General features: G+C 59.4%; 59 protein-coding genes, 1 tRNA gene and 1 pseudogene (2 of these 61 running past the window's edge). 28 read left to right on the top strand and 33 right to left on the bottom strand.

The features are described from left to right. Window positions 1-931, bottom strand: the 5' portion of a protein-coding gene (gene guaB / locus C495_RS14530) for an IMP dehydrogenase (RefSeq protein ID WP_008164217.1). The gene continues 572 nt to the left of window position 1, outside the view; only the first 931 of its 1,503 coding nucleotides appear in the window; it begins with the start codon at window positions 929-931; its stop codon lies off the left edge, out of view. A gap of 561 nt (window positions 932-1,492) precedes the next feature. Between guaB and C495_RS14525 the strand changes: the two genes are divergently transcribed. From C495_RS14525 to C495_RS14510, 6 genes are all read left to right on the top strand, one after another. Next, window positions 1,493-2,383 (top strand): DUF5794 domain-containing protein, encoded by an 891-nt coding sequence (locus C495_RS14525; protein WP_008164214.1) that lies wholly within the window; start codon window positions 1,493-1,495, stop codon window positions 2,381-2,383. A gap of 52 nt (window positions 2,384-2,435) precedes the next feature. Next, window positions 2,436-2,610 (top strand) — tRNA-Trp (locus C495_RS17720). Window positions 2,611-2,669: 59 nt separating this feature from the next. Then, a complete protein-coding gene (locus C495_RS18370; protein WP_083902493.1) occupies window positions 2,670-2,909 on the top strand; it encodes a DUF7563 family protein in 240 nt (79 codons plus the stop codon). A 120-nt stretch (window positions 2,910-3,029) separates the two neighbouring features. Continuing rightward, complete coding sequence (locus tag C495_RS14520) at window positions 3,030-3,398, top strand: hypothetical protein (RefSeq protein ID WP_008164211.1); 369 nt, start codon at window positions 3,030-3,032, stop codon at window positions 3,396-3,398. Further along, on the top strand, window positions 3,388-3,588 hold the full coding sequence (locus tag C495_RS14515) for an RNA polymerase subunit sigma-24 (protein ID WP_049890365.1): 201 nt from the start codon (window positions 3,388-3,390) through the stop codon (window positions 3,586-3,588). The genes C495_RS14520 and C495_RS14515 overlap by 11 nt, the downstream gene beginning before the upstream one ends. Next, window positions 3,585-5,330 carry a DUF7845 domain-containing protein gene (locus tag C495_RS14510; protein WP_008164208.1) on the top strand — a complete coding sequence of 582 codons (1,746 nt, stop codon included), beginning with the start codon at window positions 3,585-3,587 and terminating at the stop codon, window positions 5,328-5,330. Before C495_RS14515 ends, C495_RS14510 begins: the two co-directional genes overlap by 4 nt. A 694-nt stretch (window positions 5,331-6,024) precedes the next feature. On the opposite strand, the gene C495_RS18690 is transcribed toward C495_RS14510, so the two are convergent. Continuing rightward, window positions 6,025-6,663: a DUF7305 domain-containing protein gene (locus C495_RS18690; protein ID WP_161605571.1), complete on the bottom strand. Its 639-nt coding sequence runs from the start codon at window positions 6,661-6,663 to the stop codon at window positions 6,025-6,027. Continuing rightward, window positions 6,554-7,726, bottom strand: a complete 1,173-nt coding sequence (locus C495_RS18685) for a DUF7289 family protein (RefSeq protein ID WP_162471209.1) — start codon at window positions 7,724-7,726, stop codon at window positions 6,554-6,556. The genes C495_RS18690 and C495_RS18685 overlap by 110 nt, the downstream gene beginning before the upstream one ends. A gap of 488 nt (window positions 7,727-8,214) precedes the next feature. Between C495_RS18685 and C495_RS14490 the strand changes: the two genes are divergently transcribed. Then, entirely contained in the window at window positions 8,215-8,469 is a 255-nt protein-coding gene (locus tag C495_RS14490; RefSeq protein WP_008164199.1) for a DUF7692 domain-containing protein, read from the top strand. Window positions 8,470-8,497: 28 nt separating this feature from the next. On the opposite strand, the gene C495_RS14485 is transcribed toward C495_RS14490, so the two are convergent. From C495_RS14485 to C495_RS14430, 10 genes are all read right to left on the bottom strand, one after another. Beyond that, window positions 8,498-9,694 (bottom strand): type IV pilin, encoded by a 1,197-nt coding sequence (locus C495_RS14485; RefSeq protein ID WP_008164198.1) that lies wholly within the window; start codon window positions 9,692-9,694, stop codon window positions 8,498-8,500. A gap of 188 nt (window positions 9,695-9,882) precedes the next feature. After that, window positions 9,883-10,266, bottom strand: coding sequence for a hypothetical protein (locus tag C495_RS14480; protein WP_008164197.1), 384 nt, complete (start codon window positions 10,264-10,266; stop codon window positions 9,883-9,885). Continuing rightward, a complete protein-coding gene (locus C495_RS14475) occupies window positions 10,263-10,526 on the bottom strand; it encodes a hypothetical protein (RefSeq protein WP_008164196.1) in 264 nt (87 codons plus the stop codon). Before C495_RS14475 ends, C495_RS14480 begins: the two co-directional genes overlap by 4 nt. A gap of 166 nt (window positions 10,527-10,692) precedes the next feature. Next, on the bottom strand, window positions 10,693-11,859 hold the full coding sequence (locus C495_RS14470) for a P-loop NTPase family protein (protein ID WP_008164195.1): 1,167 nt from the start codon (window positions 11,857-11,859) through the stop codon (window positions 10,693-10,695). 177 nt (window positions 11,860-12,036) lie between these two features. Next, entirely contained in the window at window positions 12,037-12,246 is a 210-nt protein-coding gene (locus C495_RS14460; RefSeq protein ID WP_008164193.1) for a hypothetical protein, read from the bottom strand. Then, window positions 12,243-13,052, bottom strand: coding sequence for a hypothetical protein (locus C495_RS14455; protein ID WP_008164192.1), 810 nt, complete (start codon window positions 13,050-13,052; stop codon window positions 12,243-12,245). Before C495_RS14455 ends, C495_RS14460 begins: the two co-directional genes overlap by 4 nt. Further along, entirely contained in the window at window positions 13,049-13,756 is a 708-nt protein-coding gene (locus C495_RS14450) for a hypothetical protein (RefSeq protein ID WP_008164191.1), read from the bottom strand. Before C495_RS14450 ends, C495_RS14455 begins: the two co-directional genes overlap by 4 nt. 3 nt (window positions 13,757-13,759) lie before the next feature. Further along, entirely contained in the window at window positions 13,760-15,577 is a 1,818-nt protein-coding gene (locus C495_RS17710; protein WP_152418916.1) for a hypothetical protein, read from the bottom strand. Further along, complete coding sequence (locus tag C495_RS18510) at window positions 15,577-15,699, bottom strand: hypothetical protein (protein WP_275039972.1); 123 nt, start codon at window positions 15,697-15,699, stop codon at window positions 15,577-15,579. The genes C495_RS17710 and C495_RS18510 overlap by 1 nt, the downstream gene beginning before the upstream one ends. 16 nt (window positions 15,700-15,715) lie before the next feature. Continuing rightward, window positions 15,716-16,147, bottom strand: coding sequence for a hypothetical protein (locus tag C495_RS14430; RefSeq protein ID WP_008164183.1), 432 nt, complete (start codon window positions 16,145-16,147; stop codon window positions 15,716-15,718). A gap of 110 nt (window positions 16,148-16,257) precedes the next feature. Here C495_RS14430 and C495_RS14425 point away from each other — a divergent pair, with 110 nt between their 5' ends. Beyond that, window positions 16,258-16,440, top strand: coding sequence for a hypothetical protein (locus C495_RS14425; RefSeq protein WP_008164181.1), 183 nt, complete (start codon window positions 16,258-16,260; stop codon window positions 16,438-16,440). A gap of 249 nt (window positions 16,441-16,689) precedes the next feature. Here C495_RS14425 and C495_RS14420 read toward each other — a convergent pair whose 3' ends face one another. Genes C495_RS14420 through C495_RS14410 form a run of 3 tightly spaced genes read right to left on the bottom strand, consistent with a single transcriptional unit; the run spans window position 16,690 to window position 18,136 of the window. Continuing rightward, a complete protein-coding gene (locus C495_RS14420) occupies window positions 16,690-17,226 on the bottom strand; it encodes a type IV pilin (protein WP_008164180.1) in 537 nt (178 codons plus the stop codon). 2 nt (window positions 17,227-17,228) lie between these two features. After that, a complete protein-coding gene (locus C495_RS14415; protein WP_008164178.1) occupies window positions 17,229-17,714 on the bottom strand; it encodes a type IV pilin in 486 nt (161 codons plus the stop codon). Between the two features lie 2 nt (window positions 17,715-17,716). Beyond that, a complete protein-coding gene (locus tag C495_RS14410; RefSeq protein ID WP_008164176.1) occupies window positions 17,717-18,136 on the bottom strand; it encodes a type IV pilin in 420 nt (139 codons plus the stop codon). A 335-nt stretch (window positions 18,137-18,471) separates the two neighbouring features. On the opposite strand from C495_RS14410, the gene C495_RS14405 reads away from it, so the two are divergent. After that, a complete protein-coding gene (locus tag C495_RS14405; RefSeq protein WP_008164174.1) occupies window positions 18,472-19,311 on the top strand; it encodes a hypothetical protein in 840 nt (279 codons plus the stop codon). Window positions 19,312-19,363: 52 nt separating this feature from the next. Here C495_RS14405 and C495_RS14400 read toward each other — a convergent pair whose 3' ends face one another. Further along, window positions 19,364-19,906 carry a hypothetical protein gene (locus C495_RS14400; RefSeq protein ID WP_008164172.1) on the bottom strand — a complete coding sequence of 181 codons (543 nt, stop codon included), beginning with the start codon at window positions 19,904-19,906 and terminating at the stop codon, window positions 19,364-19,366. 152 nt (window positions 19,907-20,058) lie between these two features. On the opposite strand from C495_RS14400, the gene C495_RS14395 reads away from it, so the two are divergent. Continuing rightward, window positions 20,059-21,072: a Cdc6/Cdc18 family protein gene (locus tag C495_RS14395; RefSeq protein WP_008164170.1), complete on the top strand. Its 1,014-nt coding sequence runs from the start codon at window positions 20,059-20,061 to the stop codon at window positions 21,070-21,072. 173 nt (window positions 21,073-21,245) lie between these two features. Here C495_RS14395 and C495_RS17705 read toward each other — a convergent pair whose 3' ends face one another. After that, complete coding sequence (locus C495_RS17705) at window positions 21,246-21,812, bottom strand: DUF2457 domain-containing protein (protein WP_161605570.1); 567 nt, start codon at window positions 21,810-21,812, stop codon at window positions 21,246-21,248. Between the two features lie 410 nt (window positions 21,813-22,222). Between C495_RS17705 and C495_RS14385 the strand changes: the two genes are divergently transcribed. Beyond that, window positions 22,223-22,516, top strand: a complete 294-nt coding sequence (locus C495_RS14385) for a hypothetical protein (RefSeq protein WP_008164166.1) — start codon at window positions 22,223-22,225, stop codon at window positions 22,514-22,516. Between the two features lie 5 nt (window positions 22,517-22,521). Here C495_RS14385 and C495_RS14380 read toward each other — a convergent pair whose 3' ends face one another. Next, on the bottom strand, window positions 22,522-22,788 hold the full coding sequence (locus tag C495_RS14380; RefSeq protein WP_008164165.1) for a helix-turn-helix domain-containing protein: 267 nt from the start codon (window positions 22,786-22,788) through the stop codon (window positions 22,522-22,524). 234 nt (window positions 22,789-23,022) lie between these two features. Between C495_RS14380 and C495_RS14375 the strand changes: the two genes are divergently transcribed. Together C495_RS14375 and C495_RS14370 are read left to right on the top strand one after the other, a co-directional pair. Next, window positions 23,023-23,433: a helix-turn-helix transcriptional regulator gene (locus tag C495_RS14375; protein WP_008164163.1), complete on the top strand. Its 411-nt coding sequence runs from the start codon at window positions 23,023-23,025 to the stop codon at window positions 23,431-23,433. A 52-nt stretch (window positions 23,434-23,485) separates the two neighbouring features. Further along, window positions 23,486-24,511, top strand: coding sequence for a tyrosine-type recombinase/integrase (locus tag C495_RS14370; protein ID WP_008164161.1), 1,026 nt, complete (start codon window positions 23,486-23,488; stop codon window positions 24,509-24,511). Between the two features lie 601 nt (window positions 24,512-25,112). Here the strand turns inward: C495_RS14370 and C495_RS17365 are convergent. Further along, a complete protein-coding gene (locus C495_RS17365; RefSeq protein ID WP_083902492.1) occupies window positions 25,113-25,688 on the bottom strand; it encodes a HEPN domain-containing protein in 576 nt (191 codons plus the stop codon). A 682-nt stretch (window positions 25,689-26,370) separates the two neighbouring features. Between C495_RS17365 and C495_RS14360 the strand changes: the two genes are divergently transcribed. The 5 genes from C495_RS14360 (at window position 26,371) to C495_RS14340 (ending at window position 32,778) form a co-directional block, all read left to right on the top strand. Further along, a complete protein-coding gene (locus tag C495_RS14360) occupies window positions 26,371-26,757 on the top strand; it encodes an SPW repeat domain-containing protein (RefSeq protein ID WP_008164159.1) in 387 nt (128 codons plus the stop codon). Window positions 26,758-26,900: 143 nt separating this feature from the next. Beyond that, on the top strand, window positions 26,901-27,200 hold the full coding sequence (locus C495_RS14355; RefSeq protein WP_008164156.1) for a hypothetical protein: 300 nt from the start codon (window positions 26,901-26,903) through the stop codon (window positions 27,198-27,200). Window positions 27,201-27,315: 115 nt separating this feature from the next. Further along, complete coding sequence (locus C495_RS14350) at window positions 27,316-30,369, top strand: PAS domain-containing sensor histidine kinase (RefSeq protein ID WP_008164154.1); 3,054 nt, start codon at window positions 27,316-27,318, stop codon at window positions 30,367-30,369. Window positions 30,370-30,906: 537 nt separating this feature from the next. After that, window positions 30,907-31,596 (top strand): helix-turn-helix domain-containing protein, encoded by a 690-nt coding sequence (locus C495_RS14345; protein ID WP_008164152.1) that lies wholly within the window; start codon window positions 30,907-30,909, stop codon window positions 31,594-31,596. Window positions 31,597-32,205: 609 nt separating this feature from the next. Continuing rightward, the gene (locus C495_RS14340; protein ID WP_008164150.1) at window positions 32,206-32,778 is read left to right on the top strand and encodes a DUF7344 domain-containing protein; all 573 of its coding nucleotides are present in this window, start codon (window positions 32,206-32,208) and stop codon (window positions 32,776-32,778) included. Window positions 32,779-32,868: 90 nt separating this feature from the next. Here the strand turns inward: C495_RS14340 and C495_RS14335 are convergent, their stop codons facing one another. Next, the gene (locus C495_RS14335) at window positions 32,869-33,324 is read right to left on the bottom strand and encodes a hypothetical protein (protein ID WP_008164147.1); all 456 of its coding nucleotides are present in this window, start codon (window positions 33,322-33,324) and stop codon (window positions 32,869-32,871) included. A gap of 223 nt (window positions 33,325-33,547) precedes the next feature. Here C495_RS14335 and C495_RS14330 point away from each other — a divergent pair, with 223 nt between their 5' ends. Beyond that, complete coding sequence (locus C495_RS14330; RefSeq protein WP_008164146.1) at window positions 33,548-34,726, top strand: redox-regulated ATPase YchF; 1,179 nt, start codon at window positions 33,548-33,550, stop codon at window positions 34,724-34,726. A 126-nt stretch (window positions 34,727-34,852) separates the two neighbouring features. Next, the gene (locus C495_RS14325) at window positions 34,853-36,616 is read left to right on the top strand and encodes a PAS domain-containing protein (protein WP_008164145.1); all 1,764 of its coding nucleotides are present in this window, start codon (window positions 34,853-34,855) and stop codon (window positions 36,614-36,616) included. Window positions 36,617-36,740: 124 nt separating this feature from the next. Here the strand turns inward: C495_RS14325 and C495_RS14320 are convergent, their stop codons facing one another. Continuing rightward, a complete protein-coding gene (locus C495_RS14320; protein WP_008164142.1) occupies window positions 36,741-37,601 on the bottom strand; it encodes a UbiA family prenyltransferase in 861 nt (286 codons plus the stop codon). Between the two features lie 126 nt (window positions 37,602-37,727). Here C495_RS14320 and C495_RS14315 point away from each other — a divergent pair, with 126 nt between their 5' ends. Continuing rightward, window positions 37,728-39,419 (top strand): thiamine pyrophosphate-binding protein, encoded by a 1,692-nt coding sequence (locus C495_RS14315; protein WP_008164140.1) that lies wholly within the window; start codon window positions 37,728-37,730, stop codon window positions 39,417-39,419. Between the two features lie 34 nt (window positions 39,420-39,453). Here the strand turns inward: C495_RS14315 and C495_RS14310 are convergent, their stop codons facing one another. Together C495_RS14310 and C495_RS14305 are read right to left on the bottom strand one after the other, a co-directional pair. Further along, on the bottom strand, window positions 39,454-40,698 hold the full coding sequence (locus C495_RS14310) for an MFS transporter (RefSeq protein WP_008164138.1): 1,245 nt from the start codon (window positions 40,696-40,698) through the stop codon (window positions 39,454-39,456). Between the two features lie 34 nt (window positions 40,699-40,732). Continuing rightward, a pseudogene (locus C495_RS14305) lies at window positions 40,733-41,005 on the bottom strand (FAD-linked oxidase C-terminal domain-containing protein); the annotation flags it as partial. Window positions 41,006-41,330: 325 nt separating this feature from the next. Between C495_RS14305 and C495_RS17355 the strand changes: the two are divergent. Next, a complete protein-coding gene (locus tag C495_RS17355; RefSeq protein ID WP_161605569.1) occupies window positions 41,331-43,121 on the top strand; it encodes a PKD domain-containing protein in 1,791 nt (596 codons plus the stop codon). Window positions 43,122-43,140: 19 nt separating this feature from the next. Here C495_RS17355 and C495_RS14290 read toward each other — a convergent pair whose 3' ends face one another. Next, entirely contained in the window at window positions 43,141-44,580 is a 1,440-nt protein-coding gene (locus tag C495_RS14290; RefSeq protein ID WP_008164130.1) for an FAD-binding oxidoreductase, read from the bottom strand. 57 nt (window positions 44,581-44,637) lie between these two features. Between C495_RS14290 and C495_RS14285 the strand changes: the two genes are divergently transcribed. Beyond that, window positions 44,638-45,078, top strand: a complete 441-nt coding sequence (locus C495_RS14285; protein ID WP_338036882.1) for a hypothetical protein — start codon at window positions 44,638-44,640, stop codon at window positions 45,076-45,078. 109 nt (window positions 45,079-45,187) lie between these two features. Continuing rightward, entirely contained in the window at window positions 45,188-46,195 is a 1,008-nt protein-coding gene (locus C495_RS14280; RefSeq protein WP_049890369.1) for a TIGR04024 family LLM class F420-dependent oxidoreductase, read from the top strand. A 24-nt stretch (window positions 46,196-46,219) separates the two neighbouring features. Here the strand turns inward: C495_RS14280 and C495_RS14275 are convergent, their stop codons facing one another. From C495_RS14275 to C495_RS14265, 4 genes are all read right to left on the bottom strand, one after another. Next, entirely contained in the window at window positions 46,220-46,477 is a 258-nt protein-coding gene (locus C495_RS14275) for a DUF5789 family protein (protein ID WP_008164124.1), read from the bottom strand. Window positions 46,478-46,602: 125 nt separating this feature from the next. Next, window positions 46,603-47,568: an NADPH:quinone reductase gene (locus C495_RS14270; RefSeq protein WP_008164123.1), complete on the bottom strand. Its 966-nt coding sequence runs from the start codon at window positions 47,566-47,568 to the stop codon at window positions 46,603-46,605. A gap of 65 nt (window positions 47,569-47,633) precedes the next feature. Further along, window positions 47,634-47,783, bottom strand: coding sequence for a hypothetical protein (locus tag C495_RS17880; protein ID WP_161605568.1), 150 nt, complete (start codon window positions 47,781-47,783; stop codon window positions 47,634-47,636). A 59-nt stretch (window positions 47,784-47,842) separates the two neighbouring features. Next, window positions 47,843-48,964 carry a pyridoxal phosphate-dependent aminotransferase gene (locus C495_RS14265; protein ID WP_008164121.1) on the bottom strand — a complete coding sequence of 374 codons (1,122 nt, stop codon included), beginning with the start codon at window positions 48,962-48,964 and terminating at the stop codon, window positions 47,843-47,845. Between the two features lie 139 nt (window positions 48,965-49,103). Here C495_RS14265 and C495_RS14260 point away from each other — a divergent pair, with 139 nt between their 5' ends. After that, window positions 49,104-49,757, top strand: coding sequence for a DUF6517 family protein (locus C495_RS14260; protein ID WP_008164120.1), 654 nt, complete (start codon window positions 49,104-49,106; stop codon window positions 49,755-49,757). A 125-nt stretch (window positions 49,758-49,882) separates the two neighbouring features. Here the strand turns inward: C495_RS14260 and C495_RS14255 are convergent, their stop codons facing one another. Beyond that, complete coding sequence (locus C495_RS14255) at window positions 49,883-50,746, bottom strand: 2-oxoacid:ferredoxin oxidoreductase subunit beta (RefSeq protein ID WP_008164118.1); 864 nt, start codon at window positions 50,744-50,746, stop codon at window positions 49,883-49,885. After that, window positions 50,743-52,500, bottom strand: a complete 1,758-nt coding sequence (locus tag C495_RS14250; RefSeq protein WP_008164115.1) for a 2-oxoacid:acceptor oxidoreductase subunit alpha — start codon at window positions 52,498-52,500, stop codon at window positions 50,743-50,745. The genes C495_RS14255 and C495_RS14250 overlap by 4 nt, the downstream gene beginning before the upstream one ends. Window positions 52,501-52,651: 151 nt before the next feature. Between C495_RS14250 and C495_RS14245 the strand changes: the two genes are divergently transcribed. Continuing rightward, window positions 52,652-53,320 carry a ferredoxin--NADP reductase gene (locus tag C495_RS14245; protein ID WP_008164113.1) on the top strand — a complete coding sequence of 223 codons (669 nt, stop codon included), beginning with the start codon at window positions 52,652-52,654 and terminating at the stop codon, window positions 53,318-53,320. A gap of 82 nt (window positions 53,321-53,402) precedes the next feature. Beyond that, window positions 53,403-53,795, top strand: coding sequence for a hypothetical protein (locus C495_RS14240; protein ID WP_008164111.1), 393 nt, complete (start codon window positions 53,403-53,405; stop codon window positions 53,793-53,795). Between the two features lie 34 nt (window positions 53,796-53,829). On the opposite strand, the gene mce is transcribed toward C495_RS14240, so the two are convergent. Further along, window positions 53,830-54,213 carry a methylmalonyl-CoA epimerase gene (mce, locus tag C495_RS14235; RefSeq protein ID WP_008164110.1) on the bottom strand — a complete coding sequence of 128 codons (384 nt, stop codon included), beginning with the start codon at window positions 54,211-54,213 and terminating at the stop codon, window positions 53,830-53,832. 101 nt (window positions 54,214-54,314) lie between these two features. Here mce and C495_RS14230 point away from each other — a divergent pair, with 101 nt between their 5' ends. Further along, on the top strand, window positions 54,315-54,629 hold the full coding sequence (locus C495_RS14230; protein WP_008164107.1) for a YbjQ family protein: 315 nt from the start codon (window positions 54,315-54,317) through the stop codon (window positions 54,627-54,629). A 41-nt stretch (window positions 54,630-54,670) separates the two neighbouring features. Here the strand turns inward: C495_RS14230 and C495_RS14225 are convergent, their stop codons facing one another. Beyond that, on the bottom strand, window positions 54,671-55,438 hold the 3' portion of the coding sequence (locus C495_RS14225; protein ID WP_008164105.1) for an aldo/keto reductase. The gene runs 72 nt beyond the window's last position; only the last 768 of its 840 coding nucleotides appear in the window; its start codon lies off the right edge, out of view — the gene reads right to left on this strand; the stop codon is at window positions 54,671-54,673.

Below are 55,438 nucleotides of genomic sequence, written 5' to 3'. Positions count from 1 at the left end.
GGCCGATGCCGACTTTGATTCCGTCCGCGAAGCCAACGAGATCCTCCGCTGCCTCGCGGGTCCCGACGTTGCCGACGACGACGTCTGCGTCGACTGCCTCTTTGATCTCTCGAGCGCCGTCGATGACGTTCAGGTTGTGCGCGTGGGCGGTGTCGATAAACAGCACGTCCGCACCAGCCTCATCAGCCGCCTCAGCCCGGTCCTGTTCGAAGGGACTGACGGCGACCCCACAGCGCAGTCGACCGTCTTCATCACGGACGGCTTCTTTGTACTCACGCCGTTGGAGGATGCCCTGCATCGTCACGAGCCCGACCAGCAGGTTCTCGTCGTCGACGACCGGCACGCGCTCGATCTTGTGCTCGTACATGAGGTCGAACGCCTCCCGGGGATCGATATCTTCGGGTGCCGTGACGACCTCGTCGGTCATCGCCGCGGTGACCGGGTCCTCCTCGTTGACCTCGAGGTGGGGCCGGATGTCGGTACTCGAGATAATCCCGAGCACCTCGCCGCGGGTGTTGACGACGGGTGCGCCACCGACACCGTTGCGGGCCATCCGTTCGTCTGCCTCACGGACGCTCATCTCGGGATCGGCGGTGACGACCGAGTCGAGGGGGATAATGAGTTCGTCGGCGCTTTTGACGCGTTCGATCTCCTCGACCATCTCGTCGATGTTCATGTTTCGGTGGAGCACACCGAGGCCGCCGTGGCGGGCCATCGCGATCGCCATCCCGCTTTCGGTCACGGTGTCCATCGCCGCCGAAAGGATCGGGACGGAGACTTCGACGTTTCTGGAAACCCGCGAGGTGAGATCAGCCTGGTCCGGTTCGACGCGACTCTCCTTTGGCCGAAGGAGTACGTCGTCGAACGTTAGCGCTTCCGGTACTGCCAGTTTCGAGGAATAGATCCCGTGTTCGGGAACGTCGTTCGCCATGTAAGCCGTCGGAACCCACGAGCAAAAAGCGTTGCGAGATATATTTGGGTGTGAACGGTTGACGCGCCCGTCGACGGCCGATTCGGTGGATTTCGTGTTGGCACACGATATCAATGGTTACCGATCGCTCGAGTGCGGGATGGTCCCCCTGTTCGCCGGCGATTGACCGGCACCTCGGGTCGACATCGATCGATCGGAAAGCGGACAGTCGTCTACCAGATGGCGAGTATCCCTTCGGTATTCAACGACAACTCCGTACATTCACTCGCAGATATGGGTGTCAGTGGCGAAAATACGTCTGCTTATGCAACCCCTTCCCACACAACGTTTATTGACACTCCTGTCTATTCTCCGAGTATGTACGCTGTGAGTTCCAGTGAATCCCGAGTCGGTGGTTGGATGAGTCATCACTCCACCTCCAAATTTACATTCGGGAATCAGAAGACAAAACTCACAGCACGAGGCCGCAATCGGACGAACTGGTGGCTCGCCCACCATACCCTCCGGGATCGTCCACCCTATTACCCACCGGCCTCGGGTCATGGCCATCGACCCTGACCGATGAGTACGTCACAACACCCGGTTGCACTCCGTCTCGAGCGGTTAGTCGGTGGTGACGCGCGCCTGTTGGCGCTGGTGATGATGTTGCCACTGATCGACGGCGTCTTCCCGGCGCTGATCCTCGCGGGCGCGTTAGACGATCCGCTCGGTGCTATTCAGGTCGGGCTGTTGATCTTCGGCGGTAGCGCCACCGTTGCGGTGATCCTCGCCGAAATGTCCGGCACGCCGCGTGAACAGACGGCGATCGTCTTGATCGTTGGCATCCCGCTGATACTGCTGGCGGCCGTCCAGGCCGCCCTTGCACCAGCGATCGGCAGCGTCCTCGACAACGTCATCATCACCCGCTTTGCGGCGCTGGTGATCCTCGCCATCGCGGCCAAAACCGCGAGCGCGACGATCGGCGACTACCTACCAAACCCCGTCGTCATCATCGGACTCGGGCTCATCGCGAGTTTCGACCCCTCCGGCGCGTCCATCGTCCTGATGGACGATCCCGCACTCGTCGCCAACGCCGTCCTCGCCGCGGGCGTTGGCGTCGGCTTCGCGCTGGCGGTCGCCCTCGGCGGGCCGTATCTGCGCGAGTACATGGATATCGACCGTTTCCGCTTTGGCAGCGCCGTCGCGCTTGGTCTGTTGCCGCTGTCGATGCTCGGCATGGCATTCGGTCAGGCCCCCCTCGCAGCCCTGATCGTCGCCGCCGTCTTCGCGATCGACCTCCCACTCGAGCGAGACTCGAGCGACTCGGACACGGCCGCGGACGGCCCGGTGGCCGACGGTGGCGACGAGGAACCGTCCCTCGAGGACGCACTCGAGGATGTCGAGGCCCCCGAGCCGGAGACGTATCCGGGCGACGACTCGACGGATACCGAAGGCCGTGCCCCGTGGCTGTAATCCGGTTCCGAATCGAAACCACTTTAGGTAACATCCCCCAACTGGATGACGAGGGGTCGTGGCCAAGCCAGGGATGGCGACTGACTCCAGAGGCAACGCGCCCGGGACGACACTCCAGACTGATATACTGATCGGACACCTGATCAGTGTCCGTGTGATGACCCTCTGGAGTTCCGAGGCGCACCGGAGATATCAGTCGATCGGGGGTTCAAATCCCTCCGACCCCATCTGAAATAAAAAGCCTCTGTCGGCTTTTTTCGCGTTCTCGATACTTCCTTAGGAGTGGGTGGTCTGCATGACGGTCGCGCCGTGGCCGTCGGTTGACGACTCAACGTGTACCCACTGCGGAGCCCACGTTACAGACCGTTTCTGCCGTGTTTTCGGTGACAACAGTAACCGAGCCCATCGCTGTGGCGAGTGTGATACCTATGCTCGACTGAGCCGAGGGTCGGCAGCTGGCGAAGACGTACAGATTCCAGATCCAGAGACATCGCCCGGTCGTCACGGAGGTGAGGCCGATGTGTGAGGGCTCGTTCGTTCCCGCGAGTCGGCTCTACGATGTCGGGAGTCAAACGCCCATAGCCCATCCGGCCCACCAAGCCACAGACGACGATGTTCGTCGTGCGCTCGAGGACGGTGGTTCGCGATGAGTCGTTCGGGCCTGCAACAGTTCGGGTTCATGCCGCCGACAGTCGTTCGCGAGCCCACGCGAGATAGCGAGGGCGTTCACGTCTGTCCTGAATGTGGCTACCCTGTCGGGAAGTCGAAAGGCTCCCAGCGGATCGAGAAGCCCGAACTCGAGCACGTCGCTCTCGCTGCTGCCTTCGACGAACTCATTACGTTCGGCTGGCGGTGCGATCGTCACCCCTACGACATCGTAATGCCAGCGCGAGCGGGTGGCCCCGATGCCAACGCGATGAACGATGGCTGGACCGGCGTTGAGCTCTGGTTCACTGACGAGTTCGTGCGTCACGTGCCGGTCCCCAAACGGGAGGTGAGAGAACGTGCCGAGTAAGCAGGCATCGCTAGTTGAGTTTGGGCCGGATCTCTCTGTGCTCACTGACGCTGAACGCGAGGCCTACGTGACGTGTCGAGAGAACGGCGTTGGTGTTCGCGAGTACGCTCGTCGGACTGATCGACGGCCAGGGACAGTCGGGAATCTGCTCCGCCGAGCGGAGAACAAGCTCGAGGAGGGATCGGCATGAGTTCGGACGCTTCCCGATCGGCGAGTGAGCCGACAGTCGTTCCGGGCGGTGACTACGATCTCCCGCGGAACGAGGGAATCGAAACACGGTCGAAGACGTATCCGACACCGCCCGGCCACGGTGGCGGTGGGAAGTTCGTACTGAACGACGCTTCTCGGCCAGCTGGGCGTATTCCGTTCGATGCCGGAGAGAACCGCAACATCCCCGACGGATCGCTCTACCAACACGCACGCGCGGCCCATTACGCACACGAAGACGAGATCGTCGTCGACCCAACCGAAGAGAAAGAACGGATCGTTCTCTCGCGTGACTATCTCGTCGACGGCGTTCCACACGCGGTCGTGCAGACCGACAGTCGATGGCGTGGCGGTCGCGGAAAGGGATCGAACTACCGGCCGTTCTACAAGTACGACGTGACGCTGAAGCCGATCGATCACGAGGGCGAGATCGAGTGGTCGAAAACGCCACTGAACGCGCTCTCGCTCAAGATCCAGCCACAGTACGACGGGATGGTCAACAGCGATGGAAACGATGTGAATCTCCCGTTCGGGACTGGGACGCTCGTTCACGTGCAGACGACGTGGGTCGAGCACCCCGAGGCGCTCGCCGATCGAGCCGCCGACCTGGTGGCTCACGTCTTCGACTACGATCTCGACGAAGACGAGATCAGTGAACAGAGCAAAGGGTTCTGGAAAGCCGAGACACACGTCCGCTGTGACGATGCGAAGACCGACGATCTCGTTCACACTATCCGCCAGAGCGCGGACTTGCTCGCCGAACACGCGGCCGACGTTGATACGACCGGGCTCGCTTCCGACGGCAACTGGCTCGAGGCGAAGATAACGACTCGAGACTGGCGACAGCTGGGCTTCCCTGATCTGGATGCGAATATCCTGTTGAAACTGTACTATACGGACAACCCGGAAGCCGTGAGCTACCCGTTCGATCAGCCGAAGATCGAAGCCGCGCTGATGGGCAACCCGAACGGCGATAACCACCACTGGGACGAGTGGGACGACATCATGCGCGCGCTTCGCGAGATCGTCCTTTCGCATCTGGTGTGGGCCGATGTCGGCGTGACGGATCTCGTCGGTGACGACGTTTTCGGTGGGCCGACCGCTGAGCCGTACACGTGGCAGCATCCGGAAGGCCGGCGTTGGTGGCTGAGAAAGCACTACGAGTCGCTGGTTCCGGAACTCTACCGCGAGGTGACGAAGCCGAACACACAGCTGGTGTACGATATTCTCGACACTGTTCGTCGACACGGAACGGTCACCTACCAGACGCTGATGGAGGAAACTGGTGGGGCCTACCGTACAATTCGAAAGCACGTCAGTCGGCTCACCTACCCTGATGATGATCCGGATAGCGATGAACCGGGGATTCTCAAGAAGGTGCAAGGCGTTCAGACGTGGGTTGCCTTCTCGTCGCGATTCTTCGAAGACGCTGCCGACGATGCGCTCGACGAGGTGAATCCAGACGACACGCCGGAAGCCAAGAGCGAGCGCGCTGACAAACGTCGCGAAGATCGACAGGAGCGACAGCAGCAAAACGACGACGACCTGGAGGAAAGTGACGACGACGGTCGTGCCGATCGTCGCGATCGCGACGACTGGCGACCGATCGATACGCTGCCGTACTCGCCTGCCAACGTCGGTCAGTTCATCGCACGCGGTGACCTCGAGGCCCAGGACGTAAAGGTCCGGATCTCAGCCTACGACTGGCTGAACGCGACGGGCTAAGTCGGCTCGTCGCCACGGGCTCGCTTTTTCTATAGCAACAGCATTCGTCTAAGCCGCCAGTTTTCGATCGTTCTGTCGCCTTTCTTTTACAATACTGCAGGTAGCTTTTCATTCCAGCCGCTATGCGGTGTGTTTTTTGCGCGGGTATGCTCGAGGTCGCGACGATCTCGAGTGTTCCGCAGCTGTGTGTTCGCTTTGGAACCGGCTTTTGCGGGTGTTTGGGCGGCCGTAGAGCGGTATCTGTCACGTTCTGTCGGTAAGCCACCTTGCCAACCCCCCGTACCGTATAGTGCCGCTGGGGCGGCGGGGTAAAACGGCCGGGGGCATATCGCCCCCGGCCTACCGCACAAATCCGGATTTGGCTGTAGAACCGCTGTTCGCTATCCACACGGGGAGTAGAGACGGTCACGAAGGTGGCAAGGTACGGTGCCAGATCGACGTAGGGTTCTCCCGAAAATGGCCCCTGATTCACGCGTTAGCTCTCGATCATCCGATATACACCCTGGTGAAAGTGAAAAAGTCAGCTCCAGCGTGTGTATAACGACACAGAATCAAAATATACACCGCCCCGCACAGCACCGCTACGCTGAAAATTCAGCGTCTGTAGCCGCTAAGAATCCTCGAAAGTTGCCTGCGGTAGCCCCTCCTTCACGTCTTCGCGAATCTCCGCTTGAAGGACACGGAACGGTGGTTGTCATCGGCTATTCTCTACTTCGATATCATGTACATTGAGATTCACATATGTAACCGGTGCAGGGACAATGACTTTCTTTTCTGTCCCACCAATCTCTGGTTCAACTCCCTTCAAAGCGGGGTCGTGCTCAATAGTTGGATTCCCATTAGGATCTGCAAATCCACCACCAACTAACGAACCTTTGATATGAGTGTTGCCACCCAAATTAAATGATTCCCGAGACCCATCATCTGTCGGAGCATAAATAGTTCCAATAAAATCTTGCCCACCATTGCCAGTCATTTCAAATGAAGAGGTTCCATATATCTGAAGGTGACGTGCTTTATAATCATCTTCTTCGTCACTACCCTCAATATCAATATTTGCGTTCCCCGACATTTCGTAGTTGCCAGTGATATAGAAATGAAGTTCATATTCATCGGAGTGATTCGTGACAATTATATCATTATTTCCGAAATCAATTGACCCGTTAACGACAATTGTCGTGTCTCCTCCTGAAAGATCAAACTTAAGGTCGCTATTACCTGGATCACCGCCATTGTCTGGATCGCCGCCATTGCCTGGATCGCCGCCATTGCCTGGATCGCCGCCATTGCCTGGATCGCCGCCATTGCCTGGATCGCCGCCATTGNCCGCCATTGCCTGGATCGCCGCCATTGCCTGGATCGCCGCCATTGCCTGGATCGCCGCCATTGCCTGGATCGCCGCCATTGCCTGGATCAAGACTAAGCTCTTCACCATAATATTTCCCGCTAGTAACAGTTCCGTTTTCCATTTCGTCATCTAAGCTGTCGTAATCTGATTTTTCCTTGACCATCTCATCAATCTCGTCATCAATCGTTTCGAGATCTAGGGAGTCTGTTTCGTGAGCCTCTCCATCGAGATGGTCCTCTTCACCGGTAATCGTTCCACCATACATCACATCTCCAATAACCTCATTCGACCCATCTAGTTCCAAGTCCCCTTCCACTGCGATCGCCTGTTCGTAGTATGAGTCCAGTTCAACTTGGCCAAGAAGAGCGGTCACTTCTCCATGCGTATCGTTGATTGGTTCAGCATGGACCGCGTCTTCACCAAGTTCATCTTCGAAGTGCTGCTCCCATCCACGATAATACTGACTCGTCAGTGTAATATCTACAATCGTGTTATCTGCAACCGTATTTTCCTGATTTACATTCTCATGATCCATCGAGATGTCCCCAGAGCCAAGCGTCTCGTCACCGTGAATTGTCGTCAGTGAAAAGCTAAGACTCTCATCATCCCCTTCAGACGGATCGTAGTCGAATCGCGGTGCAGAAACGACCTGTGTCTCGTTCCCCGTTTCACGGAAAACGGCACCGCCCTCAAAAGCGATTGTAGTTCCATCATCACTATGGTATTCGACAGCTCCGAAATCCTCACGGATGGGATTCTCTCCTCCATAGTCTATCTCGATGTTCCCTGACTTCTCTTTCGTAATCGCACCATCCTCACCTGCGTTTAATTCAATTTCTCCACCTGTGTCCTGGTTAATGCTTATTCTCTCCATTGAATGTCGAAATTCGACAAATGATTGTTCAATCGCCTCATCTTGAGATGCACTTTCGTATTCCGAAATCATGTGTCCTCCAACCACAAATAGTCCTAAACTCGCAATCGCAACCGCTCCTATCAACAGAATAATACCAAGAATTGGTGACACTCCTCGAGTATTTCCCTTCATATTTACTTACCAAATCGTAGGTCGTTGGCATAATTGTAATCGGGTAAGTCTTAACAATGAAAATAACTGTCTGTCTACCATGAAATGCTATCTCAAATATGATGAAATAAGTCTTACTGCCAGTTCAGTAGTCTGGTTAACCTTGATATGGTTCTGCGGGTCATTGAAACGTGTAAGTGAGTAGCTATGGCAGAATCTAATACCCGTATCAACATCATCGGAATGCCTGTCTGGGGGTTATAGGTAACCATGGCAAGAAATTCTGTTCGGTAGACTAAATCTTCTTCTCCCCTCGGGGTTGCACGTCGACAGAATCCGTTTCCCGAATATGCACACGAGATCGGAAACGCCGTGTGCATATTGCGAGTCGCTCGGTCCCTCAAGTCGGATTCATCGACGGTGGGCCGACAGATCACCCCCATTTTGGGCCGATATGGGCCGTTGAGTGAGCCGAAAAAACTAGGATTCCGGGGGTCGTGTGTACGAGCATGCGAATCAGAACCGACGGCGACTACGCGTATCGACGGGATGCGATCGAGCGAGCAGCTGACTTCTACGACTGTAACAGGACAAAGGCCGTGGTCAGTGCCTGCGATGATGTCCCCCACTTCGTCCGCGCTATTCAGCAGGTCCTCGAGCGGGATGATCTCACGCTCAAGCAGCGCCGGGAAATCGCCGAGACGTTGAGCACTCGAGCCGTGAGCTTTGAGATCAGTACTGAAGTCAGCACAAAAACCGAGTAAAAAGTACGGTCTTGGGTTTAGGGTGAGATCAGCAAACGTCTACTCCACTGTCACCGCCCTTGATTCCAGTCACACTGCATTTCTTGCCGTCAATCACACCGTCGACATCTATCTCATCCTGGTGGTTCTCCACATCTAAGATAAACAAAACAGTACCATCAGTATCTTGAATCTCTTTGCTTGCTTTGTTATCATCCCCCTCACGGCTGTGATAATCAACTTCCGCAGCGACTTCGACTTCGGCATCGTCGAGTGCACCGCTTAGTTCGTACTCGATATCGATCGCTACGGTATCGTCTTGACTACCGAACTCGCTAACATCCACTGTTAGGACTTCAAACGATACCGGCTCACCGCTTGTACTCTCGTCATCTTCAACTTGAACGACCAACCCTGTCTCGCTATCATCTCCGCTACTGACTATCGCCGGATACGACCGTTGATCATCTTCGCCGCTATCGCCATCGTCTGTTTCCCAGGTTAGTTCGATATCCGTTGAATGCCCGCTCGACAGCTCAACCTCTGTCTGGTCGATGACTTCGGACTCACCGGTTTCGTCATTTACAATCTCTAGTTCGATATTCTGAGAGTCTGTTTCCTCACCAGTGTTTTCGATAGTCGCGTCGAAGACTACTTGCTCACCTTCAGTTACAGTCTCGTCATAGCTGTTCACGGAGACAGTAAAGGTGGATTCGCCTTCGCTTTCTTCGCTTTCCCCGCCTTCTCCGCTTTCCCCGCCTTCTCCGCTTTCCCCGCCTTCTCCGCTTTCTCCGCCTTCGCCAGCGTCTTGATCTCTCACGTCATAGGTGCTGAGCAATTCCGACTGTGAGCCTTCATCCAGAATCACAGCAATCGAACTAGTATCATCAAGGTCTGCACAGTTACCACCATCAGCATATCCTGTGATGTTCATCCTGTCGCCGACACCGACTCCGTTGGAACTGTCCCATGCACCACAGGCTTCCTGTCCGTCTACCCGGATCTCGAAGTCATCTTCATCGAGAGAAGAGGTGCCGATGAGAGATGTGACGACCATCGAAACATTGTCATCTTCCTGCTCGACATAGTCCACGTCGATGTCTGGTGTGGGCTGGACGATCCCTCCCTGACTAAGAACGAGAGAGCCGACAAGAGCCATAGTCATAACAGATATGCCGACAAGTAACACAACTCCAATTACCGGCGAAACGGCGTTATCATCCCTGAGAAATGCCGATTTCTCCATCTTTTCTGAATCTACCAAACAGTGATCGCTTAAGTATATCGACGGTTTGTGCCATGTTGGACTGCTATCCTTTTTTCTATAGCTTCCTGTAGGCGAGCAAGAGCGCCTTGAACGCCTTGACTGGCCGCTGTTGGGTCGTAAATAGCGGAATCTGCACAGAAAGCGTGAGCAGAATTGACAGAGGGGAGCTAAAACACGTCACCGATTGCGATCTTCGCCTGTTGTGTGCCGCGGTGATCGCCGCCACCGTGCCACCGGAGCAGCGGGAGATCGCCCGCTCGAACCATCTTGTCTTTGACGACGGTCAACCCGCTGCGACCATGGGGACGGTAGACGACGAAACAGTACCAGCCGTCCGCCCGCCGTAGCTTCTCGTGGTATGCTCGGTAAACTTTGAAGTTCCCTGGCTGGCCGTCGGCGTGCTCGAGCATCGTTGATTTGATCTCGACTGGCGTACCGTTCTGGAATCGAGCGTCGTGCCAGCTGGCGCGCTCGAGAGCGAACCGACGCTTCCGGGCCATGCGCTTTTCGCAGATCGTTCCGAAGTGGTTGGCTCGCTTCGATCGATTCACGGTGTCCTCCGTTCGTCTCGCCAGCGCCGGTCGGCTCGAGCACTCGACCAGGTAACGAACGCCGCGAAGAGCAGCGCACTCACACCCAGTCCGTATGCGGCCGTCGTGATCGACGCGATCGCGACCGTGCTCGAGCCACCGATAATCGTGAGCGTTTGTCTCGAGAAGACACCCCGCTCGTAATCCATCCGTAGTTCGTGGGCCAGATCGACAACAGTGAACCGAGCAACGTCGATAAGATAACGGAAGGCGACAGCCATGTCGATCACATCCTACGCGCTCGTCGCGCGCCTTTATTTATTTCTCCGCCAGCTATGTCACACGGAACGCAGGCGATGGGCGTAGCCACGCGGCCCTGTCGGGCCGCGCCCATAGCTACTGTAAACGGGGGTGCGTAACCAGAACCGGTGACACAACCCGCCGCCGTCATGCGATTACCTCTTCGACTTTGCCAAGTGTCTCGACGTGCTTGCCGTCCTTGCGGTGTTCGTTCCACCGGGAATTGACCCACCCGTGGCTGTAGGGCACGAATTTAGCAGTTTCACGATCCGTCATTCCGTCTTCTTTGCATCGAATCGCGGTCCAAATAGCCGTCATCTTCGCCGCCTCGTCAGCTGCGAGTTCGTCGGTCTCGTCGCCATAATCCGACCAGCTCCAGTCGCTCGCTTCTTTCGTGTTGTAGCGGAAGTCCGTCGGTGGAACGCCTTCGATCTCGCCCTCGATGTCTGCCAGTTGGGCATTCCGAATCGAATCAGCGATGACGGCTTTCTTTCGCGAGACCTTCTTGACGATCGTCCCAACGCGCCAGAGCATCGGATGGATCGAGCGCTCGCCGTGTGCGATGTAGATCAGTGCACCGCCGTACTTGCGGATCTTGTAGACCAGCGGTGCCATCTTCTGCCGAGTCTGGTATCCTTGCTTCCCGGTGCCGCTGGCGGCACTCGAAAACTCGTCACCGATGAATAGCTTGTCTCGCTGGCTGTGCTTGAGCGGATCACCGTCCTGTTCGACCCACTCCATGAGAGTGCCGTAGTCACCGATCCAGCCGTCCTGGACGTCACCGTCGTCGTCGACCCATCGGTTCTTTTCCTCTAAGCTCTGGATGTTCGTGCCGAGCAGCGAGTTGTCCTGATGGAGCGCTCGCCAGCGCTGTGCGAGCAAGCAGGCGAAGTCGGTCTTGCCCGCGCCCATCTCGCCCAAGACGACGATCACCGGTGCCGGGCCGTTCACGAGTTCGTCGACTTTCCCGATCGCCTTCAGTCCGCTCACGTCCGCGCGTTTCGACGTGTCTCCGACGAGGTGCTTGATCGTCGGCATATCACCGTTCTCCATCGCTCTGCGGAAGGTTTCAGTTCCTTCTACCATCCTGATCTGCCGGTGTTTCTCGAGGTCTTTGCACTGGCCGGGCATCTTGTCGGGCCGATCGGCGGCCGTCGGCTCGTAGTGAATCGACCGGATCGACATCGCTCGAGAGATCGATTCGTCCCTAACGATGCCACCGTGATCGGCGATCTCGCGGTTCTCTCGCTGACCGAATCCCTCCTGGTACTCCCGCGCTTCGCCCGTGACGTGGAGTGCGTTGTCGTCAGTCATCGGTCCACCTCCAGCGGTCGCTTTCGTGACCGACGAGTAGCGGTTTCTCGGCCCTGCGGAGCTTGTACAACAGCTTCCCGAACCCGTTTCTCCCGGCCGATGTGACCGGCTCGCTGCCGACGAACGTTTTCGGTGGCTCAACTGTTCGATTCCGTACCGTGCCGTTGTGGATGTATCTCATTCTGACCCTCCGTTTCGGCCGGCGATCACGGCCGCAAGGTTGTCGTTTCGCCGCCGTTCGATGGTTCGCACTTCGTCCCACAGCCGTTCTTCGATCAAGCGATACCGTTCGTCGTTCGGGGCTTTCGCTATCGCCTCGAACAACTGATCTTGATATCTCTCGAGTGCGTTGCTATTGAATCCGTAGTGCTCGATCGGTGGCATCATCGTTCAGGTCCTCCGTCGGTTGCTGCTTGCCCATCGCCCATGCCCATCGCTCCCTGATCAATCGTCACGGGATCAGGGTCGGCCGGGTCGAACTCCTGTTCGTACTCGCCGAGGTCGCTGATCTCGTCGCTGGACCACTCGGTCGCATCGTCTTCGGCCGCTTCGAATCGCTCTTTGACGCTCGTCTTCTGTGTCATCAACCCGCGCTCGTCCGCCTCCGCATGTGCGTTGATCGTGTCGCGTTCGATCTCGATACCCATCCTCGAGATTCGACCGCGAAGTTTGTTGTAGGCGATCGCCGTTTCCACCAGCTCGCCGTGGATGTCCTCGAGCATCGCTTTCACCGTGACGAGTTTCGAGTCCGACAGCTGTGAGAAGTAACAGCCGGTGACGACCAGCGTCTCGGTGTCTTCCTGCCAGTCGAACTCCCGAACTTCAAACGCCTCGTCGTCGTTCACTCGGTATGGGCTCGGGCCTTCGGTCACCTTCTCGTCCCACACCTTCGGTTCGACGTAGAGCTTCCGCCGAACGTCCTCGACGGCGTTGATGTGGTGTACTTCGACCATCCGCCGCTGTCTGAGCTTTCGGGCTCCCGTCACGAACAGCGCGAGCAGTGGTGGCCCGAGCAGGAGCAGCGCCGCGAACCAGCCGTACGCGATCGGTGGCACACCCGGCAGCGACGGCCGGATGAAAACCAGCGCGGCACCGAGTGAGACCATCAGACCGAAGACGATTAGCTGACTCTCTGCCGCGATGTACGTCAGCCGGTCGCTCCAGCCGCCGAACGTACCGCTCGTGTCGCTCATGCTTCGATCACTCCGCTGTCTTCGGATCGCAACACGTACGCTGTGCCGACGGCCGCCAGTCCGACCGTCATGATAATCCCGCTGAACAGCCCGCTTTCGCCGCCAAAGTGCCGGAACGGGTTATCGTCCTGTTGCTCCGGTGCCTCCATCTCTGTCGAGAGCCGCACGGTAGTTCCGCTAACTGTAACGCCGACCGACGACGAGCCGCGCATCTCGCGCACGTCTGTCGAGATCGTCGTTTCGCCGCGCTCGAGTTCGTAGGTCTCGCTCGGCACTTGCACCGCGCCGTCTTGATCGATGCCCTCGAGCGCATCCGACACTGTCACTCGCTGGTAGCGGCTGGTTTGGAAGGTAATTGTCGCGGTGCCGTCCTCGAGCGAGTAGTCGGTGATCCATGTGCCACCGCCGAAGTCGACATCGAACTCGTCGGGAGCGTCGACGTCCGCCGGCTCGTCGCGCAACCAGTCGCGGACGTTATCGCGTTCGTCGTCCTCGAGCGCGTTCGGGTTCGCGGTCGTCCAGTCGCGCACCGCCGCCCGCGTGTCCTCCGGCACATCGTCGCGGTCCTCGTCGAGTAGATCGCGCACCTGATCGGCGTCGAGATCGGTCGGCCACTCGTCCTCGTCTGCGGCGGCCAGCCCAAAGCCCATGCCCATCGCCAGTGCCACCGCTGCAATCGTGGCAAAGACGAAAATCCGTCGCATGGGTCAGTCACCCAGTCCGGGAACGAGGTCAGTCACGATGCCGATGACCGCCAGCACGACGACACCGATAAGACCGAGACCGAGGTATTGCGCTCCGTCTGAATCGAGCGGATTGTCGAAGTCAAACAGTGGGTCGCCGCCACCGCCACCACCGCCAGCACCGTCAAGGTTGATCGTGATCTCGGCGTCCTCCTCTGCCTCTCGCTCGCGCTCGTAGGCATCGCGGATTCGCTCGAGCATCGCTTCGGTATCTTGCGGATCGGGCAACTCGGTTTCGTCAAACATCAGCGGCCCGTCGTGCCCGCCGTCGAGTCCATTGATTCGGAACGGTTCCGTGAGCTTTGTCGTGCCGACCCAGTCCTCGTTCCAGCCGTCACCGTCGTCCTCATCGAGACTGTGGACTTCCGCGCCCATATGAATCTCGCCGAGTTCGTCTTCGGGTTCGATCCACTCACCGATGAGGAGGCCACGATCGGGATCGGGAGCCGTCCAGAACAGTGCGCCTTGCAGTTCGACACCGCTCTCGAGTTCGACAACCGCGGCGTGTTCTCCTTCGGGTGTGTTCACCTGCCTGAAAAACATCGCCGCGTCGTTCCAGTCCTCGAGATCGGCGGCGGCATCGAGCACTGCCTGTCCTGACGCAACGTCGTGGTAACTGACTTCGCCGTCGAGCATCGCCTGTCCGAGATTATCGACGATCGTCTCGGCGTGAGCCAGCTCCTCCTCGAGCAGGTCGAGCAAGCTCTGATGCACATCAACGAACTGCTCGGCATCAATCAACTTTGCATGAGGGTCGCCAACATTGTAGGGTTCGGGGTAGACACGCAGCGACGTTATCGCCCTGTCGCTAGATGACCGGCTCCCGACCATACTCCCGTCAGCATCACGATCAACAACAGTCCGATAGAGGTCGTCCCAGTCAGAATGGGCACTGAACCCCTCGGCTGTCGAAAAAGTTGGATCAGCAGACGCCCACGGGAACAGTACCGTTATGGGAGCGGTATTAGCATAACCAACGCCGGGGAGAGATATAGAGTCGCCATTAGCCAAACTGATTTCGGGACTCATCGCAATAGTATCCTTGCGGTTATCGGATTGCACGGTGCCCTCACTACCCTCGGTCTTTGCAAAGACGAAGCCGTCAGTATTGTCCATGCCCACGGAGTTATCCGCCAATGGGTCCGTTTGATGACCGTCCCCATCGTAGCTTGTTGCATAGATCACCTCTTGAGCAACATCACCGCTGTAATCGCCGCCGGTGTAGAAGTCATACATTATCTCAAATACCTGTTGCATATCTGATGCCCACACGTTGAACAGGTTTTGCTCAGTGTTTGCGATATTGTCGCGGACGACGTCCTCCACAGCATCGTGCATGTCGTCGAGATCGCCACCAGCAGCCGCAACGTTCGCGACCTCATTAGCGACGTTGTCACGAATCCATCCCGACAACATTTTCAGGTCATTTTGAATGCTGTCAAAGGCGTTCTGTCTGTCATCCTCCAGCATTACCGCCTCTCGGTATAATTCGGCGTGCAAAGCACTGTCTTGCTTATCCTGATAGTTGGCAATTGCCCGAGTCGTGTAGCGACCAGTCAGGAGCATATACACGCCGTTCGTTCCGTCCCTGACGTAATCCCAGTTTGACGAATCCTCGTCATCGTCTTCGGCGAGCGCGGTCCCGCTCGAGGCCGTTCCGGCCGTGATCGCAGCGGCACCGACACCCACCCGCCGCATGAACGACCGACGGGCGATCGCGTTGCTCGGCAGCTCGAGATCATGGGCGGTGGGCTGTGGGCGTGGGCTATCGTCGGCCGACATCAGAGCACCCCCAAAGCCATGCCCGCCGTCAGGCTGATCGACACGGCCGAGGCTGCGATGATATAGCCAGTGATCGTCGTGCTGTACCACTCCGCTGTGCCGTCGAAAATATCGAAAGTCATTGTGGAATCCTCCGGGTTACTTGTAGGCGATCACGTAGAACGCGGCTCCGTTCAGAAAGACGCTGAACCAGCCGACGTACCACATGCTTTCGAGGGTGACCTGCATTGCTGGGACGAGCGCGCCGAGCACGTTCAACAGCACCGCCAAGAGCACGACGACGGTCTCCACGTCGGTCCAGTCCTCGGGGGTGCTTTCGTTGGTCAACCAGCCGACCAACAGGATCGAGATCGAGAGGACGAACGCGTAGGTGATGTCCGTCCCGTGGGCCGAATACAGCGAGTCAGTCAGCGACACGTCGAGTGGCGCGCTGAACTGAAGCGTGCCGACCGCGCCGATCGAGAACGACGCCAGCACGAACAGTGGGGCGAGAATACTGTCTGTCAAGTCGATACCGTCTTCCTGACGAACCGAGTCAGGGACGTACTTCTGCGGGAGGCTTAATGCCATACGACCAGCCGGTTTCCCCGCGCTGACGAAAACGTCAGGAAAACCGCCGGAACACCTTGGGTTCCCCGAGAGTCACCAACTTTTATGAGATGGGGGGTTGCCCGCCTGCTATGGCACTGAACAAACTCCGCCAGCTGGATCAGGATTCGGTCGGCATCACGCTGCCGAAAGACGACGTCCGCCTCGAGGGTCTGCTAGACGAGGATGGGCGACTCGAGGGCGAACATCACGTCCACATTCGGCATGTGGGAGAGGGAGAATGGTCACTCGAGTTGGTCGAAAGCCTTCATTGATAATAGACGGATATTACAGGTAGATGTATTTTGAACGCTAAGAGGCGGTGGTGCAGAACTAGTCTCAAGGTCTAACTCGGCAGATCCCTAATAGCACCCACTATATGAACAGGACCAAACGCTGCAATAGAACCATTCCAAACAGGATTGAAATTTTCCCATTCAGGAAATCAGATTCTGGAAGTACAAGGCCTGTGAAGACTTCTGCACCACCGCCCGCTAAGAGATAATATGAAAAAGAAATTTCGATTACGGTTCGTACTCTGCGATGATACTTGAAGTTCCGTCACTCTCCCAGGTGAGAGTAACCTTCAAAATCTCATCATCATAATTGAATTGGTCTCCACTTCCAGAGGTATCAAGATCGTCGAACGGAAGCGCAGTAGTTCCGGCACCAGAGATTGCAATCGCCTCACGATCACTAGCTTCGTTTATTTCAAAGGTGATTGTGTCACCTGCTGTGAATTCCTCATCACCAAGTTCTGTTGTTGCTGTTACATCATCTCTAGTTTGACTGGTATTCGTCGCTTCGATTGTCACACTGACATCATTGAGATCAATATCGTCTCCGCTAGTGTGAGTGATCTCGGTCATATTGTTAGTGGAATTACTTTCCCAGTCATACTGTGCCTGCGGTGCACTGTCATCAAGGTCGCCAATGTCAAGCACGAACGCTGCAATCACAGCTGCGAGGATTACAGTTATCGCAACCATGAGGATTACACCAATCACTGGCGAGACAGCGCGTTCGTCTTCGCTACCGACGAGTTTTTTAATAAATTTCATTGTTAGGGCTCATAATTGGCGATAATTGTTGAGGAACCATCTGATTCCCATGTGATTGTGACTTCATCTATCTCGTCTGGATCACTGATGCTATCTCCATCCCAGTCAGTATTACCATCGAAGTCAACACCATTCTCGTCAATCTCCATTGTATCTCCAGCTGTGAATTCGTCAGAACTTGAGTCGGATAGGTCACTTTCAGCACTTTTGTCACCATCAAAATCAATTTGCACAGTGACTGGATCTAAATTGATGTCGTCCCCACTGGTATGTGTAACTTCGACCCCATCACTCGTGTTTTCCCAGTCGAATTGAGCGTTTGGTGCACTGTCGTCAAGGTCACCAATATCCAGCACGAACGCCGCAATCACGGCCGCGAGAATAACGGTTATTGCGACCATGAGAATGACACCAATCACTGGCGAAACTGCCCTCTCATCTTTGCTGCCGATGAGTTTCGTAGTGTATTGACTAAGGTCGTAAGTCATTGTTAGATCTCGTACTCCGCAATAACGGTTGAGCTGCCGTCTCCCTCCCAAACAATCGTGACTTCGGTGATATCTCCTGTGAAGTCTATCGTCTCACCAGCAGTCCATGTTCCACCCTCAATATCACCGGAGACTTCATCCTCCCCGCCACCATCTGCCACTGTGTTAATATTGATTGATTCTGCATCGATATTATCCCCGCTGGTATGGGTTACATCGTCGATATAACCTCCGTCGGTTCCCCAATCAAACTGCGCGTTTGGAGCACTGTCGTCAAGATCGCCGATGTCCAGCACGAACGCTGCGATCACAGCCGCGAGAATCACCGTTATCGCGACCATGAGAATGACACCGATGACGGGCGATACAGCTCGCTCGTCTTCGCTTCCGATCAACTTGTTTCGATATTTCGTGAGATCCATAGTTGGATTTGCGTTTTCACGCACCCGCAAACGGTGAGATGACTTCTTTCGAGTGCCACAGTGACACCCGACGGCGCTCGAGGGAGCTAACAATCGCCCCTCGGCGGTGCCGTCTCGTCGTTGCGGTGCTACTTGCAGCCAGTGAAGACTGTATATATATAATTATCCCAAAGTCCAACGTATTGGTGAAAAGAACGTTTTGGAGCGCTTTCAAAACTGATAATTAGGGAGGTGTAGAGACCCTACAGCACCCCCTTGAAGCTACGCCGTCTTGCGGTTTTGACGACTGTTCAACGATACAACACATATTTGAAGTCTCACATCTGAAACTCAGTATGGACTGGGACACCCCCGTAATCGACGAGCGTGATCTCGCGCGCACCTACGACGGCGGGGCATACAGTGATCCGTGGGCGGCCGTCCTCGACTACCAGGCCGTGTTGCGTTACGCGAGTCAGCATCCGGACAAAGGCTCCTACGCGATCTCGAATGCGCTGGAGTTCCCACGTGGGCGCGTTCGTGGGTGGACCGACGGCGGGAAGCCGGATGCCGCCCGCGGGATCGAGATCGCCCGCGACTACGGCTGGTTAGATGCGACCATGCAAGATGGGACGTTTCTCGCACTGAATACGCTCGTCGCGAACGTGTTCTCCGGTGGCTCGATCGCCATCGAGACGTTCACTCCCTCCTTTGCGTTGAACCATCGCGATCACCGCTCGCACGTGATCGACGCGCTCGAGGGTGTCGGGGTTGAACACGAGTTCTACCACGAGGATGACGACTCGCGATCGACGGAGGTTCGACCGACGGTCGCCGGGTCGGTCTTGGGCCGAACGCTTGCCGTCCTCGGTGCGCCAGTCGGGCCGAAGGCGCGACTCGAGGACTTCACGTTGCCGTGGTATCTCGATGAGGCACCGTTCGAAGTTCGCGAGATGTTCGTGTTGGCGTATCTCGCGAACCGGGCGATCCACCAGCGAACGAAAGAGACCGTTCAGATTCAGGAGGAACGCGACAAATCCTACCGCGACGAGCTGGCGGCGCTGATCGAAGACGTGGCGAAGGAACCCGTCACCTCCGGCGAGCGCATGGTGACGATCTCCGCCGACGCCGCGCGATCGCTTGGACTCCAGCCGCGATATCGCACGCCGACTGGGACAACCGAGCCCAGCGAGTAGCTGCCGATTCCGTGCCTGCTTAGGGAACCGAACTTCAATTCTGCTTAGAGTTTTATGCTGAAACTTTCTTGACGTGCTCTTCGTCTGGTTTGTGGGCGTTACTGGCTGCCTTCGAAATTGCTTCCGCGAACTCGAGAGACGTTTCGTGTAGCTGTAGCGACTTTGTTACCTCTCCCTCTTGCGTTCGTAGCTGAACAGAAATCTGGCCCTCTTCAGTATCGAAAGCGTGTATGAGTGCGATTATACCACCGAGAATCCCAGCAACACCAATCACGATGAACATAGCAGCGAGACCTTCCGACATCTGTCCTTGGAGCGCCAAGGAGACAAGTCCGGTAAAAAGTGCAATCAAACCAGCTGCTAAACTGTCCGTATTCAGGTCCCGACCCTCCTTCTTTCGAATGTTTACTCCACCCAAACCGTCCAAAAACTGTGATTTGGCTGTGGTTGTTCCGTTGTTCTTTTCATGATACGTGAATAGCCGCCTATCGGTTAGCAGATACGTGACTGACTCTCTGGAACACGCAGTGATTGCCGTCTCCCCGTCGGCGAGATATGATGTGAGTGTTTTTTGTTGCGCTTGTGACAGCGTCATGAATACATTCTTGCATATCAGTGGTCAGATTAGTCTCTTTCCCTAGCTATCAATGCCGATAATTAGCCAGCTCCCTGTCTGAAGACTGAACTCTCGATTCGTGATTTACTCCAACCGTCAGTAATTAATACTGAGTCTGATAGTTATAGCTCATGATTACGGACGCTCGAGCACTCGAGACAACGTATCTCCCCCAGGATCTCGAGCACCGGGACGGTCAGATCAGCCAACTCGCCGCAGCGCTGGAGCCCATCACGAACGGGATCGGTGGCGAGCATAGCCTGATTTTCGGCCCATCGGGCTCGGGGAAGACGACCCTCGCGAAGTACGTCGTGCGAAAACTCCGTCAAGAGTCGTTCGGCGTTCGGCGAGCCTACTGGAACTGTATGTCCGGCTCGTCGAAGACGGAGGTACTCCATGGACTCGCACAGGATTCCGGAATCGGGAATCATCTCTCTCGAGACGGGACGGCCGCGAGTACGTTCATCGAGACGTTTCGAGAAACGGACGATCATATCGTTGCGATCCTCGACGAGGTCGACGTTCTAGAGGACGAGACGCTCTTGCTGGGGCTCGGCGATCTCCCGAACGTGACGATCGTCGGGATCACCATCGACGAAGACGACTTCTTCGCCAACTATCAGCTGAATGGGCGGGTGAAATCGCGTTTCTCGAGTGCCGAGACGCTTCGACTTCGGAAATACGCACATCAAGAGTTAGTCGACATTCTGCTGGCGCGGATCGACGCGGGCCTTCGCCCCGGCGTGATCACGATGGATGTCGTGGAGTACATCGCCGATATCGCAGCTGGCGATGCTCGAGAGGCGATCAAGCATCTCGAGAAAGCCACCAAGCGTGTCATGCGAGACGATCGATCACAGATCAGGCACGACGACGTGAATGCAATCCACAGTGCGGCTCGGACTGATCTCCGACAGGATCACATCGATACTTTGGGAACGCACAAACGGCTGTTGTACGATATCGTTGCCGACGCTGGCCGGATCGGTGTCACCGATCTCCATGCGACGTACGAGGAACGGGCCGGTGATCCGAAGCCGAACCGAACCCGTCGGCGATATCTCTCGACGCTCGTCGACAAGTACGGCTTGCTCGAGGCCACTGGGACAGGGAGAGGAAAGAACTACTCGATTCCGGATCTCTGACGACGGTTTGTTGACACTCACTGACTGGTTCATCTGACGCCCACATAGCGGTCAGCACAGAGAATGTATTTATTAAATCTATCCGCTCCAGAGAATCCTTGGGCGTCTAGCACTCCCGCTGTATACATCAGGTTGGAAAGTACCCAAAATGCTGAGTGATTAATAGCGCAATGTTACTGCGTCTCCAGTTCTATTTCTTCATCCATGTCCACTTCTCTATCTGTTTCGCTCTCATCGACTCCTTCTTTTTCCTCCAAATCATTAGGCTCGTCATCGACTCCTTCTTTTTCCTCCAAATCATTAGGCTCGTCATCGACTCCTTCTTTTTCCTCCAAGTCATTAGGCTCGTCATCGACCACTTCGGCCTGAATCTGACGAAGTTCTTCCTTTATTTCCTCCAAGTCATTAGGCTCGTCATCGACCATTTCGGCCCGAACCTGACGAAGTTCTTCCTTTATTTCCACCATATCTTGTCCTTTGTCTGGTCTCAATTGCACCACTCCGTACGAGACATAAATTGCTAACCCAGAAATTAGTAAGAAAATCGTTAAAAATTCCGGAGATATAACGTCTATCGACAAACTAAAAAGGGCAAACACAAGCCCACCAAAAAGTCCACCAGCCATCCATGAAGCGGCCTGTGCAAAGGCTTCTCTCATTGTTTTCCAATCAACCATACCACCAGATAGAAACTGAAAATAAATATAATATGTGATTTGAAATGCGACGGAGGCTGGCATTCTGTGTTATGATGAGTCCATCAGATCCGCACCACTATACTCCGCAACAGTATATTATGCGAAAATTCACATCACGTATTCAATAAGTTCCTTTCATACCTGGTTAGTTTGGTTACTACAAATTTGACACGATTTGGTACAAGATACGCGCCCTGTATTCAGCGCGACTTAGCGGTCACTATCTGAAACTGGTCGGTATCTCAGCGATCAATTCGAGCGTGTAGTGTACATCATAGGATATTATTCTTGAATAGCAGGGCCTCAAAAATTCTTCCCGGCCACTTCCCGGCCACTTTCCGGCCACCGGTTTCAGCTCCTCTCAGTACTGTTTTCAGGCGACAAATTGAATATCGACGTTTTCCGGCCACTACCGGTGTAGGAATATGGGGGCTTCGTTCTTTCCCCAGTGTATGTCACGGATCGCAACTAGATCTGAATCAAACGCAACGAATCCGCTCGAGGAGATCGCGGTCGATCTCCCGGACGGCCGAACGGCTCGAGTCGAGATTACAGGACTCCCGACGAACCGCGCACGTGTCGACGTGCGGGTTCCGAACGGCCGTCAGTGGATCTTCGGCGTGAATGGTGACGTTGCCGGGCTCGTGATGGTTCTCAACCAGAACGGTCAGCGTATCGATGATGAACTCCCGGCGTGGATCGAGCCGGTGATCCAGCGGACTGGACTCGAGGGGATCGATTCGTGAGCCGGTCAGCTGTCGGTCGGCTCGAGGTCGGCCGCATCGAGATCACCCGCGAGATACTGCTCGCCGAGGTCGGTGATCTCGTAGTATCCGCGCTCGACTCGAGTGACGAGCCCATAGTCGACGAGAGCCGAAAGCCGGCGAGTGACCTCTTCGCGGCTTCGCTCGATGTTCTTTGCGAGCACTGCTGGAGAGAGAATCAGACCCGACGAATCCAACGCCTCGAGAACTCGATCGTCGGTCGGCTGTTGCATCCAATCGCCGGGCTGTCGCATACGTCATCTGTGTCAGAACGAAAGGATACGCCTACCGGTACGACGATCAAATATCAACGTATAGCGAGAGATGGCTCACCAACTAGTGAGAGATTTTATAGTGATGGAGTCACGACTGATCTGATAACGCGAGTTACACGCGGGCCTGACTGTCTGTCGGGCCCATTGCAAGAATGCGGTCCGGTGCTAGGGACACCGGGTCCGCGCGGCTCGCGTAATCCAGGTACGCAAGCCATGTACGACGACTATTCGCGGGGTCTTGAAAGCCCCGACCGACCAGCAGCATCGACTGTTACTGACCAGCAACTCATCGCTGACGGTGGAACCACGTGGGGCGATCTCACGGGATTCCAGCGAGACACGCTCGAGGCGATCGCCCGACTCGAGCGCGACGACGAGACCAGCTACGGACTCGCGATCAAGCGGCGACTCGAGCCCCAGCACGGCGAGGTCAATCACGGACGGCTGTACACGAATCTCGATGCGCTCGTTGAACGCGGGCTCGTCGAAAAGTCCGAACTCGACAAGCGCACGAACCAGTACGTCCTCACCGACGATGGGCGTGGGCTGTTACTCCAGCGCGCCGAGCGCCTTATGGACGCCTGCGAAATCGGGCTCGCTGCGACCGATGGGGGGAGCCGATGAACGACCTTCTCGATGGGGTTCACCGAGATCAGGAGCGCGATGGTGATCTGTCGTGAGTCGCGATCTCTCTCCACGCGAGGCTCGCGATCGATTCCTCTCTCGACGAAAGCAGGAGAACACCGCGAAGACGGTTCGGAGCTACGAGAATCGGCTTACGCAGTTCGTTCGATGGGCCGAAGACGAGCGAATCGATTCGATGTCGGAACTCACAGGATGGGATATCGATGAGTATCGAGCAGCTCGAGAAGCCGACGGTCTCGCACCTGCGACGCTGAAGGGACACCTGATGTCGCTGAAGCAACTGCTCGACTACTGCGCCTCGATCGACGTTGTTGACGACGATCTCCCGGACAAAGTGAACATCCCCACGCTCACGAAAGCGGAAGAATCGAGTGACGTGATGCTCGAGCCCGAAGACGCGAGTTCGTTGCTCTCGTTCTTCCGGAATTCGGATACGCTGTTTGGAACGCCGAGACATGCGTTCCTCGAGGTCGCGTGGCACGTGGGCGCGCGAATGAGTGGAATCCGAGCGTTGGACCTTCGCGACTTCGATCCAGATCGGCAGACGCTCGAGTTCCGTCACCGCCCACCGACGCTGTTGAAGAACAAAGAAGACGGTGAGCGCTTCGTTGGGATTTCGAAGCCTGTGGTGAAGGCGCTACGGACGTATATCGCCCGCGAACGGTTCGACAAGCGAGATGAGCAAGGCCGCGAGCCGTTGTTCTGTGGTCGGCAGGGACGGCCTTCTGATACGACGTTTCGGGCGTGGTCCTACATGAGCACCTACCCGTGTCACGTCAAGAAGTGTCCTCACGGCAATCGCCGGGAGACCTGCAACTACACCCGCCGAAACCACGCGAGCAAGTGTCCGTCATCTCGGAGCCCACACGCAATCCGAACCGGTTCGATCACGTGGCAGCTGCTGCAGGGAATCGCGATCGAGACTGTGGCGGGCCGGGTGAACGCGACGCCGGAGACGATCCGTCGCCACTACTACCGCGCAAGCGAGTGGGAGGAGTTCGAAGAACTTCGCGCCGAAGAAACTCTGAAACTTGACATAGGTGGTTTTGATGCGTGATAGTTTCGGGCGTAATTTGACAGCACAGGCTGTCTGTCACTCCCAGAAAGGACTAGGGGAATGCCCTCCGACCCCATACCTCTGCTGCGAACAAATCCGTGAGCAGCAGATATGTACGTCGGAGGATTTGAACGAGACCGAGGGTCTGCGAACGAAGTGAGCAGACCCTCGGGCGTTGTTCAAATCCCTCCAACCCATTTCCTCACCGCAACCATCGTCGTGAGCGACGAGTCCGTGTCTCGAGTCGATCGCAGATGTGGACTCACCCACTGCTGAAAACGGGGCTGAAACCGCCCAGCGAGTCGCTCGAGAAGTGGCGCAAGTCGGGCAACGACCCTGTTGGCGGTGCGGGTAGCCACATGGGCTGGCACGGAAGGCGACACTGCGATCCGTTCGCTCGAGACGTCTTTCAGCAGTGCTGGTTGTACACTCGTCATTCTTGTTCAACTGGGGGTACAGTCTGTTCCTTGGCGGGTGTTGCCAAGGGAACAGGGGCAAAAAATTACAGCGCCCCACCCCCACCTTCACACAGCAAAACTCCAGTTGAAGCACCTGAAACAGAGGTATATCTGGTTTCCGGGCCAGTTCTTCAGATGCTGCGTTATATTAGTCCCGGAAAGCTAAGATCAGCCCTATCAATTTCTTTTTCGCTGATCACAAGATCTATCAATTCTTCCGCAGTATCAATACAATAATCTGCATCTTGGACTGCACGCAGAGCATCGGACTCATTAAGTAATTCAAAAGATGAAATGTTTCTTTCTGGAACCCCATACTTGGATAAGGTGTAAAACCTTTCCCAAAACTGCGTGAGGAAAATAACCCTTGGGACACGTTTGGAGAGGTCGGAATCAGAGGGCAATCGATTTAGTAGATCGGTGACACGTTCGTGGTTGAAACTAATCTCGTGTCTCTCAACAGGGTTTACACCTACCGTTTTAAAAATAGCCTTAGCGGCCAATTCAACACATATCTGACAATCAGATATTGTAATATTTGGTGCTAATGTTGCACCTGATTCAGATAGATCCTCTGGTGAAATGTTATGAGGGTTACTTATATCCTCACCGATGTACAGATCCCGTTTTACTGTTGCGATCCGTTTCTTACACTGTAAGAGTTGAAGGTGAGCAAAATCGACATCATCAAAGCTCACATCATCATACTTTCTACACATACTGTCAAAGGTGATTGTGTCTACATAATATCTTTTGGATTAGATACTCTCCAATTCCTTCCACCTCGCCTAACCATGCCAGCTCTCGAGGTTACACGCCGACAGAATCCGTGTCCCGAACGTGCACACGAGATCGAAACCACCGTGTGTGCAGATCCCGAGCCGATCACCACCCCGAGCCGAGAGCCACCCCGACAAGTCGACAGGTCATCGCCGTTGTGGGCCGAAAAACCGAGCGTGAAGGGACGACTCTCCGAATCAGAGCCGACGGCGACGATGCGTATCGACGGGCCGTGATCGAGCGTCGTCGGTGGCGACAACAGCCGCGGTCGTTCGCCGCCGATTACGACTTCGCTCCGTTGGGTCGGAACAGCGCACAGTTCGGGCACCATACGGAGCGGTCCGCTCGGATCTTCTGTCTGCTGCCGCAGTCGGAACAGCGGTCGTCCGAATACTGAACCATGCACACGTGTCAGCGGAGCCGATACATATCCCTTCCGGTCTAAATTTCACCACGCATGGTGTAGAGAATATCTCTGGAACGAGACTCTCACGCTGGCTGATGGCTGCCCCCCGGACGACAGTGGTGGCCGAACCGACTCGTTCGAACTGGACTCGAGTCGTCACCCGGCGAGCACAATGCTGGCAGCCGTTTTAGGCTGGTCGTAGCCGTACCAACGATATGAGCGAGACTGCAGACACACCGTCACCGATCCCGGTGCGAACGGCTGCGTTCGCCGCTGGACTGGGGGCGTGGGTTCTCTGGTCGGGTATCGTCCTGACGGGGACTGGGCTCATCATCATAAACAACGTCATCGTGGGGGGATTGATCGCGTTTTTCGCCGCGTACACGGCGGGGTGGCCCGACGGCGGGCGACTGCCGGCGATCGCCGCGCCGGCGCTCGTGGTCCTTTTCGGGCTGTGGACCGTCGTCGCGCCGTTCGTCTTCGGGGTGGCGATCGAGCGACTGCTCTGGAGTAACGTCGTCTCGGGGGTGCTGGTCGTCCTCTTGGCGGTGGGCAGCGTCTACGGCAGCTGGCAGCTGACACAGTCGGCGACGAGTGTCTGAGACGCTGGCGTCCGACGCGTGTGGAGTCCGAGCGACAAAACCCGGTGTCTCAGAGCTTCTCGAGGCCGATCGCTGGCACCTCACAACGATGAAATGAGCGCTCAAGGGCGAGCTATATACCCACTGGTCGCGTACCCGTTGCGATGACGCCTCGAATCCCCACTCGGATTGACGATCGTGAACGGAGTCGGTCTGCAGTCCGAACGCGTCTCGAGGAGACGACGACGCGACTCGAGCGGACGGAGTCCCAGTTGCGGGATGTAACGGATCGGCTGGACCGGACGGAGTCCCAGTTGCAGTTACTCGAGCGGACGGTCCATGCCGTTGCCCGACAGTCGGATCTCTCGATCGGGGGGCCGTGTGACCGCTGTGAGCGAAGTTGTCTCCTGATCACCGACGGGATGATGCATTGTCCGGCGTGTGGCTACCAACGATCGATCTGACGGCTGTCACGACGAGCCGGCGTTCGGGCCGTCGCCGGCTTTCCCGCATCGCTCGCACGGTGGCTGTTCCGTCCCGGCACGGGGTTTATCCGATTCAAGGGAGAGCGGAGTACACATGAGCGACCGAGTGGACGCCACGGATCACGCGTTCTGGGGGGATATCGACGATGACGTGGCACTCGAGCGCTATCGGACGCTCGTCGGGATGGTCGACGACGGCGTCTATCAGCTCGATGGCGAGGGAACCTTCGTTGCGGTCGATGAGACCACTGCCGAGACGATGGGCTACGCCCGCGAGGAACTCGTCGGCGAGCCCATCGCGTCGCTCGTCGACGATGCTGCTGCCGATCGGATCGAATGCGCACTCACAGCGCAACTCGAGGGCGACGACGAGCCATGCTCGCTCGAGGTGACGATCCGGGCTGCAGACGGCACACAGGTGCCGTGTACGCTTCGGCTCACCGCGGCCATCGCTGATGAGGAGTGGACTGGAGCGCTCGGCACCGTTCGAAAACGCCGAGCTCCCCTCGAGTCGGCGGCGATCTCGACCGAGTCGATCGCGAACGTCCTCGACGAGGCGGACGTTGGGGTGTTCGTTCTCGATGCGGAGTTCGACATCAGATGGGTCGACGAGTCGATCCAGACGTATCTCGGCCTCGAGCGCGAGGCCGTTCTCGGGCGGGACAAACGGACCCTGATCGAAACCGGGCTCGCGGACCGATTCGCCGATCCAGACTCGTTTGCCGACGCAGTTTTGGCGACGTACGAGGACAACACGTACGCCGAGCGCTTCGAGTGTCGAGTGACTGCTGACGAGGCGACGGGCCGCGAGGAGCGCTGGCTCGAACACCGGAGCAAACCGATTCGGTCGGGACAGTTCGCCGGTGGCCGAGTCGAACTCTACTACGACATCACCGACCGGAAACGCTCGGAAGGCGCACTCGAGGAAAGCGAGACGCAGTTTCATTCGCTCGTCGACGCCGTCGAGGAGTATGCGATCTTTCAGCTCGATCCGACGGGGCGGATCGTCAGCTGGAACGAGGGGGCAAGACAGATCAAAGGCTACGAGCGCGAGGAAATCCTTGGCAAGCACATTTCGACGTTTTACACTGCCGACGACCGTGCGGCAGACGTCCCCGAAACGATCCTCGAGCGCGCGACAGCCACCGGATCGGTCGAAGACGAAGGCTGGCGAGTCAGAAACGACGGCTCGAGATTCTGGGCGAACGTGACGCTTACGGCCGTGATGGACGCCGACGGGACGCATCGTGGATTCCTGAAGGTAACTCGCGATATGACCGATCGACGCGAGCGCGAACAGCAACTCCAGCGCGAACGCAATCTGATCGACCGCATCCTCGAGGCGAGCCCGGTCGGGATGATCGTCTTCGATACGGACGAGACGGTTACCCGCGTTAACGACCGATATCGGGAGCTGTTCGGGGCCAGCACGGACGACCTCGAGACGAGCCCGTTTGCCAGCGAGCGGTTGTTCGACGACGCCGGCGAGTCGGTGACTCACGCGACCCATCCGTACACAGCGGCGTTACGGACGGGTGAGCCGGTGTTCGATCGTGTTCTTCGGATCGAACCGGCATCGAGGGCCGACGAGCGTCAGTGGATCGTCGTCAACGCCGTCCCGTTATTGGACGACGATGGGACGGTCGATCGCGTCGTCGCAACCGCCGAAGACATCACAGATCTCAAAGAACGCGAGCGGGAACTCGAGAGCGAACTCGAATCGATTCTCAGTCGCATCACCGATGCGTTCTACGCGCTCGACGACGACTGGACCGTGACGTACGCCAACGATCGTGCGCGGGAGTTGATCGATTTCGAGGGTGATGAACTGCTCGGCCGGAGCATCTGGGAGGTGTTCGAGTGGGGTGCAGAGTCGACACTCAGGACTGAGTACGAGCGGGCAATGGCGGTCCAAGAGCCGACGTCGTTCGAACTCTACTCCGAGCCGCCCGAGGCGTGGCTCGAAATTCACGCCTATCCGTCCGAGACGGGGCTGTCGGTCTACTTCCGAGACATCTCCGAGCGCAAGCGCCGCGAACGCGCGCTTCGAGGGGAGCGAAACCTCGTCGAGCGAATCATCGACACCAGCCCGGTCGGAATCGTCACGCTCAACGAAACGGGGCGTCTCGAGCGCGTCAACTCCCGTGCCGAGGCGATTCTTGGCTACGACGAGCATGAGTTGAGCGACCTGATACGTGATCTCGACCGGCTGGACCCGATTCGTCCGGACAGAGCGTCCGTCTCGACGGCCGAGGTCCTGATCGATCGTCTCTTTCGCGACGGCGAGACGATCCACAACCTCGAGTTGGGGATTCGCCGGCCCGACGGCCAGCGGATTTGGGTGTCGGTTAGCGCGACGCCGTTGGTAGACGACGGTGAGATCACTGGCGCGGTCATCACCTTTGCGGATATCACCGACCGCAAGGCGTATCAGCGCCAACTCGAGGCGTCGAACGAGCGGTTAGAACAGTTCGCCTACGCGGCCTCTCACGACCTGCAGGAGCCGTTGCGAATGGTCTCGAGCTATCTCCAGTTGATCGAGAAGCGCTATGCTGACGACCTCGATGCGGACGGCCGGGAGTTCATCGAGTACGCCGTCGACGGCGCCGAGCGGATGCGCGAGATGATCGACGGCCTGCTCCAGTACTCACGCGTCGAGACGGAGGGAGACCCCTTCGAACCGGTCGATCTCGAGGGCGTCATCGGCGACGTGCTCGATGATCTCCAGCTCCGAATCGAGGAGACGGACGCCGAGATCACGGTTGGCGAACTCCCGACCGTTCGTGGTGACGAGGATCAACTCCGGCAGGTCTTCCAGAACCTCTTTTCGAACGCGATCGAGTACAGTGGCGACGGCTCGCCGACGATCGCCGTCGCCGCCGAACGGAGCGGTTCGTACTGGCGGATCGACGTCGCGGACGACGGGGTCGGTATCGAGCCGGCCGAGACTGACCGGATTTTCGAGGTGTTCCAGCGACTCCACAGCCGTGATGAACATTCGGGGACGGGGATCGGGCTTGCGCTCTGTCAACGAATCGTCGAACGCCACGGCGGCGAGATTTGGGTTGACTCCGAACCCGGCGAGGGATCGACGTTTTCGGTGACGCTCCCGGCAGTGCCCGAGTCGGCGCTCGAGGGCGAGCACTGAGACGGACTGCTGTCGGCACGGACTCGCCGCGCACCGACCCGTTACTGTGTTGAGAGAAGACCCACGACTGTGTCGTCGTTTGGAGATCACGAGCGTGAGACGGCGACTGTCCTGTCTCGTCGCGTCCGTCAAAAGCGTCGCCGGCAGTTCCGTATTCCCTGTCGACCAAGTTCCACAACCCGGTCAGCTAAATATTTCGTTACGAGGCCTTTATAGCTTTTTGACACTGTCTGTCGTTGAGAACGAACGGCCCACGTCACGGGGCCCTCGCGTACACGGACTGCTGTCGGCACGGCCCGCCGTACACCGATCCCGTCGCCCGTGGCCGGGATCGCAACTCGTCTCAACCATGGTCGTGGAGTGGGTACGTCGCCACCGTTGTCCGGTGGGATCGTTCATCGCGTCTTGACTGTTCGCTTGTTCCGATTGCCTACTTTTGAAGAGAGTCCCGCTAACGGAATAGTATTCGAAACCGGAAGGCGGGAAAGGCTACCGGAAACCCAACGCGTCTATAGATCTTTGTGGTGGGTCTTTGTGATGACGACTGTCGTCGAACTCGAGATTCCGGCTGACCGACTCGGTGCTGCCCAGACCTTCGAGACGGTCCCGACGTTCGAGTGCCAGATTGGGGGGATGATCGGTGATTCTCCGCCATTGGTCTGGACATCCGGACCGGATATCGATACCGTTCACGACGCACTCGAGACGGACCCATCAGTCGACGTGATAGCGAGTTTGACCGACGGTGACCGTGAACAGCGCCCGATCGACGCGGACGAACCCGATCAGTGGTTGTTCCGACTCGCGTTCGGACGCGGGTTCAAACTGTTTCAGCAGATCGTCGCCGAAAACGACGGTGCGATTCTGGCAGCGTTCGGTGAGAACGGCACGTGGGCGGTCAAACTACTCTTTCACGACCGAGCATCGCTGTCGGAGTGTTATGCACTGTTCGAACAGTACGATTTCGACGTTGAAGTCACGCGACTCGCCGGCACGAACGATTTTGCGAGCGCACAGACACCACTGACACAGACACAGTACGAGACGATCTGTAAGGCACACGAACTCGGTTATTTTGATATTCCGCGAAAGATCACGCTCAAAGAACTCGCCGCGGAACTCGACGTTTCACATCAGGCGCTCTCGGAACGACTTCGACGGTGTCACTCTGCACTCGTCAGCGCAGAGTTGACCGATCGGATGCAGCCAACGGCGATCGATCCCTGAGATCCACCCACGACCGAAGTCGCGGGCTTTCTCCTTGACCCCGTGTAACTCCCTGCGATCATCGTCTCACTTCTCACGCCTTCGGCGACTGCCGACCTCGCCGTTGGCCTGGCCTCGAGTAACTACGTTTCATACGGACTGCTGTCGGCACTGACCGCCGCTCACCGACCCCGCCACCCGTGATCGGCGGGACATCGGTACAGCAGACCGTATCAGTGGCTACGATAGCTCACAGAGCCGCAGTTTTCGCCTGATGATTGGCCTAAAATCGTACTTATGAAGTCCCTACTGGATTATATTGGGTGAAAATGAAGTTTAGAGCGAAAATAAGTCGAATATACCGCAAGAGTTAGCTTTATTATTGGACAGAACAGAATACAGTATGTCGGCGTGATCGCCGACCCCGCGATGCATACCGGGCGCAACGAGACGCCCAGTCGCTCACTCGTGCTCACTCACTGTGGCCACTCGTGGCTGTGTGGCCATGGCAGCATACATCACAGGTCGCTTTCTGCGACCCACCCCTGCTTTCGAACCACCGATGACTGTCTGCTATCGTCTCCCATGGGACAAGACACTTAACTGTTCTCTGCTCGGCTAGTATCGATAATGGTGAGTCTCGCGTCTCGAACCGACGACCATGCTGTCCGGCACGTGCCTCGGGACGCCGAGACTGCTGGCGTTCCATCTCCTCTCGAACCGGACGACGTGTACCACCTCTTACAGACCCGGCGGCGGCGCGACGTACTCCGCTATCTTCACCGCGCCGATGGGCCGGTGCAGTTGCGTGCGCTTGCCGAGCAGATCGCGGCCTGGGAGGCGGAGACGACCGTGGAGAACCTGACCTCGAGTGAGCGCCAGCGGGTGTACATCTCGTTGTACCAGACCCATCTCCCGAAACTCGACACCCATGACGTCATCGACTACGACAAGGATCGGGGGACGATCGAGGCGACACCGCTTGCTGCACAGCTCGTTCCGTACCTGACCGGGCTCGAGGCGACGACCGAACACGACCCGTGGCCACGGCGGTATGCGACCGCAGTGGGTGGCTGTGGGCTACTTCTTACGGCGATCGCGACTGGACTCGTCTCGATTCCGTGGGCCATCGCAGCGGCGAGCATCACTGGTCTCATTGCAGCAGTGACGACTGTCCACGCCTACTCCGTGCGGTGGCGTTGATTCTGTGACGGCTCGATGGCTGTGATACTGTGCGCCTATTCGGCGGACGGCCTCGAGGCCAACTCGTGTACGGTGACGGTGCGACGACCGTCAATCGGCGCGGGAAACGGGTGTCACCGTGTCCGACCCATCGGTCGGGACGGCCTCGAGGGCCCGATGTGCGTAGAAGGCAACCGAGAAGTCTTGCGGGCTGGGAATCGCACAGGCGAGCCAGCCGATCCCAATCGCCGTCAGGAGCGGTGACTCGACCGGGAGGAGTCCACTGAACCCCAGCCCGAAGATGGGGACCGCGAGGGCGAGTGGCGCGAGCGCCGCAACACGGAGGACTGTCGCCGACTCGTGGCCGGTTGGGTGTGGGTGGACGGCAGCCCACGGACAGCTCGTCACGAGCCCGACGATGCCGTCGGATCGCCCGGGCGCGTAGGTCACGGTGTACTCGACGCGGGCGAGGGTCAACACCACCGCGTGTGCACACTCGTGAGCCACCAAACCGACGACGACCGTCACGACGAGGAGACAGCCAGCAACCACCACCGTTCCACTCATGGTTCGGTGACCGAGAGACGTCGGTGCGATCGAGTTTGTGCTGTCATCTCGCGCACTCGATGGAACGAACTGGGGCTGAAAATCCGTCCGGCTGCATCTGTTCGGCTATTAAGTCATCGTGGCTCGAGGCGGTCCTCTTTGACCCGGCTCGAGAGAGAGTGCAGACGCAGTCTCGAGCGCGGGAATCGAAAGACAGTTTGAACGGACGATGCTATGGGGAGGCATGCTTTCGATCGCGCTTGCCGGAAAACCAAACGCCGGCAAGTCCACGTTCTACACCGCGGCGACGATGGCGGAGGTGGACGTCGCCAACTACCCCTTTACCACCATCGACGCCAACCGGGGCGTCAGCTACGTTCGAACCGAGTGCCCCTGCCTCGAGCGCGAGGAACGCTGTAACGCCGACAACTGCGAGGATGGCAAGCGCTACGTCCCCATCGAACTGTTAGACGTCGCCGGGCTCGTCCCCGGTGCCCACGAGGGGAAGGGACTTGGTAACCAGTTCTTGGACGAACTCACGAACGCCGACGTGATCGTCAACGTCATCGACGCCTCCGGCGGCACCAACGAGAAGGGCGAACCCGTCGATATCGGCGCACACGACCCACTCGAGGACATCGACTTCGTTGAAGAGGAGATGGACCTCTGGCTGGCGGGCATCGTCGAGAACAACTGGGAGTCCGTCGAGCGAAAATCCCGCTCGCCCGATTTCGACATCGACGACGTGCTGGCGGACATGCTTTCGGGCTTCGGTGCCTCGCCGACTCAGATCGCCATGGTCTTGCGGGATCTCGACTACCCCGACGACCCCATCCAGTGGGAAGACCACCACCGCGAGGCGCTCGCCCGCGACGTCCGCCAGCGCACCAAACCGATCGTCGTCGCGGCGAACAAGATCGACGTCGCCCCCCAAGAGAACGTCGAGAAACTGCTCGAACTCGACAAACCCGTGATCCCGACCACCGCGGAGGGCGAACTCGCGCTCCGCCGGGCCGCAGAAAACGGCCTCGTCGACTACGACCCCGGCGACGAGACGCTCGCGATCGGCGACGACGTCTCTGACGCCCAGCGCGAGGCCCTCGAGGGGCTCGCCGAGACGATGGCCGCGTGGGACGGCACCGGCGTCCAGTCGGCGCTCGATTACGCCGTTTACGATCTGCTCGAGCACATCACCGCCTATCCGGTCGAGGACGCCTCGAAGTGGTCCGACGGCAGCGGCAACGTTCTTCCCGACGCCTTCCTCCTGCCCGACGGCTCGACGCCAGTCGACCTCGCCTACACCGTCCACTCCGACATCGGCGACGGCTATCTCCACGCCGTCAACGCGAAGTCGAGTCGAGAGGTTGGGGAAGAGTACGAACTCGAGGAAGGTGACGTCATCAAGATCGTCAGTACTAACTGATATTCTCGTTTTGATACGTCGAGTTTTCCTCACCAACAACTCCTACGTCGCGTACCCAGTTCGGCTACATACCGGCGTTCATGACGTTGCAACCGATTGATAAGCCTGCAACACATTCGTCAGGCAATGGACGTTCTCTACGTCGCCGACCAGTCCGACCATCTCGAGTCCGCGGCGACGCTCGAGCGCGCCCTCGCAGCCGTCACGATTCACGAGACACCGTCGGGTGAGGGCGCACTTGAGACGTTGGCAACCGAGTCGATCGACTGTATCGTGGTCGATCTCCCTGCGCCGGACGACGGCGATCTCGAGTTTCTCCGGCGGGTTCGGGAGCGTGCGCCGAGCGTGTCACTGATTCTGCTCTCGAACGCGCCCTCGGAGGCGGTGCTCGCCGAAGCAATCGACGCCGGGATCACCGGCTACCTCTCGAAACAACTGCCCGGGTGGGACGAACTGCTGGTCAGAACGATCCGAAACGCGGCCGAGAAACACCACACGGAGCGAGCGCTTGCCGAGCGAACCAAGGAGTTCACCGCCGTCCAGCTGACGGCCCACCTGCTCGAGGACGCCACCCAGTCTCTCGAGGACGTTTTAGAGCAGTTCGTCACCTTCCTTCCGTCGTCGTTCACACGGCCGGAGGCAACTGCTGCGCGGGTAACTGTCAGCACACATCAGGTCACGACCGAGGGGTTTGACCCGGCTGCGGAATCGATCTCCGTCCGAACCCAGACCGACGATGGGACGCCGATCGCACTCGAGGTCGCCGCGATCGGTGTGCGTCCTGTCGGCGACAGCGAACCGTTCCTCGACGAGGAGGTGGCGCTGGTCGATACACTGTTGTCTTTTCTCGAGTTCTATCTCGAGCGCCGCGAGAGCAGACAGCGCCTCGAGCTCGCGCTCGAGGGTGCCGACGCTGGCATCTGGGCGTGGGACATCGAGACTGGTGAGTTGCTCTGGGACGAGAATCTAGAGCGGCTGTTCGGGCTCGAGCCGGGAACGTTCGAGGGGACGTACCGCGATTTTCTCGAGTACGTCCATCCAGAGGACAGGCCTACTGTCGATCGAGCAGCCGCGGACGCACTCGAACGAGCAGAGCGTTTCTCGCTCGAGTTCAGGATCGTGCGACCGGATGAAACGGTCCATTGGCTTGCCTCGCGGGCGACGATTCTCACCGACGCGAGTGGTGAGCCCGTTCGGATGATCGGCATCGAAGTCGACATCACCGAACGAAAGGAGCGCGAACGCCAGCTTCAGGTCATCAATCACCTGCTCAGGCACAACGTCCGAAACGATATGGCGATCGTCAGAGGCTATGCCGAGGCGATCCGTGACGGCGACGGCGACCGCGACGAACAGGCGGCAGTGATGATCGAGACGATCGACGAGTTACTCGAGACGATCGATAAGAAACAGACGATCGTCGACGTCCTCTCGGGGCCACACGAGCGCCGGGCACGTGAGCTAGTCGGGACACTCGAGGGAGCCATCGACTTGGTTGCAGCCCAGTATCCGGCCGTCGAGATCACCCGGGCGCTGCCCGAAACGTGTCTCGTCGTCGCCGTCCCGGAGCTCGAGGCGGCGCTCATCGAACTGCTCGAGAACGCGGTCGTTCACAACGACTGTGAGCAGCCGGTTCTCGAGGTCGCCGTCGAATGCGACGACCGAACGGCTCGGATTCACGTTGGTGATACCGGGCCACGGATTCCGGAGATGGAGATCGATGTCCTCACTGGAACACGCTCGATCGACCCGCTCTATCACGGCTCCGGACTGGGGCTGTGGGTCGTTCACTGGGTTGTCAAACGCTCCGGGGGGATGTTGACGTTCAACACGAACGAGCCACGGGGGAACGTCGTGACCGTCACGCTCCCGGTTGCAGATCGAGGCTAGAACTGATACTGTCGGACAGAACGATTCGAAGATCGGTCGCACTACTGCGGCCGTCACCCCCGGAGACGGCCGCGAATCCGCGACCGACGTCTCACTGACTGCTGTCTGACAGTATGACCCTCGTTCAGAACACGCCCGAAAGCGGCTCGAACCAGACGGCAGCGACGAGCACCGCGAGGAAGACGTACGACCCGCGGATCAGCAACATCGTGGCCAGTTCCGGCTCGGCGCGACGGGCGACGATCCCGACCGCGGCGAACGCAAGCGCTGCGAGTACGGCCGTCGGTGGGAAGACTCGAGTCACGGCGAAGCCGACCACGACGAGCAGGGCCGTCATCATCAGGCCGTAGGCGAGCGTGTATGCCCGCTGTGGGCCGATGAGGACGGCGACGGTTCGTTTCTCGATCGAGCGGTCGTACGCGTAGTCCTGTGTATCGTCGATGACTTTGATCCCCGAGAGGAGCACGAGAAAGACGAGCGCGAAACCGAGCGGGACGGCGGCGAACGTCTCGGCTTGGACGTAGAACCCACCGAGCAGGGAGAGGGAGATCCCAAGCGGGTACCCCACCGTCGCCGTCACGGGGTTCATATCAAGCTGAGGGGCGTGGTGGTAGGCGATCACCCACGTCGGCACCACCAGTGCGACGGCAAGCCAGTCGACGAAGACGAACAGGAGGAGACAACACAGCGCAAAGAGTGCCGTCGAGAGCGCGAGTGCGACCCGACAGCCCCGTTCGGTCAGCGGATGGTCGTCGTCCTCGCCACGAACGTAGAAGTCGACGTAGCCGTCTTTGACGTGGGCGGTGTAGACCGCCGCGAACATCGCGACGACGTGGATCACTGCGAGCGTTGTCTCGAGGCTCCCCGCCAGAATCGCCCCGAACAGCGACGCTGCAAGCGGCGGCGTCATGAAGACGGGGTGGACCTGCGACCAGAACGCCCGCGCGGTCGCGTCGATACCGCGGTCGGCTCTCGCGAGGGCCATGCCTCGAGCGACAACGAACGGCGATATAATACCCCGCCCGGCGCACCACTCGGTGCAACCGGGCGACGTGGTGGGTCGTTCTCCGAAACGCACAGGTTGATGTGGGGGTACGTACCACAGTAAGACATGACTGCAGGCTACACCGGTGCCGATCTTTTCGCCGACGCACTCGAGTCCTACGGCGTCGACTACGTCTTTGGCAACCCGGGGACGACGGAGTTGCCGATCATCGAATCGATCGGGACGAGCGACCTCGAGTACATCCTCGGATTGCACGAAGACATCGCTGTCGGGATGGCATCGGGCTACGCTCAGACACGACGGTATCACGCCCATCATGACGAGTCGATCACGCCCGTCGGCGTGGCGAACCTCCATATCGCGCCGGGGCTGGCTCACGGCCTCGGCAACCTCTATGCTGCCAAGATCACCGGCGCGCCGCTGGTCGTCACCGCGGGCAACCACAGCACCGACTTCCGCCACGAGGAGCCCATTCTGAGCGGCGAACTCGTCGGGATGGCCGAGCAGTTCTGCAAGTGGTCCGACGAGGTGTTGGACGTCGCCGCGTTGCCGACGATGCTCCGGCGGGCGTTTCGCGTCGCGATGACGCCGCCGACCGGGCCTGTCTTTCTCGGCCTTCCGCTCGACGTCATGCTCGCCGAAACCGACGCCGAACCCGAACGGCTCGGTCCGATTCCAAACGCCGGCGGCGGCGATCCAGCCCAACTCGAGCGTGCCGCCGACCTGCTGGCCGAGGCCGAGAACCCGGTGCTGGTCGTCGGTGACCACGTCGCGCGGTCGGGCGCAGATGCCGTCGCTGCGGCAGTCGACCTCGCGGAGGCGACCGGCGCTCGCGTCCACGGCGAGATTCTCTCCTCCGAGGTGGATTTCCCCACCGACCACGACCAGTGGGTCTCCTACATCCCGCCGAACGAAGACCTCGCCCGGACGTTGCTCGACACCGATACGGTCGTCTTCGCCGGCTGTTCGACAAACACGACGCTGACACGCCACGAGGAGGCGCTGGTCGACTCGGAGACGACCTGTATCCATCTCAGCGACGACGACTGGCAGGTCGGCAAGAACCAGCCCGCCGACGCAGCCATCGTGGGTGATCCCGGCTTGATCCTCCAAGGGCTGCTCGAGCGCGTCCGAGAACGCATTTCCGACGCGACCGTCGAGGAACGCCTCGAGCATGTCGACGCGGTCAAGGCGATGGCCGAGCCGAAGCTGTCCGAGATGGGGACGGGCGACGCCGAAGACGACCCTCGAGCGTCGAAAGCCGAACTCGTCGATGCGATGGAGCGCGTGGCCGGCGATGCGTACGTCGTCGATGAAGGGATCACCTCGAAGTACGCGATGCTTGCCCGCTGGGACCTCGCGCCCGAGCAGTACATCTCGAACAAGGGCGGCGGCCTCGGCTACGGGCTCCCTGCGTCCGTGGGTGCAGCCATCGCCGAAAGCCAGCGCGACGACCCGCGCGACGTCGTCGGCTTCATCGGCGACGGCTCCTATCTCTACTACCCCCACGCGATCTACAGCGCGGCCCGCCATGGGGTCGATCTCACAGTTGTCATCTCGGACAACCGCAACTACCGCATCCTGAAGGACAACACGCTGAAACTCATGGGCGGCACGGAGGACGACTACGCGTTCACCGGCATCGACTTCGAGCCAGCCGTCGACTTCGTCCAGAACGCCCAGAGCCACGGGGCCCGCGCCGAGCGCGTGGAATCGCCCGACGGGATCGAGAGAGCGCTCGAGGACGCGCTGGCCCGCGAGGGCGTCGACGTACTCGACGTGTTAGTTCACGACTGACTCGAGGTTGCGCCAAAACCCGGGGCTCGAACGCCTACGAGCGCGTCACGAGCGCGACCGCGAACAGGCCTCCAAGCGCTGAGAAGGACGCGAGCACGACGAACAGGGCCGAGACGGAGGCGTAGGTGAGCGTCGTCCCGACGATCGCCGCACCGAGGGCCCCAATGCCGAAGATCGCGAGGTAGGTGTAGCCGAACGAGAACCCTCTGGATTCCGGCCTCGAGTATTTCGCGATCGTCGCCTGCGTGAGCGGCTGCATCGCAAATAGGACGAAGCCGAGGATGAAACTGATAACCAACAGTCCCCACAGTCCCGCTTGTGCCGCGGGGACGAACAGCAGCGCGATGACGGTAAGCAGCGACAGCATGATGATCAGTCCGCGGTCGGGTTCGATCGCATCCGTGAGCCGACCGCCCAGATACTGCCCGCCGATGCCGACCGACAACAGCGCGGCGTAGAGATACTGCGACAGGTCGAACTCCGCGGCGACTGGGCTATCTGGATCGAAGAAACCAGGCCGGACGTCGCCGACGGCTGCTGTGAGGAAATCGCCGAGCAGGTCCGGGAGGAACGTCAGGACGCCCCGATAGTACAGGCCGTTGAACGCGACGACGACGAACACCAGCAGAAAGCCGAGGGTGAACAGCCGTCGCGTCTCGCTGCCGAACTCGGCGAGCGATGTCGGAATCTCTCGGGTTCGTCCGCCGTCGGTTACCTCGACCGCCGCAGTCGGATCGAACTGGATTCGCATGCCAATGACGGCAGCGAGTAGCGCCGGCACGGCGAGAATCGCTGCTGCGACCCGCCAGTCGAACGCAAGCAACAACACCGCCGTGAGCAGCGGGCCGCCAGCGATGCCGACGTTGCCGGCCATCCCGTGATAGGCGAACCCTCGACCGCGTTCCTCGACGCCGTTGCTGATGAGCGTCAGCCCTGCGGGATGATAGATGCTCGCGGCGATTCCCCACAGCGCCAGCGCGATCGTGACCCCGACGACACCGGAGGCAAGACTCAAGGCCAGAAACGATAAGCCCATCCCCGCCAGACAGGCGCTGATCAACGTCCGCGAGCCGAACCGATCGACCAGCAGGCCGCCCGGTAGCGCACCGATGCCGAACAGCCCGTAGCCGACCGTCGCCGCGACACCCAACATCGCCGCAGTAGTCGAAAACTCGAGCAGCCAGATCGTCATCAGGATCGGAATCGAGAGTTCGTAGGTGTGCACCATCGCATGTCCGACCATGACGAACCCGACGATAGAGCGATCGTTGTCGTCCACAGCGTCAGTTACTCAGAGGGATCGTTTAATTCTTCTAAAGACTGCCGGTGACTGCACGAGGGCTACTCGTCTTTCGTCTCGAGCGCACCGCCCATACGAACCTGCTTGCCCCATTCGGGAAGATCTTCCCCGGATTCAGCGTTCCCGTCGGGTCGAGCGCGCGCTTGATTACGTCGCCGGGATGGAGCGGCTCGAGGGAAAGGATCGTAGCTGGCACCGCGTAGGCTAGTTTTCGGCGCGCTTGCCAGAGGGCATCCATCTCGGCATCATCGTCGCTCATCTCGAAGGGGGTAACGTCGTGATCCTCGGAGGTCGCCAGACGAAATCGAAGGGATGATCGAGAACACACTGACTCGCGAGGGCGTCGACGTGCTCGACGTGTTGGTCCACAATCCACTCGAGGCCGCTAAATTCGTTACTGAAGAACCGATGGACTATTTTTAGCTATTATGTGTGGATAAATGATGTTTAAGTGAGAAGAAGGAACTAGTTAGAAAATAAATACCACATACACCACAGGTCATTTCGGCCACATATTATAAATAGGGTTCGTTCTATGTGGCTGATAACAGATGAATATGTTTACTGAACGGCGAACATTATTAAAAACGACTGGCGGTTGTCTCGCAGGGGTGGCAGCCATCGGTGCAGGAAGCGGTCATGTCCGTGGAAGCGAACCGGATGTTTCAATCACGTTTGAGGATCAAGAGTCTAACGGAAGATCAGTTGTTATTGCAGAGGTAGCAACGAATAAAGATATATTCGTGTCTATTCGGGATGAGAATAACTCTATCGGGAGAACCAACCTTGACGCCGGTGTGGCTACAGATGTTACAATCACGCTGACTGATCAGATCACTGAATCACAGACCCTATCAGCAAGGGCGTATCCGGCCTCGGGCGGCTCCCGGCTCGAACGCGATGACGCGCTGGTCAGTGTCGGTGATAATCTTCCAGAGCGGATCAATGGTGTGGAGCCACAACTGATTGATGCCAATCCCAATGCGGGATTTAATTATCCGTACTATCTCTACGCACCAGATACGTTCGAAGACGAGGAGCCGAAATCGCTGCTGGTCGAGCCAACCAACACAGGAACAGTCAGCGATGAGTTTGAAGAGCACCGGAAAGCTGGTGAGCGGACTATCTCTGGTGGATTTGGCAGACAAATTGCTGGTGAACTCCTTGCCCCGTTCATTGTTCCCGTGTTCCCGCGTCCGAGAGCGGAGCCAGTTGATGGAAACCACTACGTGCATCAACTCGACGATACTACGCTTTCACTTGAGTCCGGACCACTAGAGCGAGTTGATCTCCAGTTACTCAGCATGGTAGAGCATGCACAGGATCGACTTACAGATCAAGGATACCCAGTCGCCGATGGGATCATGCTTAATGGCTTTTCTGCATCGGGGAATTTTGTCGATCGGTTCACGATGCTCCATCCTGATCGAGTTCTGTCAGTGACCGCTGGTGGGCTCAACGGGATGGCTATACTCCCGCTGGAGGAGGCTGAGGGACATACACTGCCGTATCACGTTGGAATTGCAGATGTTGCAGAACTGACGGACGAGCCGGTTGATTTGGACGCACTTGACGAGGTAAATCAATTCCTCTACATGGGTGCAGAAGACAACAACGACACGATTCCATACAGTGATGCGTGGACCGACGACGAACTTCGACAAATCGCACTAGAAGTATACGGCGACGACATGATCGAAGAACGGTTCCCCCGGTGTCAGGAAGCATACCAGGAGGCGGGAGTCGAAGCACAGTTCCGCGTCTATGAGGATGCGGGTCATACTCCACAACCAGCAATCGACGACGTTGTAGCGTTTCACAGGCGGAGTCTCGAGGGTAAAGATGTGAGTGAGTTTGGCCAGACGATCAGAGCAACACCAGAGTTCGAATTAACTCCAAAGAATCCGACAGTCGGTGATACGGTTGAGTTGAACGCTTCGAGTTCAACAGGTGGTACCAGCGATATTACTAACTACCTGTGGGAATTCGGGACTGGAGACACTGCAGTCGGGGAGACTGTTACATACACCTACGAGGATGCAGGAGAACAACTGATCACACTAACCGTCATTCTAGAAAATGGGAGTGAAAGAGAGTTTACAGATAGAGTTACTGTTACCGAAACAGACGATGTTTCCGCCGAAGATGAAAAAGACAACGACGAGACAGACACAGACTCGGTAGTCAATCACACAGAAGACGACGAAACGGGAATCGAGGGCGAGATAGATGTAGACTCAGAGGCAGATAACACAACAGGTGACGAAACGGGGATGGACGATGAGACAAATGACGTTTCAGACGATGACGGCAGCCCGGGCTTTGGCGTCGTGGGTGCTCTTGCTGGACTTGGCGGCGTTGGCTATCTCTTGAAACACGGTTTACTCGACAATACCGAATAAGCATAGATCGCCGTCTGCTTTACTCTTCCGTCTCAAGCGCACCGCCCGCACGAACCCGCGCACCTGACGCCGTCTCGGGGAAGATCTTCCCCGGATTCAGCGTTCCCGTCGGATCGAGGGCGCGCTTGACCGTGCGCATCGTTTCGACCGCGCCAGTGCCGTGTTCGGCCTCGAGATACTCGCGTTTTCCCTGTCCGATACCGTGTTCGCCGGTCGCTGTGCCGCCCAACTCGAGCGCCTGTTCGACAACCGCCGCGTAGAGTTCCTCGCCACACTCGACCATCGCCGAATCGTCGGGATCGACGAGGACGGTGTAATGCAGGTTGCCGTCGCCCGCGTGGCCGAAACAGGGGACGAGCAGGTCGTACTCCTCGCCGAGGCGTTTCGCTTCGTGGACGATCTCGGGGTAGGAACTGATCGGCACCGTGACGTCGCCGGGATGGAGCGTCTCGAGGTCGGGATCGTAGCTCGCAACCGCGTAGGCCAGTTCCCGGCGGGCGCGCCAGAGGGCATCCATCTCGGCGTCGTCGTCGCTCATCTCGAAGCGGGCGACGTCGTGGTCCTCGAAGATCGTTCGACAGAGCGCGATCTCCTCGTCGACGCCGTGGTTGGCGTGGAACTCGAGAAAGACCATCGGTGCGTCCGGCAGGTCGGCGTCGAGATACGCGTTGGCCATCCGGGCGCTCAACCCGTCGACGAGTTCGATCCGGGCAACGTCGACGGCCGTCCGGACGGTGTGGAAGACGGCTTCGGCGGCGTCGTCGAGCGTCTCGAAGATGGCTCGTCCGCCGCGGACCTGCTCGGGTCGCCCCGCGAGCTCCAGCGTCGCCTCGGTGACGACCGCGAGTGTGCCCTCGCTGCCGACAATGAGTTCGGTCAGGTTGTAGCCGCTCGAGGTCTTGACCGCCCGCGACCCCGTCTCGATAACGGTGCCGTCGGCCAACACGGCCTCGAGGCCGAGCACCCAGTCGGCGACCTCGCCGTATCTGACAGTCGTCATCCCGCTGGCGTCGGTCGCGATCATGCCGCCGACCGTGGAGATGTCGCCCGAGGAGGGAAGCGGCGGGAAAAAGAGGCCATCGGGGGCGACGTACTCGTCGACGGCCGAGCCGATGACTCCGGGGCCGACGTCGATCTGGAAGTCGTCGGGCCGGTACTCAACGACGTCGTCCATTCGGGTTAGATCGAGGCTGATTCCGCCGTCGGCGGGCACGGCGTTGCCCTCGAGCCCGGTCCCCGCGGCGTAGGGCGTGACTGGAACGCCGCGGTCGGTCGCTGCCGCGAGAACGGCCGACACGTCGGCCGTGGACTCGGGCCAGACGACCGCGTCGGGCCGGACGCCCTCTCCGCGCTGTTGTGCACCCCAGTCGGCAGCATGAGACTCGCGCCGGCTCTCGGCGACGGATAACTGGTCGTCCTCGAGGTCGAGGGCCTCGAGAAACGAACAATCGTGTGTCATACGCCCACGTTGGCGGCGTTCGGTATCAACGTTTTCACCAGCCTGCTCGTACTCGAGATGCCACCATCGAACGAACCGAGTCAGGAGTTGACCGTCGTTGGCGGCGACGAGCCACGACTGATCGCCGGCCGTCAGCCAACAGTTACGGGACTCGCCGTCGTACTCCCGTCAGTGACCGACGACTCGTCCCCAGCGGCAGCCGACGACAGCGAGCGAGGGATCGCTGTGCAGGTCCGCCAACTCTCCCACCGACTCGAGGCGACTGCCGACGTTCCCGTCAACCGGACCGCGAGTCGCTGGCTCGGCGAAGCCGAAGCAATCGCCGCCGACGCCGCGACGAGCGACCTCGAGGACGCGACGGTTCGCGAGCGCGTCGCAACGGTTCGGGAACTGCTCTCGGAGATCGACGACACTGGCCACGAGGACGCAGACGCCCACCTCGAGTCGGCAAAGCGGATCTGTCGGGCGATCCTCGAGTCTCCGGCCGACGAGCAGTGACGGCGCGCTTCTCGAGACGGAGTGACAATACTTTATGGGAGTGGCTGACGCGGTAGCTGATGATGCACAACAGTCACACGAACCGACAGTCGCCGCGGAGGGAGCACGCGTGAACGCCGAACTGGATCTGCTGGTGAGTCTCAACGACTACGAGACCCCACAGGACGTCGCTGATCGGGCTGTTCAGGCCGAGGAGCTGGGCTTCGACCGGCTCACCGTCGGCGAGACGACCGGCTGGAACATCGTGCCGCCGCTGACGCTCGCGGCCGATCGCACCGACGAACTCGGTATCTCCAACGACGTCATCTCGCCGTTCGGGCGCTCGCCCGCCATGCTCGCTCAGACGGCGCTGACGCTGCACGACGCCTCCGACGGCCGCTTCAGACTGGGACTCGGCCCGAGTTCGCCCGCGATCACCGAGCGCTGGCACGGCAAGGCCTTCGAGCGCCCGCTGCGACGCACCCGCGAAGCCGTCGAGATCATCCGTGCGGTCTACGAAACCGGCTCGCCGGCCTACGAAGGCGAGATCTTCGACATCGCCGGGCTCAACTACGAACGCGACGTCCCCGAGAGTCCGCCGCCGATCGACCTCGCTACCCTCGGGCCGAAGGCGACCGAGATGGCCGGCCGCTTCGGCGACGGCTGGGCCCCACAGATGTTCACGAGAGACGGCCTCGAGGAACGCCTCGAGGATCTCGCTCGCGGGGCCGACCTCGCGGAGAAGTCGCTTGAGGACCTGCGTGTCGCCCCGATCGTTCGTGGTATCGCAAGCGAGGATCGCGAGGCGGCACGCGAGAAAGCCCGCTCGACGATCGCGTTCATGCTCGGTGCCTACGGCCCCTACTACGGCGATTCGGTCGCCGAGCAGGGCTATCCCGAAGTCGTTTCCGAGATCCGAGACGCCTGGGGCGAGCGCGATACCGACGCGATGGCCGCCGCCCTGCCGGACGAAGTGCTCGACGAACTGGCTCCGGCGGGCACGCCCGACGAGGTCCGCGAGTGGGTCACAGACTACGCTGCCCTCGAGGGTGTCGACGCCGTCCGCATCGGTTTCGTCGACGGGATGTCCGACGCCGAAAAGGAGACGACGATGCACGCGGTCAGCGAACTGGCGTAACGGTCTCGCGCGCCGTCGCTATCACTATCCTTCCCCTTCGGACTGGTAGGGTTCCCCGACGGCGTTTCGGGGCAGTAAGTTGAACACCTCCGTTTCCAGATCGTCCATCGACTCGAACGTGTCGCCGCCCGAGTCAGCAACGGTCTCGCCGAGGTTTACCTCTCCCTCGGCGAGGATCAGCGTCACGTCGTCACACTGATCGACGGCTGCGGTCTGTGTGATCGGGTAGTCGAGGTCCTCGAGCACCGTCTCGAGGCCATTGAGCTTGACAGCTTGTCCCATAGGACAGCCACGACTGCCGTTGGCTTAGCGGTATGGATGAGTCGGATTTCTGGATCGTCTGGTGGCTCTCGATCGAGATTCGACTCCCTCGAGTGGCTCGACGCCGGTGTGCAGTCGTCGCCGTCTCAGGGTTCGATGACGAGTTTCCCGAGGCTGCTCTCGGTCATCACATCGTCTTGGGCCTGCCCAGCCTCCTCGAGGTCGTAGCTTCGGGCAATCTCGATCGACAGCGCGTCCGTCGCCATGAGATGGGCCACGCCACGCAGCGGGACGCGCAGATCCGGCGTGTTGAACATACTCATGAACTGGTAGCTGACGTCTTTCGAGCGGGCGGCCCCGTCGTTCGTAAACGCCGGATCGGGACTGTTCTCGCCGATGCCGACGACGCGAGCGCCCGTCGCGGCGACGTCCGCGTCGAACTGGAGGTAGTCGTCCAGCCGGTGGTCGAGGATCACGTCGACGCCGCCGTCGCTGGCCTCGAGCGTGGCCTCAGCGAGGTCGTCGCGCGCGTAGTCGAGGACGGTTTCGGCACCGAGGCCCTCGAGGTCGTCGTGGTAGTCCTCGGACGCGGTGGTGATGACGCGGGCGCTGACTGCAGCCCCGATCTGGACGGCGGCGTGGCCGACGCCGCCGGAGCCACCGTGGACCAGACAGTACTCGGCGGGGTCGAGGGCGGCGTGGTCGACCAGCGCGCGCCAGGCGGTGACGGCGACGACGCCCGCCGCGCCGGCCTCAGTCAAGTCCGCGTCGTCGGGGAGGTGAACGACGCGATCCGTCGGAATCGTCGCGTACTCGGCGTACGCGCCCTGTGCGGAGGCGTTGCCGATGCCGGTGCCGAAGACGCGGTCGCCTTCTTCGAACCCCGTGACGGCCGCGCCGGTTTCCGCGACGACGCCGGCAATGTCGACGCCCGGTGTGAAGGGGACCGAAACCGGCTCGTAGGAGCCATCCCGGAAGTAGGTGTCGACGGGGTTGACCCCCGCAGCAGCCACCTCGACGAGCAACTCGTCACTGTCGGGCTCGGGTTGATCGACCTCGTCTACCTGCAGTACATCCGCGTCACCGTGTTCGTGAAGGCGTACAGCTCGCATGACGTTCGAGCACACGCCACAGAACCGTATAAGCGTACAGTTCCACACCTCTCGCCGGGCATATTTCACCTGTCGTCTGACTCATCGTCGTCGTGATCTGCAGCCGATCGGTTTGCGGTCCACCAGTCGATTGCGAGCCAGGGAAGCGAGAGGGTGACGAGCCCCGCGATCAGCGCGAGCGCGAACACCAGCGATTCGATGAGGCTCTCGGCCATGTTTCACTCGAGTTGTGCGATTCGCTTAAAACCGCCACCCGGTTCGGTCGTCCCCGAGTCTAGCGCACGGCCTGTGTCGCTTCGTCGATGATCTCGAGTGCCTCTTTCAGTTCGTCCAGCCCCGTCGCATACGAGAGTCGAGCGTAGCCTTCTCCGTTCGCACCGAAAGCGTCGCCGGGCACGACGACGACACCCCGGTCGAGCACTTCTTCACACCAGCCCTCTGGCACTTTCGGCATGACGTAGAACGCGCCTTCGGGTTTCGGAACCTCGAGGCCGGCATCCTCGAGGCCATCGAGCACGACGTCGCGACGCTCCTCGAACGCCACAACCATCTCGTCGACGGGGTCCTGTGGTCCCGTCAGCGCGGCTTCGGCGGCGTACTGTGCGGGCGCGGAGGCACAGGCCTGTCCGTACTGGTGAACTCGCAGCATGCGCTCGATGCGGCGATTCGAGCCGACGACCCAGCCGAGTCGCCAGCCGGTCATCGAGTAGGTTTTCGAGCAGGCGCTGACGGTGACGACGTTGTCAGTCTCGGCGAACTGCATCGGCGGGTGGTGTGTGCCCTCGAAGACGATGTGTTCGTACACCTCATCCGAGAGACAGAGCACGTCGTGCTCGTCGGCGATACGAGCGAACTCGCGCATATCCTCCTCGCTCTGGACTGCGCCGGTCGGGTTGGCGGGGCTGTTGACGACGAAAACAGCGGTGTCGTCCGTAATGGCCTCCTCGACAGTGGCAGGATCGAGCGTCAGATCCTCACGCAGCCCGACGGGTTTGGGCGTCCCACCGGCAATCTTCGTCAGGGCGTCATACGAGACGAAGCCCGGATCGGGGAAGATCACTTCTTGACCCGGATCGACGTGGGCCTGCAGGACGAGATGCAGCGCCTCGCTGCCGCCCGAGGTTGCGATCACGTCTTCGGGATCGACCTCGAGGCCGTAGTCACGGTCGTACTTCGCTGAAATCGCCTCGCGGAGGCTGCGTGTCCCCTTGTTCGAGGTGTAGGCGTCGGTCAGGCCCGATTCGATCGCCTCGATCGCGCCACGGCGGGCGTGAGCGGGCGTCGGAAAGTCCGGTTGGCCGATGCCGAGGTTGATCGCGTCGTCGCCTGCGGCCTCGAACACTTTCCGAATGCCGCTGATCGATACCTGCTCGACTCGATGTGCGAACTCGGTCATGCCTAAACCGGGGGTGTCGACCCCGATAACTCTTGATGTGTGGCCGGTCGATCCCGATCGATCGCACCCTGTGACACTCTTGTCTACAGAACAGAACGTGACGAAACCACTATACGGCCGCCAGCGCAGTACTCTGGTAATGACGTACTCTCGACGACGCCTTCTCGCGGCCGGCGCGACCGGAACCCTCGCGTTGACCGCTGGCTGTCTCGATTTCGTTCGCGGTGCCGGGCCGCTCGAACTCGAGGCCCAGCGGGTCGCCCCGACCGACGACGCACTCGCCGAAACCGGCTACGGCGAACGCGAAATCACGGACCAATCACTCGAGGAAACGATCGACGTCGGCGTCGAACGCGACGTTCGGGCGACGGTCTGGACCTCGGTGTATGCAAAAGAGATCGAGTATCAGGGCCACACCCACGAAGGCAGCGTCTTCGCTGCCGTCTCCATTCCGGACTTCTCAGTGCTCGGCTACTCACTGAATCCGATCGCGGACATGGACAACGAGGACCTCCTCGAGGAGTTCCTGAACGAACTCGAAGGCGACCGTTCGATCGAGGACATCTCACACCAGGAGTCGTTCTCCCTCGAGATTCTCGATGAGAGCCGCGACGTCGACGTCTTCGAGGGTGAAAGTGACCTCGAGGGCGAACCGATCGACGTCGAAATCGTCCTCTCGTCGTTCAGCCACGACGACGACATCATCGTCTTGTTGGGCAGCTACCCCGCGCCGCTGGCCGAGGAGTCAGCCAACACCGAGGTGCTGATGGAGTCGGTCGAACACCCCGTCTGAGCGGTCTCGAGTTGCGAATCGTCTGCCGACTGTTGTGTCTGTCGCTCGTTGTCTCTCGTCTCAGTCGTTGCGACTCGACTCGAGAGTGCAGCGAAAAAATCGATCGTTGAGGCGTCGAAGGCGAGTTAGTAGAACTCGCGGACGAGATCCATCGCGTCGTCGGGCGCGCCGTCCGGAATCTCGGACATGTCCTCGGTGACGCCGTGTTGTTCGTGGTATGGGACGGAGTTTTCGTCCTGATACATGATCCCCTGATACTCCTTGTCGCTGTCGAGGATGACTTCCTTGGCGGCCTCGTAGTCGGTGGGGTCGTGGCCCTCGTCCTCGAGGTCGACGAGGTTGTCACGGAAGTAGTCGTAGGTGTCGACGTCGTTGAACGTGACACACGGGCTGAAGACGTTCACGAAGCCGAAGCCGTCGTGTTCGACGGCTTTCTGGACGATCTCCTGGTGTCGCAGGGCGTCGGAGGCAAACGACTGTGCGATGAAGGACGCACCGGAGGCGAGCGCGAGCGCCAGTGGGTTGACTGGCGGCTGTTTCGGCCCTTCGGGCGTCGTCGAGGTCTCGAAGTCGGACCGCGAAGTCGGCGAGGCCTGTCCTTTGGTCAGGCCGTAGATCCGGTTGTCCATGACACAGTAGGTCATGTCGACGTTCCGGCGGACGGCGTGGACGAAGTGGCCGGCACCGATCGAGTAGCCGTCACCGTCACCGCCGGCGACCATCACTTCGATATCGGGGCGGGCCATCTTGACGCCGGTTCCGACGGGGAGTGCACGGCCGTGAACCCCGTGGAGGGCGTAGCTGTGCATGTAGGTCCCGATCTTGCCGGAACAGCCGATTCCGGCGACCACGAACGTGTTGTCGGGGTCGTTGCCGGTTTCGGCGAGGGCTTTCATCATGCCGTTCATCGTCCCGAAGTCGCCGCACCCGGGACACCAGGTCGGCTGCTTGTCGGATTTGAAGTCTGTGAATCGAACGTCGGAGCTCATTGTGCTGGCACCTCTTCGGAGAGTTTCTCGGTGATCTGTTCGGCGAGTTCGTCCGCCTTGAAGCGGACGCCGGTGTACTTGTTAATGCGTTTCACACGGGTAAGCACGTCGTGTTCGATCAGGTCCGCGAACTGTCCGGTCGCGTTACACTCGACGACGATCACGTCGTCTGCGGCCTCGATCTCGTCGGTGAGGTCCGGTCGTGGGAAGATGTACGGCACCGAGATGACGCGGACATCGATCCCGTCGTCCTCGAGGTAGTCGAGCGCTTCGGCGAGTGCGCCTTCGTTGGAGCCCCAGGAGAGGATAAGGTTGTCGGCGTCTTCGTCGCCGAACTCGCGGTACTCCCAGTTTTCGTCTTCTTTTGCGGTCTCGACCTTCCGGGAGCGCTTGTCGACCTGCTGGACACGCTCGTCCTGGTCTTCGGTCCGGCGACCGAGTTCGTCGTGCTCGAGTCCCGTGCTCATGTGGGCACCGTCGATCGTTCCCGGAATGGCACGTGGGCTGACACCGTCGTCGGTGACGGCGTGGGCGCGGAATCGGCCCTGCTCGTCGAGCCACTCGTCGACGCTGTCGTCGTCGACGAGTTTCCCGCGGTCGATCTCGACAGCGTCCATGTCGAACGTTTCAGGCGCGAACGTCTGTTCGGTGACCGACATCGCCAGATCGGAGATCAGGAACACCGGCGTCTGGTACTTTTCGGCGAGGTTGAACGCCTCGATGGTCTTCCAGAAACACTCGTCGATCGACGTCGGAGCGACGACGAAGCGTGGGACCTCGCCGTGACCACCGTACAGCGCCATGTTGAGGTCGCCCTGTTCCTGTTTCGTTGGCATCCCGGTCGAGGGACCGGATCGCTGAACGTCGGTGATCACAAGCGGCGTCTCGCTGGTCGCGATCAGGCCGAACGTCTCGGTCATGAGGTCGATCCCGGCACCGGACGTGGCGGTCATCGAGCGAGCACCAGCGCGGGCACCACCGAGGGCCATGTTGATCGCCGACAGCTCGTCTTCGGCTTGGACGACGTGGCCGCCGTACTCTTCGATACGCCCCGTCAGGTACTCCATGATCGAGGTCGCGGGCGTGATCGGATAGCCGGCGTAGAAGCGACAGCCAGCGGCGAGTGCGCCCATCCCGATCGCCTCGTTGCCGTTGAGGAGGACGTAATCGTTGTCGGTCGTCTCGAGGTCGTAGCCGAGGTGATCCAGATCGTAGTGTTCCTGGACGTATTCCTGGCCTGCGCGGGCGGCCGCTTTGTTGTTCTCGACGATCTTCGAGCCCTTGCCACCGAAGCGCTTCTCTAAGGCTTCGTCGAGGTATTCGACGTTGAAGCCGGTAATCTCACATGCGGCACCGAGTGCGACGATGTTGCGCATGATCGCACCACCGGCGTCTTCGGCGAGTGATTTTAGGGGGACGTCGACGGCGTTCATCTCCTCCGGAATCTCGGCCTCCCACGAGCGCTCACCGTCGTAGATGATGGCGCTGTCAGCGTGGAGTTCGTCGAGATTCTCGTCGATGGTTCGTTGTGTCAGTGCGACCAGAATGTCCAGTCGGTCGACGACGCTTTGAACTCGATCAACAGAGGTACGAATCTTGTATGCTGTGTAGCCACCGCGGATTCGTGACGCGAAGTCTTTCGACGTGAATACGTGCCGTCCGGCTCGGGAAAGTGCCTGAGCGAAGATTTTACCGGTGGAGTCGATACCATCACCGGCTTCACCTCCGACCGCCCAGTTGAGATCCTCAGCCATGTTATGCAGAACCTTTTCCCCAGTAAATGAAAAGGCTTCTGAAACCTCAACCGATTCACCGCCCATTAGAGTGGGCTATTAACTCACACACGAGTGTGTTTTGACGGTTCGAACGGAACGCCTTTTCACGTTCCCACCGAACCGATTCGACATGGAAGGGACGCCAGTTTCCGTCGAATCAGTACGTGAAGTCGGCCCCGGCACCGTCGCACTCGAGCTCGAGACGCCAGCAGGGTTCGATGCCGCACCCGGCCAGTTCGTCTTGCTCCGAGCCATCCCTTGGGACGTTGCGGAAGACGAAGCGATCGACGAGGATGACGTCGTCATGCGCCACTACACGCTCTCGTCGCCGTCCGTCGACGAGACGTTCGAGATCACGGTCGGAATCGACCCCGACGGCGACCTCTCGCCGTGGCTCGCCGACCTCGAGGGCGGCGAAACCGTCCACATCGACGGTCCGTTCGGGACGATCACGTACGAGCGTGACGAGGACGTGGTCGCCGTCGCCGGCGGTCCGGGGGTTGGTCCTGCAGTGTCGATCGCCGAAGCAGCCGAGGAATCAGGTCACAACGCGGTCGTCATCTACCAGGACGACGAGCCAGCACACGTCGATCGGCTCGAGGCCCTCGAGGATGCGGGCGCAGCCGTCGTGATTCTCGATGTGGACGATGACGGCGGACTGGCCGATGCGATCGAGACCCACCACGCGGACGGCCAACTCTACGCCTTCGGCTTCGAATCGTTCGTGACGGCCGTCGCGGACGCACTCGAGGACGCCGGTGGCGATTCCGACGAGGCGCTGATCGAGAACTTCGGCTGAACGCTCACCGTTTGCGTTCACCCGCAGTTTCCCGTTGTTCGCAAGCACATGTTTCTCCCGCGCTCCTCCACTACTCAGTCGCATGGTTGACGACGACCTCGAACTCGAGCGCGAACTCGGCGATGCGACCATCGTCTACGACGATCCTGACGAGGGGACGGTCGAAAAGACGGTGCCGAACGAACACGTCGCCTACTTTCAGGACCACTGGATCATCAAGACCGACGAGGACGACCAGGGCCACGATATCGTTCGACGGATTCCATCAGGTCGGGTCCACTACGTCGAACGCTCCGTCGAACAGTTCGAGGACGAAGTCGAGACGCTGGTCGACCGAGTCCAGTCGTTCGCCAGCGCTCTCCAGACGAAGATTCCGGTCGGCGGCGACGGCGACGAACGACGCGAGCGGCGCGAGCCACACCGCATCGATGTCGGGTCCGGGGCCATCGACGAGCGCGACGAGCCGGATCGGTAACTCGAGTCGCGTCGGTGACGCCGGTCGGCCGCGATCAGTGCTCGACGAACTCGACCAGAATGCCGCCCGTGTCTTTTGGATGTAAAAAGGCGACCTCGTGGCCCCACGCACCGGGTCGTGGCTCCTCGTCGATCAGCGTCACGTCGTGCTTGCGTGCGCGCTCGAGTGCGCCCTCGATGTCGTCCGTCGCGAGCGCGAGGTGGTGGATGCCAGCCCCGTTAGCGTCGAGATAGCGCGCGATTGTGCCGTCTTCGAGCGGTTCGAGCAACTCGAGGTAGCTCTCACCACACTCGAGGAAGACCACGCGCATTCCGTCGAACTCCTCTTCGTGGACGGCCTCGAGGCCGAACAGGTCTTCGTACAGCGTTGCGAGTTCTCGTGCGTCTTCGGTTGCGATTCCCGCGTGATCGAAGTGCATGGGTGACCGTTTCGTGAGGGGTGACAAATATCGCGGTGATATCAATCGCCGACGCTGGCCCAGCGAGTATATACTCACGACGAGCATACTGTCGCATTCGAATGCAGATCACGAACACCGAAACAGTCCCCAACCGCGACATCGTCGAGACGCTCGGAATTGCCCGCGGAAACACCGTCGAAGCGCGGAACGTCGGCCGTGATATCACCCAGTCGATTCGCAACGTCTTCGGCGGCGAACTCAAAGCGTACTCCGACCTCCTCTCGAAGGCGCGAGACGAGGCGATCGACCGCATGGTCGCAGACGCCGAACGAATGGGTGCCGATGCCGTCGTCAACGTCCGCCTCGAGACCTCTCAGATCACCGACGGCGGCTCCGAAGTGATGGCCTACGGCACGGCCGTTCGACTTCGATAAGATCGCGACCGACCGCGGAATCGACGCCTCGAGTTCAGCCGTTACCGAAGCCCGAGCGTGGTCGCCAGTCGGTCCCAGCGACCATCGCCGACCGCGGCGACGGCCGCCAGTTCGTCGGGCGACAGCTCGAACTCGAAGACGTCCGCGTTCGCTTCGATGTGCCGGCGGTTCGCGGCCTTTGGAATCGCTGCGACGGCCGGTTGCTGGAGCAGCCACCGCAGCGCGACCTGTGCTGCTGACTTGTCATAGGGCTCGCCGACCGCCTCGAGTCGATCATCGCCCGGCACGACGCCCTCCGCGAGTGGGCTGTACGCGGTGAGACAGATCCCGTGGTCGACACAGTACTCGAGCAGCTCGTCCTGATGATGATAGGGATGGTATTTGACCTGATTCGCGACGATCGGCGTTGCGGAGTGCTCGCGGGCGGCCTCGAGGCCATCGATGTCGAAGTTGCTGACACCGATCTGGTCGACGTGACCGTCGTTCTGGAGGTCGTTCATCGCCGCCAGCGTCTCCTCGAGCGGGGCCTGCTCGCTCGGCGCGTGGAGCAAGAGGAGGTCGACGGTCGACAGGCTGAGTCGCTCGAGGCTTGCGTGTGTCGACTCGAGAACGTCGTCGAAAGCGGCGTTGTCGGGATGGACTTTGGTAACGATAAAGACGTCGTCGCGGTCGACCTCGCTTGCGGCGACGGCCGCGCCGACGGCACGCTCGTTGTCGTACAGCTGGGCGGTGTCGATGTGGCGGTAGCCGACCTCGAGGGCCCGTTCGACGGCCCGTTGGCACTCGTCGCCGGTCATCCGCGCGGTGCC

Source organism: Natronorubrum sulfidifaciens JCM 14089 (assembly GCF_000337735.1).
Taxonomy (GTDB): Archaea; Halobacteriota; Halobacteria; order Halobacteriales; family Natrialbaceae; genus Natronorubrum; species Natronorubrum sulfidifaciens.
The sequence above is the reverse complement of the archived record's forward strand: the minus strand, read 5'-3'. Positions and strand labels throughout refer to the sequence as shown.

What these genes read in the sequence shown, in the direction of transcription:
- C495_RS14525 (WP_008164214.1), top strand. Translation starts at nt 1,493, where the DNA reads ATGAGTACGTCACAACACCCGGTTGCACTCCGTCTCGAGCGGTTAGTC.
- C495_RS14520 (WP_008164211.1), top strand. Translation starts at nt 3,030, where the DNA reads ATGAGTCGTTCGGGCCTGCAACAGTTCGGGTTCATGCCGCCGACAGTC.
- C495_RS14510 (WP_008164208.1), top strand. Translation starts at nt 3,585, where the DNA reads ATGAGTTCGGACGCTTCCCGATCGGCGAGTGAGCCGACAGTCGTTCCG.
- C495_RS14490 (WP_008164199.1), top strand. Translation starts at nt 8,215, where the DNA reads ATGCGAATCAGAACCGACGGCGACTACGCGTATCGACGGGATGCGATC.
- C495_RS14485 (WP_008164198.1), bottom strand. Translation starts at nt 9,694, where the DNA reads ATGGAGAAATCGGCATTTCTCAGGGATGATAACGCCGTTTCGCCGGTA.
- C495_RS14475 (WP_008164196.1), bottom strand. Translation starts at nt 10,526, where the DNA reads ATGGCTGTCGCCTTCCGTTATCTTATCGACGTTGCTCGGTTCACTGTT.
- C495_RS14470 (WP_008164195.1), bottom strand. Translation starts at nt 11,859, where the DNA reads ATGACTGACGACAACGCACTCCACGTCACGGGCGAAGCGCGGGAGTAC.
- C495_RS14460 (WP_008164193.1), bottom strand. Translation starts at nt 12,246, where the DNA reads ATGATGCCACCGATCGAGCACTACGGATTCAATAGCAACGCACTCGAG.
- C495_RS14455 (WP_008164192.1), bottom strand. Translation starts at nt 13,052, where the DNA reads ATGAGCGACACGAGCGGTACGTTCGGCGGCTGGAGCGACCGGCTGACG.
- C495_RS14450 (WP_008164191.1), bottom strand. Translation starts at nt 13,756, where the DNA reads ATGCGACGGATTTTCGTCTTTGCCACGATTGCAGCGGTGGCACTGGCG.
- C495_RS17710 (WP_152418916.1), bottom strand. Translation starts at nt 15,577, where the DNA reads ATGTCGGCCGACGATAGCCCACGCCCACAGCCCACCGCCCATGATCTC.
- C495_RS18510 (WP_275039972.1), bottom strand. Translation starts at nt 15,699, where the DNA reads ATGACTTTCGATATTTTCGACGGCACAGCGGAGTGGTACAGCACGACG.
- C495_RS14430 (WP_008164183.1), bottom strand. Translation starts at nt 16,147, where the DNA reads ATGGCATTAAGCCTCCCGCAGAAGTACGTCCCTGACTCGGTTCGTCAG.
- C495_RS14425 (WP_008164181.1), top strand. Translation starts at nt 16,258, where the DNA reads ATGGCACTGAACAAACTCCGCCAGCTGGATCAGGATTCGGTCGGCATC.
- C495_RS14420 (WP_008164180.1), bottom strand. Translation starts at nt 17,226, where the DNA reads ATGAAATTTATTAAAAAACTCGTCGGTAGCGAAGACGAACGCGCTGTC.
- C495_RS14415 (WP_008164178.1), bottom strand. Translation starts at nt 17,714, where the DNA reads ATGACTTACGACCTTAGTCAATACACTACGAAACTCATCGGCAGCAAA.
- C495_RS14410 (WP_008164176.1), bottom strand. Translation starts at nt 18,136, where the DNA reads ATGGATCTCACGAAATATCGAAACAAGTTGATCGGAAGCGAAGACGAG.
- C495_RS14405 (WP_008164174.1), top strand. Translation starts at nt 18,472, where the DNA reads ATGGACTGGGACACCCCCGTAATCGACGAGCGTGATCTCGCGCGCACC.
- C495_RS14400 (WP_008164172.1), bottom strand. Translation starts at nt 19,906, where the DNA reads ATGACGCTGTCACAAGCGCAACAAAAAACACTCACATCATATCTCGCC.
- C495_RS14395 (WP_008164170.1), top strand. Translation starts at nt 20,059, where the DNA reads ATGATTACGGACGCTCGAGCACTCGAGACAACGTATCTCCCCCAGGAT.
- C495_RS17705 (WP_161605570.1), bottom strand. Translation starts at nt 21,812, where the DNA reads ATGCCAGCCTCCGTCGCATTTCAAATCACATATTATATTTATTTTCAG.
- C495_RS14385 (WP_008164166.1), top strand. Translation starts at nt 22,223, where the DNA reads ATGTCACGGATCGCAACTAGATCTGAATCAAACGCAACGAATCCGCTC.
- C495_RS14380 (WP_008164165.1), bottom strand. Translation starts at nt 22,788, where the DNA reads ATGCGACAGCCCGGCGATTGGATGCAACAGCCGACCGACGATCGAGTT.
- C495_RS14375 (WP_008164163.1), top strand. Translation starts at nt 23,023, where the DNA reads ATGTACGACGACTATTCGCGGGGTCTTGAAAGCCCCGACCGACCAGCA.
- C495_RS17365 (WP_083902492.1), bottom strand. Translation starts at nt 25,688, where the DNA reads ATGTGTAGAAAGTATGATGATGTGAGCTTTGATGATGTCGATTTTGCT.
- C495_RS14360 (WP_008164159.1), top strand. Translation starts at nt 26,371, where the DNA reads ATGAGCGAGACTGCAGACACACCGTCACCGATCCCGGTGCGAACGGCT.
- C495_RS14355 (WP_008164156.1), top strand. Translation starts at nt 26,901, where the DNA reads ATGACGCCTCGAATCCCCACTCGGATTGACGATCGTGAACGGAGTCGG.
- C495_RS14350 (WP_008164154.1), top strand. Translation starts at nt 27,316, where the DNA reads ATGAGCGACCGAGTGGACGCCACGGATCACGCGTTCTGGGGGGATATC.
- C495_RS14345 (WP_008164152.1), top strand. Translation starts at nt 30,907, where the DNA reads ATGACGACTGTCGTCGAACTCGAGATTCCGGCTGACCGACTCGGTGCT.
- C495_RS14340 (WP_008164150.1), top strand. Translation starts at nt 32,206, where the DNA reads ATGGTGAGTCTCGCGTCTCGAACCGACGACCATGCTGTCCGGCACGTG.
- C495_RS14335 (WP_008164147.1), bottom strand. Translation starts at nt 33,324, where the DNA reads ATGAGTGGAACGGTGGTGGTTGCTGGCTGTCTCCTCGTCGTGACGGTC.
- C495_RS14330 (WP_008164146.1), top strand. Translation starts at nt 33,548, where the DNA reads ATGCTTTCGATCGCGCTTGCCGGAAAACCAAACGCCGGCAAGTCCACG.
- C495_RS14325 (WP_008164145.1), top strand. Translation starts at nt 34,853, where the DNA reads ATGGACGTTCTCTACGTCGCCGACCAGTCCGACCATCTCGAGTCCGCG.
- C495_RS14320 (WP_008164142.1), bottom strand. Translation starts at nt 37,601, where the DNA reads ATGGCCCTCGCGAGAGCCGACCGCGGTATCGACGCGACCGCGCGGGCG.
- C495_RS14315 (WP_008164140.1), top strand. Translation starts at nt 37,728, where the DNA reads ATGACTGCAGGCTACACCGGTGCCGATCTTTTCGCCGACGCACTCGAG.
- C495_RS14290 (WP_008164130.1), bottom strand. Translation starts at nt 44,580, where the DNA reads ATGACACACGATTGTTCGTTTCTCGAGGCCCTCGACCTCGAGGACGAC.
- C495_RS14285 (WP_338036882.1), top strand. Translation starts at nt 44,638, where the DNA reads ATGCCACCATCGAACGAACCGAGTCAGGAGTTGACCGTCGTTGGCGGC.
- C495_RS14275 (WP_008164124.1), bottom strand. Translation starts at nt 46,477, where the DNA reads ATGGGACAAGCTGTCAAGCTCAATGGCCTCGAGACGGTGCTCGAGGAC.
- C495_RS14270 (WP_008164123.1), bottom strand. Translation starts at nt 47,568, where the DNA reads ATGCGAGCTGTACGCCTTCACGAACACGGTGACGCGGATGTACTGCAG.
- C495_RS17880 (WP_161605568.1), bottom strand. Translation starts at nt 47,783, where the DNA reads ATGGCCGAGAGCCTCATCGAATCGCTGGTGTTCGCGCTCGCGCTGATC.
- C495_RS14265 (WP_008164121.1), bottom strand. Translation starts at nt 48,964, where the DNA reads ATGACCGAGTTCGCACATCGAGTCGAGCAGGTATCGATCAGCGGCATT.
- C495_RS14260 (WP_008164120.1), top strand. Translation starts at nt 49,104, where the DNA reads ATGACGTACTCTCGACGACGCCTTCTCGCGGCCGGCGCGACCGGAACC.
- C495_RS14255 (WP_008164118.1), bottom strand. Translation starts at nt 50,746, where the DNA reads ATGAGCTCCGACGTTCGATTCACAGACTTCAAATCCGACAAGCAGCCG.
- C495_RS14250 (WP_008164115.1), bottom strand. Translation starts at nt 52,500, where the DNA reads ATGGCTGAGGATCTCAACTGGGCGGTCGGAGGTGAAGCCGGTGATGGT.
- C495_RS14245 (WP_008164113.1), top strand. Translation starts at nt 52,652, where the DNA reads ATGGAAGGGACGCCAGTTTCCGTCGAATCAGTACGTGAAGTCGGCCCC.
- C495_RS14240 (WP_008164111.1), top strand. Translation starts at nt 53,403, where the DNA reads ATGGTTGACGACGACCTCGAACTCGAGCGCGAACTCGGCGATGCGACC.
- mce (WP_008164110.1), bottom strand. Translation starts at nt 54,213, where the DNA reads ATGCACTTCGATCACGCGGGAATCGCAACCGAAGACGCACGAGAACTC.
- C495_RS14230 (WP_008164107.1), top strand. Translation starts at nt 54,315, where the DNA reads ATGCAGATCACGAACACCGAAACAGTCCCCAACCGCGACATCGTCGAG.